Genomic DNA, 54,946 nt, shown 5'->3' with positions numbered 1-54,946 from the left:
CTACCGAAACCTCGAACGATTCTTTTTGAGATTGCGCCTCGAGCTTGGTGGTTAAAATAGCAACCACGTGTTATGGTGATGAGCCAAAAAATTGTTATTTTTATATTTATTTTACATTATAATGACGAAGATAAGAAAGGAGTGCTTTTATGTCACATTGTTCAAATTGCCAGACTCCGATGAATGATCAGATGATCTTTTGTCCAGTTTGTGGTCAAAAAAATAGTCACACGCAATCCCGTTCCTCCAAAAAAGCGTGGTTCATCGGATTGCTGATTCTGTTGCTTTGCATCGGTGGAGGTGCCTTCGGTTATTTGAAATATCAAGCTGCACAACCATTGTTTCAGACGAGTGAGCTGACTCATGACGCAGCAGATGTCGATCAAGTCTTGCCGCAAGGCTTCTCAGCGACGAGGTTAGCTGACGACGAACTCGAGGAGTACCTCACTTTTGAATCAGCATCACCCGATTCCCTGTACCGCTTTCTCAGTACCTATGCCAAGCGTCTTCCTTCGATTGAGAACGAAGGTGGCGATGACTGGCAGTATTATGATTCGTCAATGGACGAATACATATCGTATGCGGACTTATTTTATGGAGACGATGATTTGACGGAAGATGAACGCGTACATTTCGGCGATCGCCTTGCCTTTTCAGAAGAATATCCGACGAGTTACGTTGCCTTACAAGACATGACGTTCGATGCCGTCAAAGTCATCGATAAAAATCACTTCCATGTCGAGACGACGGAAACATACGACCGACACGATTTCGAGATGGAGAACCAGCCCTCGCATCGTGCCATCGTCGAATATGAGATCACGTTCCAAGACGATCGATATAGCATTACTTCGATCAAACGAACTTTCAAGAAGGAGACTACATCATGATGACACGTGTACTTCCTCTCCTCTTCATAGCCGTCGTATTAAGTGGCTGTAGTAACGATTCAGCAGATCTCTACTTGAAGCAAAGTGCTCAAAGTACAATGGCTGGAGATCTTTTCGATGAACAACAATGGCGTGAGAAGGCGCGTACGGAAGGTACGACGGACAAACGGCTCATCGCACTGACGCAACAACAGGAAGCTTTTCGTGACCTTGAAGCCGCCTTGTTCATGAATCAGACGACAGATGCCCTTCGCTACGCAGAACGGGTCATGAACCAGACGTTCGGTGACAAAGCACTCGCGAACGAGGCGGCTCGTTATCACCGGACACTCGGTAAAGTCGAAAAAGCGTTCAATGATTTAGCCGGTAGCTATGCGTACTCGACAAGTGATCAAGGCGAATATGAGCAAGATTATACGGATGCGACGATCGATGTCGTGACACGTCCGAATCGCGAGGCAACACTGACGATTCATGACGCCCGTGATTATGAAGGACAACCGCTCGATGACTATACGTACAGCGGACGTTTCAATTCCGACAACACCTTGATGCTCTACTTTCACGAGTCATCTTTAGAAATCAGGTTTAATGAAGACGGGAGTCTGACATTCCGTGCTTCTGGTATCGAAAAAGACTCTTACATTGAATTTGAACAAACAACTAAACAATCCTTATGATAAAACGCTTGTCTTCGCAAAAGGAGACAAGCGTTTTTATTTGGAATCATCCTTTTGTATCTTTGAAGCGGTTCAATCCGTATCCCACTAATCCACCGAGGAATGGGAAGAGGAAAAGCATGAACGCATTCCACCATGTCAAAGTAGAAACGACGACACCGGCTAGGACATCGTTATCCCATTGCAGTTCAAACCGTGTTTGTGTGAAGTACGCTAGAATGAGTCCACCAATCATGAAGACCCCAGCATAAATCGCAACATTCGGTAACGTCCGAATCCAGCGGAATCCGATTCCGATATGGATGATGAACATCAGTACAAGCGCAATCAAGCCGTAAGGAGCAACACTTGAACTGAGCAATTGCTCTTCTTCAAATGGAGTGGAGGCATTCGCGATTTGAGCGAAGCGTGTTAAGAGCCCGACATCTACCGTTTCATCAAAACGTGTTACTTTCGGATCGAGTGTTGGATCTTCTCCGTTTTCAATCTGGTTCCCGATGATTCCTTGAATCCGACTCAGATTCGAAGCTTCTCCCGCTTCTTCCACTGGTCGTTGCAGATCATTCAAACGGTCTTCGCCATATAAGGCCGCACCTAAACGGAAGTCTTCCGTCAAAACGGTCATCTTGAAATCGACTTGTCCCGCTTGCGACATCGCGTAAAGCGGAGAAGCACCACTCAAGAGAACGAGGCTTGCTGATTCACCAAATTCGACTTCGTCCATTTCATCGAGCTCGTTTAGATAATACAATTGTCCGAATGACGTCAGCAGGACACCAAACAAATAGACGCTCATTAACGTCGTCGCAGCGATCCGCCCGACTTGCCAAGAACTACGCAGATCCGTTTGACCGATGAATTGGAACAAAAGGACACCAGCGAGCGCTAGAAGGAAGATCCGAAGCATTCCTATGACCAGATGTAGATCGAAGATACCGAAATCTGTCGCAAACAATCCGACGACCAGCGTAATCAACGATAATGTCAGGGCAAAGACGACAGCACGTTCGATTCGCTCATTCCACGATGTCGTCTTGACTCCGATGACACCACCTCGTTCCAGTAACCACGCACTCCCAATCAATAGAAGCAGACCCGGTAAGGACAGCAAGAAATGTCCTGAGAAAATATGAAAATCAAGTTGATCGATCGCTTTTTGAATATCAGAGAACTGTTCTGCATCGTTGCCTACCACTTCTGTAAGGAAGCGTGATTTCAAGTCTTCACTTGATGTGAGATTTAGACCAGCAAGGGCAACGAAAGCAAGGAAAAAGAACATACCGAACGTACTAAAATCATCTCCCATGTTTTGTTGAACAGTCTTGATTCCTTCTAATGCCGGGTTATCACTGAGGAGACCGAGCATGACGAACAATAAGACGACGATTGCAGCAAAACAAATGATGGCAGCGATACTACCGATCGCAAGACTCGGATTCCCAAACGAGAAATCGAATCGTGATATAAATGCGCGTCCACGCTCTTTCAACGGGAGATTCACGTTCCAATCCTGCGACTTCCACTTCTTACGAATGTCGTCCATACCTGGAAGACGATCTACAAGTGAGCCTTCTGACGTCGCAGCGATGAGGCGCGAATTTCCACAATTCGGACAGTACGACGCACGACCATCCATTTGTGTACCACACCCGACACAAAAATGCGCAGCTTGTTCGAAGCGAATCGGACGGGCTTGCTTATCGAGCGACGTCCCGTCTACTTCGCAATACTGGGCGTGTGGAGCATGTGCTTGACCACAGGTCGAACAATACTTCATACGCGTTGCCCCATTTCCGATCCGCAGCATGTACAGAAATGCTGATCATTACGTTGTGGTGTATGACATGTCGTACAGGCGACTTTCGTTTGTTCGTTCTCACGTGGAACGGACGTGCCGCATTTCCCACAAAACTTCGCGCCTGGCTCAAGTGGCGTCCGGCATGACTTACATTGCTTTTGTGCAGCTTCGACTTCCATCTCGTCAATCCGTGACAAGGCACCGAATACGAGTACTTCTTGTGCAAGAATGTCCTCGATTTCTTGACGATGCCCTTCGCTCCGCAGCTTCATGTAATGACGCTCTCCGATTTCGTACAGCAAGCGTCCTTTTTCACGTCGTGCTTGCTCCGCCTGCTCCTGTAATTCTTTTGCTGTCATCCCTTGAAAACGTGATCTGACTGATTGCCAATCCATCATCTGTGTAGCCTCCCTTGTTCTTATTTAATACTCGTTGCCTGTTGAATCCTGAAACTTTCCTCGTAGCTATCCTCACTACTTTCATACGTGAACAAGTAGCGGAAGAGCGACTTCGATGTTGTTTTTCCTGGCGATTCACTATCAGGCGTATACATTTCACCCCGAATATAGGTTGTCGCCATGACTTCGATACCTACCGAATCCCCATATTCGACGAACTTAGCTGAGGGACGATCAATCGACGCATTCATGAACTCTCCGTCCCACTCCAAGTCCTTTCGGCTCCAATCGTCATAGTTCTTTTGTTGTTTCGCAAGATAGGAAGCATCATCAACGAGTGAGAAATAACTTGTATCTTGATAAGTTGCCGCATCAACCCAGTCAGAAGCATGCTGCTCGACGGCTTCTTGCAGTTGGTTCAAAACGTTTTCTGATGGTTCGAACGTGAACATCGCTTTTTTCGTATCTGGTTTGACGACAACCTCACCCGATGTTTCCTCACCCCAGGGGAATGAATTTTCAATCGAGAGTTTAATGCCGTTCTTCGGGATTGGTCCATAGTTCTTCAAATCTGATACTCGTTCTGATGTCGATTTTCCATCAACAATCAAAAAGGCATCCGGATACGTCTGGTCGAGTTCGACCGCATTTCCTTTTAAAGTGATTTCGTATTTCCGATCTGCAGCGTCAAGCGTCAACGGATTGATTGTCACATCGCTCGACTCTTTTCCGTATTCGCCATCATACGCGATCTTGGCATCCGTCAATCCTGGATAGACGCCGTCCATCATGATGCCCTCCGCCGACGCTTTACTACTTTCCGTTCCGACCGGATTGACGAGTGTGACCTTCGTTCCTTTAAAATTACTGATGACTTCCGTTTTGACACTATCGAGGCGCAGACGATAATCCTTGAAGATCCCGAGCTGGCGACCACTCGCTACGATTTGACCAGGAACATCACTTTCGTTTTCTGCTTGAATCGACACACCGGCCATCAATAAATAATCCATGAATGATTTCTTTTGTTCCGGTGTCTCTTTTAAGGCATCTAAAAAGCGTTGCGCCATCTTCTGATCAACCGGTTTTCCGTTGAACTCCGTATGCTCAGCGAGTAATGTAGCGTCACCAGAGCGAATCGCATCACGGACCTTATTCGTCGTCGCTTCGACCGTGAACCATTGTGTCGCGAGTCCATAATAGGCACCACCTGCTACGACCAACAATCCAACTGTTAAAAGAACGGTTTTTGCAGACTTACTCATTTTTTTAGAGCGTACAGGTCTGACGTCGCGTTCTTTTTCTAAAGGTTTTGCGTGTTCTACGTGATGTTCCAAGGCGTCACCGCAACTCGGACAAAACTTCAGACCACGTTTTGCAGCATCCGAACAATTCACACATGCCATATGTCCTACTCTCCTTCTGTTTTTTAATTTCATTTAAGTAAAAAATAGCCATAGAAAATAATAACACGTTTACTCATAAATTACTATTTTTGTAAAAATAATTTTGTTTTCAGACTGCTTATTGACTAAAATCAATATTTTAAAAGATTTTTTTACTTATTCTAAAAACGATTTATACATATTAAACGCTATCTTTCCCTCTAGTGTTCTCTTGATGAATGAGAAAACTTAGGTAAAATTCATATCCTACTAAACATATTCAATTATCCATTTTTTAAAATAATGAAATTCCAATTTATAGTCATGTATGCTATTTTTTATGTATAAAAGATATAAGGGGATAAAATAATGCAATCATCTACTAAACCAAAACGTAAATTCTATAAGAAATGGTGGTTTTGGTTAATCGTACTTCTTATTTTTGTAGCAGCAGGAAACAATTCAGAAGATCAGGCGACTCCAGCCAAAAAAGAAACATCAGCAAAATCAACAGAATCAACCACGAAAACGTCTTCTACTACAAAGGCAGACGACACGGATAACGAAACGACTGCACCATCGAATTCAGAAGAGGACGAGGTTGCTTCGGAGGAAGAAGCTACTGTAGAAGATACTTCTACAGTAGAGACTGAAGTAGAAGACTCGACACCTGATGTTCCAACAGAATATCTGTCAGCACTAGACAAGGCGGAATCGTATGCGGAAACGATGAACATGTCAAAAGCAGCCGTTTCGAACCAGTTGACGTCCGATTATGGAGAGCAGTTTTCGAAGGAAGCTGCAGCTTATGCGATGGAAAACATGAGTTTTAATGATTGGAAATCAAACGCACTCAAATCAGCTGAGTCTTATTCCGAAACGATGAGTATGTCGAAGAAAGGCATCTACGCGCAGCTGACATCCGACAGCGGTGAGAAGTTTACAAGTGAAGAGGCACAGTATGCGATCGATACACTTGATGCCGACTACAACCAGAATGCACTTCAAAAGGCAAAGGAATACCAAGAGACGATGAGCATGTCACCTGAAGCGATTCGAGATCAACTCTCATCGGATTACGGAGAAAAATTCACAGCGGAAGAAGCGAACTTTGCAATCAGTCAACTGAAATAATAATTTTTACCCTGTTCTAATTTTGAATGGGGTGGTTTTTTATTTAGACTATCTCATTCGTTGTGCATGGTTGAAATGAATCCTCTACATAAAGATAACTGCACAAAAATACCCCTTGATCAATACTTGACCAAAGGGTATAAAAAATCTTCCTAATTCCATTACAAAATAAAATGTTAAACACTCCATTTTTCTTACATCGTGTGGAACAACATTAGTTTCTCAATTGCGAGACGATGTTGTCGTTCGATAACTCTTTATTCATTTTCCGAGTAATCAATAACTTCACGAATCGTTTGTTTAATACGATCAGAATGGATAACAGTACAACTAATCCAGCAACCATTATCAGGAGGGGTTGCATCCCCATGTATTTCCACATTCCTGCTGCAAATAGTGCAATTAGAGCATAGGAGTACATATATATTTTTTTATTCATGGATTCGATTGTTGAGTAAAATTGTCGAGAGATTTCTTTACTCGATAACCCATTGATATACAACGACAACAAGTCTTTATTTAGTGTTTTGATTAGTGCATTTAAACTATTTCTATAGAAGATAAAGACGATAGCAAGTAACACTACTTGGAAGAGTATCAACAGGTACATCGACATTTTAGAACCTGCCACAAGTTTTTCTAATCCTTCCGCCTGATAGTACACATATGCTTTTTCTTCATCAAACATGTTATTAAAATCTTGTACGAAATCGTAGATATACTCTGTTTTTGTAATGTTGACTAACAACGATTTAGCACTAGAGTAATTATCTGATTTACTTATTTCCTCTGCCAATTTCGCACTAGTTTGAGGTGCTAGATAACATTTATCCTTCAAAAAGAAGATACCTGAGCCCTCATAGTAGGATTGTTTTAAGGACAACGGTTTATTCTCCATATCCGTGAACTTCAACGTATTCCCTTTAAATGAATCAGGTAGTATGATTTCATTTCCTTTGACCGATTTGTGATAGTTGATAGCATCTCGTGTCGTTGGATTTAGCGTCAGACAGTTCATGAAATCCTGTTCACCGTCGCCATTTGAATACGATAATGGAATCTCATATTCGTACGACAAATCTTTAACATTATCCATCTTTTTTATCTTCTCTGTATCATACGAAAACTCACCGTTTTTACTGTATCCGTTGATGAGTACCATCGAAAGCCGCTCATTATTTAAAATGTTATTTCGAATATTTTCTGTTGAGATAAAGATGGTAAAAACAGAAAACAATAGTAAAATGATGAGCAGAAAGTTTAATGTAGTCAATTTTTTAAGCTGTTTCATATACTTCTTCTTCATGTAATGAAAAACGGTCATTTTCATACTGCAATTCCTCTATTCAATTCATTGAAATTAAATGTTTGATCCGATTGACCAACTACATAATTAGAATGCGTAACGATTAAGATGATTTTATCAGACTTAATTTCCTTTAATAAATCCATGATCATTTCAATGTTTTCTTTGTCTAAATTATTTGTTGGTTCATCTAGCAAAATCAATTTGTATTCAAAAATCATTACCTTTAAAAAAGCAGCCCGTTGCCGTTCTCCTCCTGAAAGATTGTTGACAGGTACGTCTAACTTCTTCGACATTCCGATTTTTTCACTGTATCGCTTTAATCTTTCTTCATCGATACATTGATGATTAATTAACGATATGATTTCGAGATTTTCACGCACTGTTAATGCTTCTATGAGATTTAAATCCTGAAAGAAATAAGCGATTTGTTTACGTGCCTCATCAATCTTTTCTTTATTTGAAAAATCTAACTTTTGATTGAACAATACTACTTCTCCCTGCGTAGGAGCTTGTATCAACGACAAGATGTTAATTAAAGTCGTTTTACCGCAACCACTTTTACCGAATAGTGAATAAATGCCTGGCTTATGAATTTCTAAAGAAAAGTCATTTAAAATTTCTTGATTTCCGTAGCTGAAACTTACGTTATTTACGTTTATTGACATCATCGAATCATCGAAACCTCCTAGCAATTTCGTCACCCTCTAAAATATTTAAGATATTATTCAGGTAGACACTCATTTCGAATGAATAGTTTCCTGCTTTCTCACAATAACCAAGACCGCATTCTTTCTCTTTTATACGCTCTTTGATCTTCTCAGTATCCACTTTTAATTCATGCTCCGTGATCATACTGCTATACACATTCAAAACGACATAATCATCTTTTCCATCATATTTCAAGACAGTTGGAAATAATGACTTCACTTCTTTTTTCTGTGAAGAGGTCAATGTAACGCTATCATAAATCAACAATTTTGTTAATAATTTGTTTCCTTCTAATAGATTCTTTTCATTAAAAAGATCATTTTCATCTTGGTTTTTTCCACAATAATATCTCTCCGATAGGTTGTGTAAATCTTTACAATTCACATCTGGAAACTCACTCAAATCTCGATTTTCATTTTTTAAAATTTGATCTATGACAGATATGAAGTACAAATTTTGTTGCGTCTTCTTTTCGCTTCCTAAGAGGGTATCGAGGCGGGAATTAATCACCTCGATGTATTGTTCTGTATGTTTCAATTTATTACTAGCAAATAAGTTAGACATCAGATACAGATTTCGAATACTGTCTAAAGAATGATAAAAACTAGTGTAAGGTTTATTTTGATTCAATAAGTTTACGAATGCTTTTTTTCCTGCATCGTTCTCCATGACCATCTCGACAATTTGTAATTGTATCCAGTATGTGATTTCATCACAAAATAGTAGTGTGATTTGGTTTTGTTCATTCTGATAGAGAGATTGGAGACGTTCTAACTTTATTCCCCATTTATGACTATCGTTTAATTTTAATGCTGCATACAACAAGATAGGACGGTTTGGATCCATCAAATCTTGACTAGAGTATTCGTCAATGATTGTTTTTATCGTTTCTTTTGTCGGAGAAGTGCTTATATTAGAATCAAGTTCAAGCGATAGGAGTGTAAAGTATAAATATTCAATTTGATCACCTTGAACGGGTTTTCTCATTTGGTGAACATGCTCTTTTATATCTTGAATCATGCTGACTTCTTTGATTGAATTTGCAGTTTCGTATAAAAAATAGAGATCAAAAAATGAGTCGATTTTTGAAATTTGTTTGCTATTCAATGTACCTTCACCGTTAATTTGCATAACAATCAAGTCACAATAAAACTTGTTTCTCTTTTCATTACATTTTTGAATCGAATAGTTCTTTGACTTCTTTTTTAGAAAACGATAGGTACTGTTATTTTTAATAGCTGAAGATTCACTAAACTGACTATCTACTTCAAAGACAGAGCCACCATCTGATGTTTTTAGATAAGAAGATGCAGTTTTCACTAAGTTTGAATTATGTATATCTCGATTGATGAACGTTTCACCTTGGCTACAACCAGCTAATATGAATAAAAAACTGATACAAATAAGGATTATTTTTTTCATATGGTTTCGATACTCCTGTTCATAATACGAAAGGTTAGTGTAAAAGAAATGATTAAATTATGTTCGAATGATCAAATCTTTGCAGTAGCTGTATACGTTCGGTTGCTATAATCCACATGTGTAGTCGTGTTCATCCCTAAATAGAGTGTCAATCCACTACCACACACATTTCCTGAACTATAGTATGATTTACTCTTTGTTGATTTCGTGTACCCTGGGCTTGTTCCGCTACCGCTAACGCCGGCACCTGAGAATGAAACACTTCCTCCAACTGTCGTAAATGTGACGTGGTGCTTTAAACTTTTAAAGCCTGTCCGTGTAGTAGAGCTATAGGCTTTATAATTTCCGCAACCACTAAAATCAGAGAAGTAAGGTAAATCTGCTTTTGACGTGACACTGCTCACAGTTTTGGTCGCTCGGTAAGCATCTGCTTGAGGTGTGAAAGCAAGCGTACAAGCGAGTGTCGATACTGCAGTTAACGTAAGTACTTTTTTCATTTTACATTTCCTCCTAAATTTTCATTTCCTTTTACACTTACCCTTTCGTAAAAATCCTATCATAAATTTTCAGATAACAACCGTCAATTTAGAAAAAAATTTCCATTTTTCATTTTTTTATCAACATTTTTCACTTTATAATTTATTTAATTTTGTATATTATTTCGAAAGAGTCTTCAACAACGTGATAAAACTCCTAATATGAATTCAAAAAAGTATTCATCCAGTCTCGGAAGAATACTTTTCGATAAGTACAATCTCATTTTTGATCAATCGTTTGATTCATTTCATTTCGAAAGAAAGACTCGCTTCATTTCTCTATAAGTGATTATCGATGGATTAGCCAGTAACTTTAAACCGCTTTATTTTACTCTTATTTTTAGCTGCATCAATGGCATATACATCAATCAGTATAGATTTTTTTAGTTTTTTAATCTTGATAGTAAAGTTTCCTTTCGAATCAGCAGTAGTACTTCCTAATTTTTGCTTTCCAACATAAGCATATACGCTTGCTTTTGGTTCTGTCTTCCCTATGATTTTAGTTGATTGTGTCGTCACCTTGTTGATGCTTAACGCAGAGGGCGCCGTTCGATCTAATACAGGAATCGTCACGATTTTACTTTTGTTATTCGCAGCATCTAGAGCATAAATATTCAGACGTGTACCCGCTTTTTGCTTCGGTATGTTAATCGAAAACGTACTTCCATTCGTACGCATTTGTCCAATTTTCCGTGTTCCCTGCAAGACTACGACTGTACTATTCTTTTCTACCGTACCCGATAAAATTGTCATCGCGTCCGAGAACGATTTCATCTTCGGAACATCCGGTGCAGTACGGTCTAGTACAATAATCTTTCGCTCAATACTCTGATTTCCAGATCGATCTACTGCATATATTGATAAGACAGTACCTGCCGATTGAGAGGAAAGAGGAATCGAAAAATTTGATTCTTCATCCATTGTCGTTTCTGCAACAATCGTCCCATTTTTCTTAATCAAAATGGTTGTATAGGGTTCAGCTCGACCAAATAAATACTTCGATTTATCTGTGAACTCTGCTATTTCATAAACAACAGGCGGTGTGACATCTTTCACGATGACACGAATTTTCTCACTTTGATTTCCCGATGAATCGGTCAAAGATACCCATAGTGAAGTACCAGCTTTTTGACGTGAAAGAGAGACCGAGAATTTTCCTTTTTCATCGACTAGAGAGTCCCCTAACGTTCGTCCACTTTCCGTCTGAATGGATACTGTAGTTCCCGCCTCTCCTTGACCAGATAACCGGCTAGAAGTATCTGTGAACTCTGCTATTTGCGGTTGTTTCGGTGCTGTACGATCAATCACTATGACCTGCTGCTTTTGACTCTTGTTCCCTTTGGCATCTTCGATTTGGATAGAGAGTTGCTGATTTGCACGTTGCTTTTCAATGTTCACTTCAAAACGACCAGTTGCTAATCCGTCCTTCTCTCCGATGAGGTCTCCGCTTTCATTCCAAATACGTAGCGTACCGTCCGTGATGGAATCAGAAATTTCTCCTTTTACCGCTGTCATGGCGTCTGTCAACTCATCAATCTGAAGAGGTCCGTATTCTTTAATCAGAAGTGCAGCAGCCGCATTGACACGACCATGGCCATATTCGATGTCCCATCCCCCTGTTCCTAAGTCATCTGCCGTTCCTTCCAAACGTTCGACGATCTCGTCATTTGTTAAGGTCGGATCATTGGCTTTTACAAGTGCTGCTACTCCTGCAACCACAGGGGAAGCCATCGAAGTACCACTCATCCCACCAAATCCATTGTAAGGAAGTGTAGAATAGATGGAGCTACCAGGCGCCGCGATATCGATATCGCTCCCATAGTTGGAGAAATAGGATGAGCTATCCCGTGAAGTCGTCGACGCAACCGAAACGACGTGATCGTAGGATGAAGGATAGTGGCGACGGGAAGTTGTATCATTCCCTGCTGCTGCAATGACAACAACACCATGATCATGCGCATAATTGATTGCTGATTGATAGATCGAGCTGTAATTATAGCTTCCTAAACTCATATTGATGATCGTCGCGCCATGATCAACAGCACGATAAATTGCCGAAATGACATCTGATGCGTAAGCGCCATCTCCTACGAACACATCCAATGGCATGATAGACGTTTTCGGTGCAACACCAGTTCCCGCAAAAGAATTATCCATCGCTCCACCAATGATACCTGCGACGTGAGTACCATGCTCACCGCGCGTCAATGTATATGGAGATCGATTGACGACATCATATGGATCGACGATCTTATCTTTTAAATCGGTATGATAGGCATCAATACCATCATCAATCACTGCCACGACGACCGAACTTGCTCCCATCGTCCGCTCCCATGCTTTTTCCGCTTGGATATTCGTATGATGATATTGCAAAGAATACATACTGTCGTTTGGTGTGTATGCTCGTTTTTCTATATAATCTGGCTCTGCCCGTAAGACGCCATTTTGACTTTTTAACGTCTGCGCAAAAGATATCGCGCTCTCCCCTTTTGGTACATCCACCGTTACTACGGCATTATGCTCGGAAGACTTTCTGATCATTGTTTCGTATGCGAACTTCTCTAAAATATCGGGATTCTTCATCTGAACGATGACTCTCGTCGCATCTTCTGCTGCTTGAACATCGATATGAGTGTAATAAACTCCCAAACCAAGTAATCCGATTGTCGTCAATCCAATTTTATTTCGTAGGTTCATTCTGCCTTCTCCTCTTCGTAAAAAAACTCGTGAGTTCTATTCAGACTCTTCATCTGATTTTGTGCGTGTTCTATTTATTTTATAAATACAAACATAATTTCACTCCTTATGTATTTTAATGGATATATAAGTCATTTATTTTCTGACTTTTTAAATAAAAGTCAGTATTCTAGTTGGAATCCGCACCACAATATAAAAAAGCATGTCTTTCCTTACTCGTATGACCGAAGTAAGGAAAAACTTGCTTTACTTGAGAAATTACCTATTTAGTTTTCAGCATAATCGACCGGTGCAGTTTTTGGGTATTTCGATTTAATCCACGAATGATCGTTCAACAAGGTTTTGTCCGAAACCATCAAGTAGTCTTCTTGTACTTCATCCGGTCGATTAGGAATCGGATCGTTCCAAGTCGTATCTAAGTGATACCAGTTCCCTTTCACTTTCACCATGTTCCATGCATGCAAGCCACTCGATACTTTTCCATCAATATACCGGACCTCTACACCAGCAGCTTCTAGCAACAGGAGTGTTGTTAAGGCATAGCCGTCACAGACGCCCTCTCCATTCATTAAAATCGAGTATGGCGTATACGGACTTTCCTTACTTTTAAGTCGATAAGTAGTATGTCGGACGACGTAGTCGTTTACGTATCGAATCTTCTGCTCGTCCGACCAATCGACGGGTATCTTTTTAACGATTTGATTGACCTTGCGCCGCACTTGCTGCGCTTGCTCAGGTGTTACCTCGTACTTAAAGCGAAACGTATACTCTACATAATAATCATAATCGAGATACTCTGATTCTCCACCGTCATACATGCTAAATACATACGGTTCATTCTTTTCTAACCACTTCCATGCACCATCTGAAGCACGACTAAACTGATTGATATCACCAATGAACTGGACCGTAAACTCCTGCTCCTGACGATTCATATGGTACGCCATCGCTTCGCCTAATTCTTCAGCCGTCGTGATTTGTTCAGGTAATCGATAATGCTTCGAATGCGGATTCATCTTTTTAGCATTGGATGATGGAACGATTTCTGGTGTAGCTTCCGTTTCTGTTTCCCACTCAACACCATCCAACCATTGCCCTGCCGTTTCACTAAAACTAGCAATCGATTCCTTTATTGGTTCGACCGTAAACGACGTCTTGTCGAATTCTTCGAAGACTGCGAACAAGGTAACGATGCTAACGAAAAGACCAATTAGACATAAACCAGCCCGAATACCTAATTTCCCGAATGCAACAAGTACGGACCATCGGCTTTTAATCAACCGATTCAATATACGATCGATTAATGCTTCTACTTCTACTGCCGATCGACTCGTCCGCTTACGTGTCCGATAGACCATGTTCTGATAAATCGGTTGAAGGACCTCGAATTGTTTACCCGGATGGTCCTGCCACAATAAAAGCTTTTTTCTGACTTGCCGAATATCTCGTCGTAACTGGAAATGAATGATCGCATCCATTTTCAGTTTTTGAACAGATCGGTATGTCATCATCGCAATCACTATAAGTATGATGAGTAAGATAATGAAGGTTGTTATTCGATATCGCTCCTTTCCTATCCATCGATTCCACAATCGCGAGAAGTTCAGCGTTCGAATGCATCACGCAGATTAAATCGAATGGACCATAATGATTATTAATCCATATATTAACTCATTATACATTTTATACATTATGAAAGCATTTAGTTTTCAAGTGTCACCCTATTAGTTTTATTTTAATAATTGATTAGAAGCATTAACTCCTTTTATAAAAATGAATTATCAGGGCCACATGCCGAGAGATCCTCTCAGTATGTGACTTTTGTGTTTTTTAGTGATAGATTAAATACTTTCCGAACACCTCAGCGGATAAGTAGAGTTATCCTGAAAGCAATCGCGTTAGAATGCGGGTTTATCTGAAGCGAATGGACGCAAGAATGGGAAATCACACGACTTACGCTCTTTGAAAGTTGAAGAAACCGTTGGCATGATTGAAGAAATGGAGCGTTGCATCAAGCGGATAACTCTACTTATACTAAAACTACCGCGGAATACATAACAGATATGCATATCTGAAGAAACGGATACCCATGAACGACTTACTACGCAACTGGATTCCTCTCGTCAACTCCCTCCTGTCCCGCCTCTCGATCCACCCGAACGAACATGATGAATGTAGGCAAGCTGCCCTACTCCGACTTTGGAAATCAATCGAAGAAGGAAAGGTCATGACCGTCACTTTCGCCCGGATCCGTGCAAAAGGGGCGATGCTCGATTACTTAGCGACCCGCAACCGGACGCTTTCGACTGAAGTCGCGGTCGATACGATGCCGGAACTCCCTCGGACCCCAAACGTCTCCTTTCATTACCTTCTCAGCGAACTCAAACGGGATTTGTCGAATAAAGAGTACACGTTTCTCGAAGCCTTGATGCACGGCACGGAAGAGACACTCGGTTACTCCCCAGCGCGCCTGCGCTCAATAAAGTCGGAACTCCGGCAGAAAGTCCAGCTCCTCCTCGGATGATGACCTATTATCAAGAACGACTACTCGTAATCATTGAACAAGCAAACTACAGTAGCCTGACGAAAAAAGCCTATCGTTCCGACGTACGGCATCTCTGTCGCCACGTCGAACGGATCGATTTTCCGTCGCTGCAACGCTACGGTAAGTTTCTACGCGATACTTACGCTCCAGCGACTGCCGCTCGGCGACTGCATGCTCTCTCGATTTTGTTCGATCAACTGGTCGTCGAATGTTCGCTCCAGACGAATCCGTTGGCACGCGTTAAAAAACCCGTTCCCGCACCCTACCGCCGACTTGCCTTCACGTACGACGACGTCCATCGTGTCCTTGAGACGATTCGCGACGAGACCGTCTATGCCTTTAGCTTTCTTCTCCTGCACACAGGACTGCGTTTTTCAGAAGCCCGTGACTTGCAACTCGCAGATGTCGACTTTGCGCGCGATCAGGTACTCGTCCGGAGTGGTAAAGGCGATCAATCACGTCAAGTTCCGCTGCATCATGCATTACGTGATGTACTGGTGCGTTACATCGAGACGATTCGTCCTGATGCCCTACTGTTGTTTTGCGAAGACAGCGGACGTCCGGTCAATCCGGCAAAGTTTCGCCGTGTCTTAAAGGAAGCAAGTCAGGTATGTCTCGGACGGATCCTGCGGCCGCATGACATCCGGGTGACGTTCGCAACGACACTTTATCACGTGCATCAGACGGATATTTTGACGATCATGCGCTTACTTGGTCATAGCGATGTCCGGACGACCCAGCACTACGTCCTACCATCGCACGATATTGCTCATTCGTCGGTCAACCGACTCAAGCGGACAGACGATTGAGGACGTCTCGCACACGGTTCGTCTGACTACGGATGTATCCTTCCGTCGTCGAGATGCTGGCATGACCAAGCAGACGCTTTATATCGAGCAACTTCAGTCCTGCCTGCTGATAAAGATAGGTCGCATAGGCGATCCGCAGCATATGGGGACGGACGTGACGCTTCAGGGACGTAAATCCGACTTCGCGTAGTGCTTTTCTTGCCGCATGTTCATTGACCATCCGTCCCGTGACGGATTGAAACAAGTATCCGGTCGTGCGACCTGCTAGAAACAGACCAATCTTTTCGCAAAGAGTCTCCCCGATCGGAACGGTCCGTGTTCGACCACCTTTGCCGTGACGAACATACAGTTCATTCTTCGCTAGATCAAAATCCTGTACCGTCAACAAACGGGTCTCCATGAAGCGGAGGCCCGTTTGGCTGAGCACCTCAAAGAAGAGGCGATAGGTTGGATCTTGAATCTGTCGAATCACGGGGATCAACTCTTCACTATCATGGTACGTCTCATCTCGGAGACGTTGATGAACGATGGGACGGATCTCGACCATCGGATTCTTTTTGATCCGTCGTCGCTCGACGAGGACATTTCCGAGCCGATGTAAGACGTGATAACGTCGCAGGATCGTCGACGGCTTATAATGTGCTTTCATCCAGTGAAAGTAGCGTCGTAAGGACGCGACTGACCAGTCGACCTGATGCAAGCGCATTTGTCGAAGATCACTCCGGTATGCCTTGATCGTATGGGCTGCCCGCGAGAAGTCCGTCAATAAATACTGATCGAGATAGTCATAGTGGGTCATAGGTAGTTCCTCCTTTTTGTAGGGACTGACATGACAGCCGATGGAGTACACGATTGATTTTCGATGAAATATCAAGAATCGCTTTCCCTAAACGCTTAATGAACGAAAAACAAGAATAAGGAAAAAAGTTACAATCGTAGTGAATCTACTTTCTGTAGAACAGGAGAGAAAACATACCTTTCTTTACCCTGAACGACAGCACGTTGATTCCATTCACAACAAACAAAGGAGCTTACATATGAATACGGATAACGACTACCTTGGTAACCCATCGGATATTCTCGTCACGACGTATGTGACGGAAGAAGATTTGCGCGACGTCATCGCAATCGAATTCAGAGACTTCTGGCACCCGAAACTACGCATCACCCCACATGAGCTCGTAATTACCGGTTCGACCGTCTCAACAGCACATCGATTCGCCCATCATAAACCGTTCACCCTTACGATTGCCCCGTTTCGCATCCGTCATAACATCATCTCGTTTCACATCTATGACATCAGCCCAGCGTCCCAAGAACAGACAATTTTGAATCTGCTAAAAGCAAACCCGAACGTGTCTTACAGCTATCACATGATTCATGTCCATCTCCAACCATGTGATTTTGGAAATCAGTTTTTCCATACGCTACAGTATACGAAATTACTGGATCATAAAATCCTCGTCGGTCTCCATCTGTAACTACTCGATTTTCAAAAATTCTATGTGATACAACCTAAAAAAACAACGATTATTTCCAAGGCTATTATTTCAGTCGACCATTGCAGGAAGACGCTTTGTTTAGATATTTAACTATGTTGCGATTGATTGGAAGTGCTTAAAATTTCGGTATGAATTCTAGATTGAAAGATTTTTGATAATCATAAACCAATCATCTTACATGTATACATATGTAAGATGAAATGGAGAAATATAGATCCTGTCTTTTAATGAAGCCTAATCAATACGCAGCACTTTATCTTTCAATGAACATTATTAAAAGACATCACAACAAGCCTGCTGCGGCTCGCTTTGATGTCTTTAAAATCACCTCATCTTTTCTTCAACGAAATCATGACTGGAATGGTTAAGAAAAGAGCGCCTAATGCTACGTATATAACGGTCACGGCTTGCATTGCCTCGACGACGATGCTTCCGGAAATGCCATACGCCAGCTGTAGTTTGTCCAGTTCTTGATACATATTGAAAAAGACGAGTGCAAAAAATAACGTAATACAGAAAGGAATCAACCAGACTTTTTTACGATTAGTTTTAATCGATGTCGAGAGAAATACAAACTGAATCGCTGCAATTAGAAGAAGCGGAACGAATACCGACATCACATTCTCTTCACTCTGGAAGAAGAATCCTCGATTGTGCTGCTCCTTAAAGTATGCAGAATAGATCCAAAGGCTGATCAAGTAAATGACCAGACTCCCCCACATCATCAGTCTGATCAACGGACCATCTGATGTTCTGGTCACGATGTTTTGCTCCTCATAAAAATTACCCGGCTTTTCTTCGTTCGATTTTTTGAGTTCTTCATATTGAACCTTATTTCCGCACTTCGGACAATACTCATACTGTTTTTGAATACTTGTTTGGCAACTCGAACATGTCGTCATCTTCCAGTCCTCCTCATCCTTATTAAAGATACGATTCATTATTCAGGAGCTGACTCAAACAGATGCAAATATCGGACATATCCTTTTTCATCGTAGACTACTTCTAAAGCATTCTTCTTTTTGACTGTATAGAGACTGATTTTTTTGATTTGATGTTGATCGAGCGTACTGTTCCCTCGCATCACTTTCGAAGACAACGCTGAGTCGAATCGGTAAGATGTCTTCGGTTTTCCGAAGACATCCATTATTTGCTTTTCATTAATATCGTTCCGTTTTTCGGTACTCATTGGTAAAAGTATTTCGTCCACAGTTTTCTTGTTGCGATATGTTCCATACAAGGCATTCCCTTTAAAAATACCACTCGTATAGACTTTTCCTTGGTAGTAGAACTTTCCATTCGTTCCTTTTACTTTAGAGTAAGAATCATACAACTTATGCGAAGCCTTCACGAACGTTCCTGTTTGATTCAGCGTATTCTTCTGAGACGTTAACCATTTCACGTTCGTTGTGTTTGATGCTTTTTTGACGGTTAACGAAAGTGTGGCCGTGTACCCCTCATACGTTCCTTTGATCGTTACCTTACCAGGCGATTTTCCGATTAACTTCCCATTTGAGAAGTAAGCGACTTGTGAATTATCAGAGCGCCATGCGACTTGATTCGTCAATTTTGTTTTCGTACCGTCTCTCGCTATCGCGACAAACGTCGGCGTCATATCATTTCGAACGATCAATGAATTGAAGTCTGTACTAATCTTTGCACTCACGGTTCGCTTTTTTAAGTTTTTCGTATCGTAGACACGAACTGGGTCACCCATCGTTATGATCCTAGACGAGTTTTCGTTAAAGGCAATCCGTGACTCGTCTAGATTTGTATAAATCTGCTTCGCTGTTTGCATATCATATAAGATTCCTTTAGAGGTACCGAGGAACACACCACTCTCGTCTAAATCAATATCATCGTAGGTTTTTAATGTCGAGAGGACCGACTTATTGTATGGACTCTTAGACTGATAGATACGAGAACTATACGTATTAAAAACGAGCGTATTCGATCGTGTCAGATCGTATGAGATGATATTTTCTGTTGGTAACACTTCCGTTATCAAATCTAAGTTATGGTTCATGACACGAATCGACGAGTTATCACCAATCATGATGTAATCATTCGACACTTTTAACGCACCATATGTATCAATCCCTCGAGCAACCAATACCTTTTCACTATTCAGGTCATATAAGAAAATATGGTCGTCTGATGCGATGACGAGTTTCGAGGAGTTCGGCAAAAAGTTCACTTGAATCCCACTGTTAAATCGATACGTCTCTCCATTGTATTCAAGACTATCAATCGTACGAATTTCGTCTCCGAACGCATCATAAATCGTAAAGTACGTGTGCCAAAATTCTTTGGCGATGAATTTCGACTCGTCCTTACTAACATCTAGCAATGTGTCCCCCGTAGGATTTTTCCGTAATAATATACCTGTTTTTAAATCAAATAGCTTGGTTCCTTCATAATCAGAGTGATACATCGTATTGCCTCGAATAATGATGTTATTTCCAGTCACATCGTCTTCATTAATCTGAGCAACGGTTGGTAGACTCACACTTGCTGATGCTGACACTCCAGGATACAACAGTGAAATCATTAAAGCTCCTGCTATCGTTTTTTTCATTTTTTCATCCCCTTATTCTTAAACAGCTATCCTACATATTATAGAAAAACCAAAAGAAATGAAGAATAAATTTGAAATATAAGGAAATAAAAATTTTAAAAAACGCATTTTAGCTGCTATACCAAAAATAATCTACTAATAAATTGAAATAAAACCTTTAATTGTATAACCTATAAGTAAGGCAAACAGATCACAATGCATCATGGTACGCTGTTTGAAATCGTACGTAAACAAGGATTAATCACATGAAACACTCGAATAGAGTTCCAACGTTCAAAGAGATTTTAATGGAGAAACGTGGAGAATTGATAGGTACTTCTCTCGTCGTCATCATCATTCTGATTCAAGTCACTACGCAACTTGTGAACTTTTTACAAAAGGGTCCGATGCACGGTCTATATACATATACCTACTCGATGAACGCTCAAGGAATCATTTTGTTAATTATCCCTTCGATCGGCATTAGCCTACTGATCATCAAAGGTCTGTATATGTTGACAGCCAAATTCCCTCAACTGACGTCTACAAGACAACCCAAAATCGCTCCTCATTCTCCCATTAATCATCATACTTCACTACCAACCTTCACAGGAACGAGTGTCTTAGATGAAATGAAACATATTAAATCAGTCATGGAGACGTTTAAAGGATCGAATAACTATATTTTGCAACAAGCCAATCACAAGGTATTTAAGTCAAAAATTTTTAATGTCGTTATCGGTATTCTGTTCTATGTCGTCTGCTCGATACTGCTATCTACACCTCCCTTTTCTTATCTATTTACGATGTTTGATTCCTCTCTCATCCAGTGGATCACGATTATTGCGCCCCTTTTCGTGACGCTAAAAGGAAAAGACTTCTTGAATCAATTCTTAACCAAAAAACGGATGGCGAGAAATGGAGCAGCCCTTAAGCAGCGCAGTCAACTTAGAAACGAGGCAGCTAAATACTTAAGAGAACAACAGCTTGTACTTGAACACTATCTACATCTCGATGCTGTCGACAAAATAATTGATTATATGAATGACAAGCGTGCCATCAATACACGAGAAGCCATCAATCTGTATGAAAGTGATGAACATATCAAACAACAGCAAAACATTCTTCGTGAAATGAAGATCGTAGAACAAATGTCTCGTGTGCGGACAGTCATCATAAAAAAAGAATGATATACTTCCATCCATTTAATACGTCTCGTCTGACAAAACCGACCTATCTTAATTCAAAAATCATTTGAGAGCGAGTGATCATATGTTATGAGAAAGCAGAATCTTCGAATCGGAACGACTCGAATACCAACAACTGTTTAACTATGCAGGATACTATCCACTGGGAACATTTTCACCTGCCAACAACCAAGAGTTGCACCAGACGTTAGTTCAAATGGTTCCTACTTCATAGACCCATTTAATATATGATACGTTGCGCGAGAATTTTGGCTATGTTCCTTTTGAAGAAAGTTATCGAAAAGACCATACGATCTATACGGCATCCGGATTCAGTGCCCAAGAAGTCGTCCAACGTTTTTATGGTGCTACTTCACAAATCACGAACATGACTGCCGAATTCTTAGATACGACTGGAATCCACCTTCCGCATCATACGATTAAATTAGTCGAATTAACGAATGATGATCGCCTTTTTTACTATGTTTTAACAGGAGGAAAGGGACCAATCGGGGCAAAAACGGATGAATTGCACAACGCTAAGAAATTCTTACGACAAGCAGACAATATTTTGCCGTTTCGAATCGAACATGAAGGTCTGACTGTCGACACGATGTCGATTGTCGAATTGGCACTCGCCATGGCGAACGATGTGTTCGATCGAAACTGGACAGTAGCAGATTCCCTTCATGCTCATGAACTGTTTGCTATTGAATCCGATCAAATGATTGACTTGCAGGAAAGTAGAAAATGGCAATCTCTGAATGAGTTTGATGACTGGACAAAAGCTAAGCGTATGGGCATCGTATTACGTATTCAGACTCGATAAACTATAAGCTTTTAGATTTAATTGAAGCTTTATACAAAAAGAGTGCAATTTGGTGAACGGTTCATTCCACCAAATTGCACTCTTTTGATTGTTCCTTAGTCTCTACTATACAAAGCTCGCGTATCAAACTTTTCTTCATGTCAATCAGTTTACTAAGACTATAATTGATTACTTTTTAGACACTTGATTTTTTTATTTACTATATCCGTTCGGATTATTTCTTTGCCAGTTCCAAGAATCTCTACACATGTCGTGTAGTGTCTTTTCAGCCGACCAATTTAATTCATTTTTAGCTTTTGTTGGATCTGCGAAACATGTCGCAATGTCTCCAGAACGCCTATCTACTATTTCGAAAGGAATAGAGGTAGACGCCGCTTTTTCAAAAGCCTTAATCATTTCTAAAACACTATAACCATTACCAGTTCCTAAATTGTATATATTATGCCCTGACTGATTTAATACTTGTTGAACTGCTTTAACGTGACCTACTGCAAGATCTTCGACATGTATATAATCTCTTACCCCTGTACCGTCTTTTGTTGGATAATCATCACCGAAAACTTGTAATTTAGGTAATTTCCCAACTGCAACTTGAGAAATATACGGCATTAAATTATTAGGTTTATCTGATGGATCTTCACCAATTAATCCTGAAGAATGCGCACCAATCGGATTGAAATAACGTAATACTGTAATATTCCATTCAGAATCCGAATTTGCAAGATCTTTTAAAATTTGTTCAATCATCAATTTTGTTGTTCCATATGGATTTGTTGTAGTTAATGGTGAACCTTCATCTATTGGTACTTCTTTTGGATCTCCATAAACTGTAGCTGATGAACTGAACACAATAGTTTTAACATTATATTTTTTCATAACGTCTAATAAATTCAGTGTCCCGGTAACATTATTGATGTAATACTCTAGAGGTTTCTCTACGGATTCCCCTACTGCTTTTAAACCTGCAAAATGAATTACAGCTTCAATATTGTACTTCGAAAATATTTCATTTAAATGAGTAGAATTCAATAAATCTATCTGTTCAACATGAATTTTTTTGTTAGTAATTTTATTAACTCGATTAATTGATTCTTTACTACTATTGGAAAAATTATCAATTCCAATAATATCAAAATTTGATTCTATTAATTTGATAGCAGTATGACTTCCTATATATCCAGACATGCCAGTAAGTAGTATCATACTCTAACCCCCCTTTAGTCTCGACTATATAAATCTCTTGTATATATTTTATCTTCGACATCAGTCAATTCTGGATGCATTCGGTTCGAAAGAATAATGTCTGCCTCTTGTTTGAACGCTTCAACATCACGAATGACACGCGAGTTATAAAATGTATCTTCCGTTAAGACAGGCTCAAATACTATCACTTCGATTCCTTTTGCCTTAATTCGTTTCATAATTCCTTGGATCGATGAGGCACGGAAGTTGTCAGAATCCGTCTTCATCGTCAATCGATAAACGCCCACAACTTTTGGATTTTGCTTGATGATCGTATCCGCAATGTAATCTTTACGTGTCCGGTTCGCTTCGACGATTGCTCCGATGATGTTGTTCGGAACATCTTCGTAGTTTGCAAGTAGTTGCTTCGTATCTTTCGGTAAGCAGTATCCACCGTACCCGAACGAAGGATTATTGTAATGGCTACCAATCCGACTATCAAGACCGACACCTTCAATGATTTGTTTAGAATCAAGACTCCTGACTTCTGCATATGTATCGAGTTCGTTGAAGAAAGCTACACGCATTGCAAGATAAGTGTTAGAGAAGAGCTTGATAGCTTCAGCTTCCGTTGAGTCAGTCAGTAGGACAGGAACGTCTTTTTTTACTGCCCCCTGGAGTAATAAGTCAGCAAACTGTTGCGCGCGTTCTGAACGTTCACCAACGACGATACGCGATGGATAAAGGTTATCATGTAACGCTTGACCTTCACGCAAGAACTCTGGTGAGAAGACGATATTTGGCGTATCGAATTTTTCTTTTAACTCTTGTGTATAACCTACAGGTACCGTCGATTTGATGATCATCGTTGCATCCGGATTGATTGCAAGGACGGTTGCAACAACACTCTCAACTGTACGCGTATTGAAGTAGTTAAGTGTTGGATCATAATCTGTCGGTGTTGCGATGACGACGAATTCTGCTTCTTTGTAGGCTTCGAAGTTATCTGTCGTCGCGTGTAAGTTCAATTCCTTATGTTGAAGAAAGTTTTCGATTTCTGCGTCAACAATTGGGGATTTACGGTTGTTGACCATTTCGACTCGCTCTTTAATGATATCAATCGATGTGACTTCATTGTGTTGTGCGAGTAATACGGCCATTGAAAGACCGACGTATCCAGTTCCTGCTACTGTAATTTTTTTATTCATTTCTTCAAACTCCCTTAATTTCTTCGAACCATTTATCTTTACTCAAAAACATTTTCTGATGTTCCTTCAATAAATGAATCGGCCAATCCCACCATTTCAATTGATTCAAAAATTTAATTTCACTTTCTGAGAAACGATACTTAATTTTTTTTGCTGGGACTCCTGCGACAATAGAGTATGGCTCTACATCTTTAGTAACTACAGATCCAGCAGCTATTATGGCACCATCACCTATAGTTTTACCTTGCAATATTATTACGTTGTTTCCAATCCAACAATCGTTTCCTATTTGAGTATCTTTAGTAAAAGAATCAAATGTCTTAGGTAAGTTAAAAATATTATTTTCTGAATATATAAAGGGTGATGTGGAAATATAATTAATGGGATGTTCTGGTAATCCGATTCCACAATTGTAACCGATGGATGTAAATTTACCTATCCTAGTATTAATTACTAATGAATTTTCATTTATGTAAGAATAATTATCCATTTCAGAATTATTATAAATAACATTTTTATATATAGCAGTTTTATAACCTAGTTTAATCTTACCTCCTAATCTTCTAGACAGTATTTTAGATTTATTAAATTTTACTTTGTAATAAATAAATTTAATTATATTTTTCATAATTTAATCCTTTCCTTTTCTAGAAGATAGCCATCCAATGACTATAGGTAGTAACAATATTATTTGTTGCATTCTATGGCGGACAGCTCCTCCCATATACACCTCAACGACACTATATGATACAAAAGAAACTAAGGAAAATATGACTAAAAATGAAATATACTTTTTTATTTTGTTACTACTTCTATTTTGCGCTTTCAAAGAAAAAATTAATAAGATAAATATTGAAAAATTAAAAAGCGAATCGATTGAAGGTATCAGATATCTATAACTAGCAGGTTCCCAAAAAAACGGTGTTAATAAATAGTAAAAAGAAGTTTGTGGAATGTATTTAATCACTTCAAACCAACTATAATAATTTATATCGGATAAATATGAATTAAATTGAATTACTTGACTATATCTATATGACATAAGATAGCTTGGATTTATAAGATTAATAAATCTAAAGACTTGTGTTTCTGAAAATAAAAATACTATCGCAAAAATAAAAAGTATAATTCCTAACTTAGGAACAATTTTTATTTTCCAAAAAAATACTGTGTATATTATTATACAAATAATTAATATAGGGACGTTTTGAGGCCTGATAAAACCAATCAACAATATAGATACAATAAAAAAAGTAATACTTTTTTTATTAATTTTCATAGTAAAAATTAACAACAACGAATAAATGAATAAAATTATAGCGAATATAATTAAAGGATCTCTTAACAAAAACATTCTGTACATAAATAAACTAGGATAGAAAAACACTAAACCAAAAGATAATAATTCTATTCTTGACTTTCTTCTCAATGATAAATCACTATCATTGAAATAGAGTGCAATATATTCACTAACTTTAACAATCATAATAAAGACTAAAGTAATCAAAAAATTATTTATTAAAATTACATTCAAAGGGTTATTGCCAAAGACCAAATATATTGGAACGACAAAAAATTTAACAAAAAACATTGCTCCTACAGATTGATTAATGTACGTCGATCCACCATAAAATGTATTTTCTATAAATTTAGTAGATAAATAATGGAAAGAATCAGCGTCTGGCAATGGAGAAAATATAGAATAATAGTGATTAAGGATCGCAATTAAGGAGCTTAATCCAAAAAAGTAAAAACTAATTCTTTTAAAAATAAAACTTTTATTAAAAAATAATAAAAATATACATATCACCAAAATAAGTATAAGACTTGCTAATAAATTCAATATTTCAATCATAGATTTTCTCCTTAATTAAATTATTATAAAAATAGTAAATCGAAAAAAATTGAATTAGCGAAGAAATTATAAAAGAAATACCTGATCCATATAAACCAAAATATTTAATAAGTAATATTGATGAAACAGCATATACACAACACCAACAAAACGCTAAAACTGGTTGCAACTTATATTTCTGAGCTGCTGTTAAAACTACACCGATTATTATTGAAAAATAATTGAATACTGAACCAAAGATCAACATTGCTAATAAAAAATAATACTCTGAAATTTTTTCATTGTATAAAACGGCTAATAAATTATCTCCAAAAAAAGTTACAAAAATCAAAATAAAGGTGCTTATCAGTAAAATATATTTAAAAAATTTAAGTGATTCTTTTTTTATTTTTTTAATCTCCTTTAATTTATAGAGTTGAGCAATATGATTGACTTTTACTTGAATTATTGAATTAATAATCATATTACCAATTACTAGTATATAAGAAATAGAAGAAAATATTGCAACTTCGTTTGTCATTTTAAAGTAACCAAAAACATATTTAGGCATATTGATATAAAGAATGTTTAACATAGAGGCTATAGCTAATGGAATAGAGATTTTCACTATCTTTTTCATATCATAAATAGTAAATTCTTTATAAACGAACAATGTTTTAATGTGTATTTTCGATTTTACTATGTCTAAAAATAATGCTATTCCTGAAACAATAGATAGTGAAATTAACGACAATAGCATACTTTTATTAGAATATACACAAAAGACGAAAATCACTATATAAAAAATAGATTTAAAAATTTTACTTATTGTAATATTTTTAATTTCTTCTTTTTTTTGCCAATACCCATAAATCAAGTCGCTTAATAATTCGAAAGATTTCCATAATAATATAGAAAGCATACATAAAAAATTATTCGTTTCTGTGATCAAAAAGGTTGGAGCAATAAGCAAAAAGACTAAAATAATTAATTTAATCCTTAAGTTAAAATATTTTTCGATACTTACATTTTTAATTCCTTCAGTTACATAAATTGTTCTATGTTGCATTTGAATGATGACTGTTACTGGCGCAATTATTGCTAAGTAATATGTGTAAATACCTAATTCAGTTAATGAATAATTTTTAGCAATTAAACTAATGATTATCCATTGTGATGCTGCTACTGATAACTCGCCAATTAAAAAATAAATTGATTTAAGTCTTTTCATTATCTATTCGCCACATTTTCATATAATTTCTGGATGAGTTATCCCAAGATAAATCAGGTAAAATTAAAACTTGTTCTTTTACTTTAGCTTGCATAATCTCATCTAATATATTTAATAGTTCATTCACATTATTGAACTTAAACCTTTCATTTAATATAACTGGTAAACCAATAGAAGCTTTAAGTAAAACCGGTAGGTTTAATTCTACTGCTTCTAAAGCTGACATACAAAATGTCTCATAAAAACTATTCTGTACGTACAAATTACAAAATCCCAAAACTTTTATTACTTCTACTTGAGGAATTTCTCCATGTAAAGTTACTATAGAAGAATCGAACTTAGATATATCTGAAATATCACCAATTATATGTAATTCTACTTCTCCATTAAAAAATTCATTATCTATAATGAATTTCTTTATTGTTTTATACAATTCATAGGTTCCTTTTTCAACTCTATCGCCTCCAAAAGTTACTATGGAAAGTTTATTCGAATTAAAATTTATTATTTTTTCTCCAGAAAAGTTACTACCGCCATTATTTATAAATTTTATTTTTGGAGCAAATTGTGGATAAGTTTCTTTTATTACTTCTTTGTATGAATCTGAAACAGCAATAATAGAATTCGAAATAAAAAAAGAAACAAATTCCTTTATTAACTTAATCTTTGATTGCTTAATATTATTAATGTCTAAAAAACGAACTGCACCATGAGATGTATGACTAACTTTTTTATTAAAAACTTTAAAAATCAAAGCATATATTATTCCTTTTGTAGATAAGCCAGAAAAGTGTAAGTGATCAAACTTTTTTATATCTCTAAACAATCTTTTTAGATTTTTATCTATTTGTATAAACTCAATATTGCGTACACTGTTAAGTTCATTTTTTAATGATAAATCTACAATTGAAGGACCGCTTCCACCTCTAAAATCTCCTATATACAATACATTATTCATTTTAATAATTTCCTTTTTTATATAAATCAGCGCCATTTCTCATCAAGTTAGCTTTTCCCCAAAAATTTTTAACGGTTATATTAAATTGATTATTTTTTCTAATTAAAAATTGTAATGAAATAATAAACCATACTTTAGGGTACAGAGCCTTAAATACAGCACCTTTAGCACTTAAATAGCTGTCGTTATACCCTTCAAACCATGAAGATTCGCTCATATCAACTGTTGCAATTTCTATTGGTAAATATATTATATTAAGTTTCCTATCAAGACAGTCCTTTAAAAATAAATTCTCTTCTCCCATCAAAAACTTAGAGCCAGCCCCAAAATTTTCATTAAATTTTATATGATTTTCTTTGATTTTTTTCGTTTTAAATGTAATCTCTACAGAAGAAACTTTCATTATAGTCCATTTATTTATTTTCTTACTTTTATTTTTATATTTTTTATTTCTTCCTCCTACCCTTTTGACTCTAAAAACTATAACGTCAGCAATTGGGTTTTCTTTATAAGCTTTTTTAATTATTGATTCATAATTATCATTAAAAATCACATCGTCATCTGTAATTATGCTAATGTCTGAGTTGCAATTTGCAATTGCTAAATTTCTACTTTTACTTAAGCCACTTTCATTTACATTAATATACTTAATTCTTTCTGAATGCTGATCAATAATATTTTGAGATTGATTTATTATTATTGCTGAGTTTATATTCATCTGGTCATGAATATAATTTTTTAAGTTCATTGTTGATACTAAAACTTTAATAGACATTGATTTTGATTCACCCATCTTTTTATACTTTCAACCTTTTTTTAAAAGCATTGATAATATAGTGAGAAAAATAAAAAAGTGATTTAAAGAAGTTGATTTTCTCAATATTTCTGTATATATACCACGTTCTTTTAAGAGCTTTTAATTTGTTAGAAGAAATCGATCCACTTCTTTCAGTATAGATTGTTAGTGATTCCTTATTATATCCGTATGCAAAAGGTACTTTTTTTAATATTTTTAACCATGTTGCAGTATCTTGTCCTTTTCTAATTAAAGGCATAGTAGTATCTTCAACATACTTCCTATCAATCATCACAGTAGAGCAACCAATAATTGTATTTTTGAGTAACTCATTGTAATTTATGGATTTAGGTACCTCTATTTCATTTATTTTTTCACCATTCTCTTTTACTCTATAATATCTTGTAAAAGAAAAAGCGTAATGATTACTCTTCATAAAAGAGAGTTGCTGTTCTAATTTTTTATCTACCCATAAATCATCTGAATCTAAAAATGCAATGAATCTACCTTTTGCAAACTCCATTCCCTTGTTCCGAGCAACTGCAGCCCCAGAATTCTCACTCAAATATACTACTTTAATTCGATGATCACTATCTTCAATTTTTTTGAGATAATTAATAGTTTCTATATCTGATTTATCATCCACAATAATCAATTCAAAATTTTCATAGGTTTGATTAATTACAGAGTCTATACTTTTTTCTATGTACGAATAACTATTATATGATGGCATAATTACTGACACTAAATTTTCTATCATAACTATCTTGCACCTTCTCCAGTAATAATTACTTTAATGGTGTAACAAAAAATATGAAATTCCATTTTGCTATTTCTTTTTTTTATATACTTTAAATCTAAATCAAGTTTCTCAAAAGGTGTTAAATCATAACCTCCATGAACTTGTGCAAGTCCCGTGAGACCCGGTTTAACTGCTGTTCTTTTTGAAAATTCATTGTTTAATTGAATAAATTCATCCGCAAATACCTTTCTTTCAGGTCTTGGACCAATCAAAGACATTTCACCTTTTATAACGTTATAAAGTTGAGGTAATTCGTCTATTCGAGTTTTCCTAATAAAAAGTCCAATTTTTGTTACTCTTTCATCATTTACTTTTGCCCACATAGCTCCATTTTTTTCAGCGTCACTATACATAGATCTCAACTTATAAATTGAAAATATTCTATCATTAGTCCCTAGTCTTTCTTGAGAATAAAATACTGGACCTTTGCTTTCTAATTTAATTAATAAACCAAACAAAATAATTAAAGGCAGTGTTATTAAAAGTAAAATAACAGATAAGATTATATCAATTAATCTTTTGGTAATCGTGAACACTAATTTTTGTGCATAAATCTCATGATTTTCAACTTCAACTATATTGTTTATAGTACTAATTTTTAAATCAAATGAACTATTCACAATTTGTTTCTCAGAAATCAACTCATTTTCTTTCTTTTCTAAGGTTTCCATAAAATCTCTCCTTATTTATATTCAATTAGTAGTTCTTCCATCATCTCTGCCACTTCCGATCCTAAGTCTTCGCGATTTAGTGCAAATTCGAGTGTCGTCCGAATGAATCCTAATTTTTCACCAACATCATACCGTTTACCATCAAATTCGTAGGCAAAGACCCGTTGCATTTCATTGAGTCGCGTAATCGCGTCCGTCAATTGAATTTCGCCACCTGAACCAACTTGTTGTGTTTCAAGATATTTAAAGATTTCTGGCGTGAGTAGATAACGTCCTAAAATCGCTAAGTTCGATGGGGCTGTTCCTGGTGCTGGCTTCTCGACGAATGATTTTACCTTATGTAATTGCTCTGAGATGCTCGAGCTTGGATCAACGATGCCGTAACGATGTGTATCTCTTTCTGGAACTGGTTGTACACCAATGATTGAACTATTCGTGATTTCATACTGTTCGATTAGCTGTCGCGTACACGGCACGTCAGCCTGAACGATATCATCGCCAAGCATAACGACGAATGGTTCATTACCAACGAATGCTTTCGCTTGAAGAATCGCATCCCCAAGACCTTTTGGCTTTGATTGACGAATGAAATGAATGTTAATCTTTGTCGTCTCTTCGACTAAATACAGTAATTCTGACTTATTCTTTGAAATCAAGTTTGCTTCAAGCTCTGGTACGGAATCAAAATGATCTTCGATTGCACGTTTCCCTTTTCCGGTGATGATCAAGATGTCTTCAATTCCTGATTCAATCGCCTCTTCAATGATGTATTGAATCGTTGGTTTATCAACGATCGGTAACATTTCCTTCGGCATAGCTTTTGTCGCCGGTAAAAAACGTGTTCCGAGTCCAGCTGCTGGAATAACTGCCTTTTTTACTTTAATCACGTAATCATCTCCCATATATAAATTTGGTTTCCCAAATTATATCTAACGTTCCATTCTTTATGTAAAATACAATAACATAGGACACATGTCACTTTCCATAAAGTTTTCCATATTTTAATAATGTAAGCGTTAACATAGAAAAAAGAGAGTGCGAATTCACTCTCTTTCCCTTACCTTGACAAAAAATGTTACACCCATTGTCCTTTCCAATTCTTCTCGACAGGACTCGGGGGATTGATTGTCACGAGTTGGTTCAAGAGAACGGCTTCATTGTTTTCATAAATCTCATCGATCAACCAATCTTCGAACGTTTTCTCAAGCATCCGTTCGCATTGTTTCCAGTAGAATGGACGTTTCTCGAGGTGATGGGCATCACTCGCAATAAGATGGGCTAGTCCATTTTCGAGTAAAGCAATCGCAAACCGCTGGACATCCTTTCCGTACTTGCCGATCAAACTGGCACACGTCACCTGACTGATTGCACCGTTTGAAATCAATTCAAAAAGTAACGATGGATTTTGAATGATTGCTTTATTCTTTTCCGGATGGGCAACGACCGGGATATAACCATCAGAAATCAATTCTGCAAAGACTTGGCGCGCATACGATGGAATTCCGCTTGACGGAAACTCGATCAAAATATAGCGTGAATCGTTCAGTGTCAGCGCTTGTCCTGCTTCTAACGCTTCCATCAACTCACCGATCAACCGGATCTCATGACCTGGATAGACGGTTAACGGAATATCACGTTGTTTCAACAAGACATTGAACTCATCGACCGTCAACTGGACATCGACATCTTCTGTTTCGAATTGTGGATGATAGAGGTGTGGTGTCGCGATGATCCGCGACACTCCCTCTGCGACAGCTTGTTCGGCTAACTGTAACGCGTGTTCGACACTGGCCGGACCGTCATCGACGAGCGGCAAGATATGACAGTGGATATCAACCATATAGATGTCCCTCACTCATAGGAATAGTAGTATTGATAAGCTGAATCATCCGTCAGTTCACGACGGTTCAAGACGACACCGAGAATTTTCGCTTCGGCCAGTTCAAGCTGTTCTTTCGCTTTTAACACTCGTTGACGATCAGATGTCGTACAACCGACGACAAGGACGACACCATCCGTCAGTTTCGAAGTAATTCGACTATCCGCGACTTGTAGTAATGGTGGTGCATCAAAGATGATAACGTCGAACTCTTCACGCAGCTGTGCAACAAGATGCTCCATCGCACGTGACGACAAGAGCTCCGCTGGATTCGGCGGAATCGGACCGGCTGTCAAAATTGATAGATTATCGACTTTCGTTGGTAAGATCGCTTTTTCTTTTTCCGCTTGGCGTGTCAAAAGACTTGAAAGTCCAAGACCATTCGCCACACGGAACGTATAGTGGACCGTCGGACGACGCATATCGGTATCGATAATCAAGACTTTTTTCCCTTGTTGCGCGTAAGCGACGGCTAAGTTTGATGACGTCGTTGATTTTCCTTCACCTTGTGTTGCAGAGGTGACAAGAATCGCTTGTATCTCACGATCGACGGCCATGAATTCAATATTCGTCCGGATCGTCCGGTATTGCTCAGCAACAGGCGATTTTGGCTGCGTGACCGTAATCAGTTTCCGTGCGTCTTTGTTCATTTTGCTCTTCTTAGCCATATTGTTTGACCGCCTCTCGTTTTGCTGTTTTTGACGATGACTTGAATACTTTACTGTCGATATCCGGGATACTACCGAGCACCGGCAAATCAAGAATCTGTTGAACCTGATCCTCTGTCCGGATGCGACGATCGAGTACTTCACGTAAGAACGCAAGACCGACACCGAGTAAGAATCCGACGACTGCTGCGATTGCTGTGTTCAAAATGATATTGGGACTGACAGGTGACGTTGGGATACCTGATGTCGACAAGACAGTAACGTTATCAACACTCATTAATTCTTGAACGTCTGAACTAAAGACTTCAGCAATCGAGTTTGCTAAGTTTGATGCTAATGCTGCATCGGTACTTTGGACCGAGACGTTAATGACCTGAGAGTTTTGTTCACTTTCGACCGTGACCATGTTGTTCAAAGCATTCATATTCGTTGGTGCGTTCGGAACTTCCTTTTGAACCTGTTCTAAAATCGCCGGGCTCTTGATGATGACCCGATATGTATTAACCAATGTGACAGACGACTGGACAGACTGTGCATCAATGACTTCATTGTCTTGTTTCTTCGGTGTGACGAGAATTTGCGTCCCTGCTTGATACGTCGGTTTAATCAAAAAGCTACTGACGGCAAATGAGATGAGGGCGGCTACGATCGTCAACGCCAAGATGCGCCAGAACGATTTACGTAAAATCGAAAATAATTCCTGCAAGCTAATCGTTTCATTCATGGTCTAATTATTCTCCTTTATTTGTCTAATTCAGTGACTTTCCTACATCAACTAGGACTCAGTATAACAAATATTTGGGAAATGGTTGATGTTTTTTTAGGAAATGACATACGTTTATTGAAAAACATTGCGTATAATAAAAGATGAATTGTTACTTTTTACATTCATTTCCGTATCTCGACATAGGAGGAATTTCTTTATGCATCGCTCGTTACAAGCGCTACAATTCTATACATCTCACTCGAAGGAGGATATCGCACGACTTCATGAACGGATTCGTTCGAGTCTTGCTTCGACGGAATCCTTGACGGATACGATGATCCGAATTACCGGTCAACCGCCACTGATTCCTTATGACGAAGATACCGTCACGGTCGACGAATGGAATGCATTCCTCGCCGTAAAACATCATGCGACATTAGCTGACTTTTACGGTACATTAGTCGCTCGTCCAATCTTGGACGAAGATGGTCCACTCCCGGACGAGGCAGAAGAACCACTTCAAACTCTTTCACGGAGTAAACGCGAACCGGAACCAAAACGACGTAAAAAAGAGAAAGAAATCAAGCATGCTGGAGCAAAACGACCGTTACCTTGGGGCTGGATTGCGCTGTTGATTCTTTGTTTCTTACTCGGAGCCGGTGGAACGTATGTCTACTCGACATACTTCGCAAGTTCAGCAGATACGACACCGAAAGCTACTGTCGAAAAACCGGTCACAGTTGAAAAAACGAAGGAAAAGAAACCGACAGCACCAGAAGAGACTGCCGCTGTTGATGATGTCCTATACGTCAAAACACGTTCGAGCAACATCTACCGGGAAGAGTCGATGACGACATTGCTGTACGAAGCCGATTTCGGTGACGGATATCGCATCGTCAAGAAAAATGACGGTGTGACTGAAATTGAATTGTCGGATGATTTAACGGGTTATATTAAAACGTCCGATACGACAAAACGGCTTGAAGGTGAATCACTTGCTGATGAAACGCTTTTGACGTGGGTCAACGATCAGCTCGATACGAGTTTTGTTACCGGGACCCTCATTGACCTTATCGGCAAAAGTAGTGAAGAACTGAATAGTCTTTATGGACCAGCCGATCGGACTTTCAATGATGAATTGCATGACTACCTTTTTTACGGAAATCACTTCTTTGTCTTGAAGGACAACAAGGTCATCGCCATTGACTGGACAGAGACGACTATTACGAATGAGCAATTAGCCTCACTCGCCCCACTTCAACTAGAAACGGAATCGACAGGACTCGTCACGAGTAACTCGTATCGTCTCCAACGTTTTGCAAAAGACGGAACGATCAGTCGGATTCGTCTAGCGGAACAATCGTTTTAAACAAAAGCACCGACTCATAGTGGAGTCGGTGCTTTTTATCATTCCATATCAAGTGAATAGCGTAATGCCGTTTGTGTTTCTTTGAGTGAATCTTCTGTCGGGTGCCAGTAATAGATTCCGTCGCCTTCTTTTCCACCCGTTCCTTCGAGTTTCAAGTTCTTCTGGTTACGGAAGGCATCCATGTAATCAAAAGCTAGTGTCCGCATCGGTTTAAATGAAACGTTCGTTTGTGCGTTCTTCCCGACGACATCCATGATGGCATTAAAATTACTGACTGATACATCGGATGATAATTTGTTTGCGACTTGGGCGATGACTTCCCGTTGACGCATTTGTCGACCAAAGTCTCCACGTGGATCTTCATAACGCATGCGTGTGAATTTCAATGCTGATTTTCCATCTAAGTTAACTTTACCGACCGGGAAATGTGTCCCACTGACCGTAAAGTCGATGTCGTTATTGACCGTCACCCCACCGACTGCATCAACCAAGGACGTGAACCCTTCCATGTTGATTTCTGCATAGTAGTTGATTGGGATATTAAGAAACTTTTCGACTGTCTTGATTGCCATCTCCGGTCCACCGAATGAATAGGCATGGTTGATTTTATCATTTGTTCCTTTTCCGACGATATCAACCTTCGTGTCCCGGGGAATACTGATCAATCGACTTTCATTTCGTGTCGGGTTCAATGTCATGACCATGATTGAGTCACTACGCCCGCGCTCGCCTGGACGTTGGTCGACACCAAGTAACAGAACCGACACCGGCTTTTGCTCTTCGACGACTTTGTCTCCCGTATTCTTGACGGGTGATTGAATTTTTTTGACCGTTTGGTCGACTTGATAATATGTATAGCCGATGAATCCACCGACACCGACGACGAGGACAAGCGCAATCAATAGCATGATTTTCAGTGGCGTCCAGCGTTTTTTCACCTTACGTCTTTTTTTAACTCGTTCCAACTGCGTCCATTCCCTTCTGTGTTTTGCTTCTCATTAGTATCGGTTATCCATGAAAAAACTTACAGTCCGAGTATAACGAAATTTGAGAGCGATTTGTCAAAAACGGGAAAAGATGAAAAAAAGAGCATATCGTTCAGATAAGCTCTTTCGTTCATTAGAGTGATGTTTGACTTTCTACCATATATGTTTTCTTCTCATAGTCATAGTTCATAATGACGAGTTTACGTTGAGTTGTCGAAGTCGGGAATACGTATGTTTTAGAGAGTGCTTTAATTCCGAGTCCATAGTCCAGTTCTTGTTTCGATTGAATCGATGTCCAATCAATCGAGTCCACTCCTGTCCACTCACCAAGACCTGAACCAGATAATACTGCATCCAATTGTTTCTCCGTCATGCCCGTCTTGATTTTCTTTCCTTTGAGCAGTTTCATCTTACTTTCACGAGCACCTGAGTAACTATCAACACGAAACAGATCTAGTGATTTTCCTGTCAAACGATAGACTGAACTATTTTTTTTCGTCATGAACTGAAACACAGATATGTTCGTAAAGTTCTTTTCATCAGAGAACGTGTATGCCGTTGTTTTTTGACCTTGTGATACGGTCGTGAATTCCGCCTTTTTCTTTAGTACCGTCGAACCACTTTTTTTCGTCAGTTGTTTCTTATAATCTTTCCCATAGATGACTTTTGCTGCTTGCTCGATTGTCATCCCCGCTTTTAATGCGGTGTAACGATCGGTTACTTTCGTTTCGTCTTTCGTCGCAGCCGATGCCGCTCCTCCGAATAAAGTCGTTCCTGCGAGTACTGTTGCTACTGCAACTTTCGTAAATGTCATTTTCATGTTCCTATCTCCTTTTTAGAATGTCTCGTGATTTTCAATAACGTAGGCTTTCTTTTTCGTGTCATAACTCATCTCAACGTAAACACGTGATTTCGTCGATTTTTGGAAGACATACAATTTTCCTTTAAACGCTTCAATCTCATAGTCTTTGATTTCTTTCGCACTGAAGACGCTTCGTGCATCTTCCTCAAGCAATCCAGCCCATTCCCCAAGACCAGACCCCGAGAGCACACCATCGAGTTGTTTCTCCGTCATTCCCGTCTTGATTTTAGCGCCCGCGTTTAACTTCCGTGTACTCTCTCGGTATTCGGAATATGTATTCCGTCCCATTTCGACTTGTTTCGAAATAAGACGATACACGGAATCGTTCTTTTTCGTCATGAAACTGAGCGACATCAAAGTCGGAGGAATCTTTGCCTTCCGATCATAGATTTCGTAATAAATTTCTTTACGCTTATCTTCAACGTCCTTAAACTCTTCTTTCGTCTTCAATACTTGTGAACCGCTTTTCGTCGTTAATTGTTTTTTGTAGTCTTTGTCGTATAAGACTTTTGCGACTTGCTCCATCGTCATACCCGCTTTGAGTGCTGTGTATTGATTTGTCGCTGTCGTCTCGACTTTCGTCGCTGCCGATGCCGTTCCACTAAAGAGTGTTGATCCCGCGATGATTGTCGCCACTGTGATTTTCATGAATGTCGTGTTCATAATCTAATCTCCTTTTTAATACTGACTATGATCTTCGACACGATACGCTTTCTTTTTCGTGTCATAAATGAAAAAGATGTATTGCCATTTGTTTGTTGCAGTCGAAAAAACGTATGATTTCGTATGAATGACCGTTGCTTTTCCTGCTTTGACTTCTTTTTTTCGAAGGACGGATGTCGTATCGACGTGACCGAGTGTTCCGAATGTCCCGAGCCCTTTCCCTGTCAATACTCGATCGACTTGTTGTTCCGTCATTCCGTTTTTGATTTTCGCACCTTTGATCAGTTTGCGATCACTCGTCCGGAATCCGGCTGCCGTGTCACGTTTGAACTCCATTTGTTTCATCGTCAGCCGATACTTCGTTCCGCCCGTCTCCGTCATGAACATCAGGACACCGATCGCTGACGGGAATTCCACTTTTCGATTCACAAGATCATAGAGAAGGACGTTCCGATCCCATTCCTCCATCTCAATTTCTGTGTTCAATCGTAAGACTTGTGAACCGTTTTTCATCTTCAGTTGTTTTTTATACGTCTTGCCATAGAGGACTTTGGCGACTTGTTCCACCGTCATCCCGGGCTTTAAAGCACGATATTGTTTCGTGGCGATCGTCTCAGCCTTCGTTGCAGCACCCGCCGTTACTGGTTGTAAAGAAACTATTGCGACAAGTACCATGAGAAGCCATCGTTTTACGTTCCACTTCTGCATCCCGTTCACTCACTTTCTATTGCACGTGCTTTAGTTTTTTTCCTGAATCGTCCGAACATCACTGATCTGATAAGTTCTTTTTTGTTCGCTATACGTCAGTTCGACATGTTTCCACTTGTTCGTCGTCGATTTAAAGACATATTCTTTGATCCGAGACACTTCAGCAAATCCTAGTTTTTGTTCGTCCAGCGTATAAGCAGACGCTGTATCCATATGACCGAGCATCGTCCAGTTACCAAGACCTTTCCCCGTCAATTTCGCATCCAGCTCTTTTTCCGTCATCCCGTTCTGGAGTACGGCACCTTTGACGAGCGTCCGTGTGCTTTCACGATATCCTGTCTTCGTCTTCCGTTCGATGAACAAGGCTTTCGTCACCAAGCGATACTTCGCACTCTTCTCTTTCGTCATGAATTGTAAGACCAGTTCAGTCGGGGGATGGGTTGTTGCCGAATCGGAGAGGACGTGGATTAATTGCTTATGTCCTTCTTCGTCTCCTTCGAAGTTGATTGGAAGTTTAAGAACAGTCGATCCGTTTCTTTTCTTCAGGTGTTTCTGATACGACTTGCCATACAGGACTTGCGCGACTTGTTCCATCGTCATTCCATTTTTCAAGCCCTTGTACTGTGTCGTCGCAAGCGTTTCTGCTTTTGTTGCTGCGGATACTGTTCCTGGAACAAACAGACCAAGCAACAGTACTAAACAGAGTGACCCTATCATGATGCGTTTCATACCTGTTTCCTACTCTCCTCGATGACTCCATGAATCATCCTTATTCATTTTTCGTATTTCAATGAAATCCCGATTTCTGTATCCACCTCATATCGCTTTTTCTGCGTGTTATAGGACAAGGTGACGACCTGCATCTTTTTCGAATGTGGTCGATGGAATTGATAGATTTTGTAGCGCCCCGTTTTCATCGGACTTTCTTTGATGACAGACGAAACGTTCCAACTAAAATTCATTGACAACTGTCCGAGTTTTTTGCCTGATACCAGTTGGTCGAGTTGTTTCTCCGTCATCCCGTGGCGTAATGACGACGGCTTCATGAGTGTTCGGCTATTTTCATACAACCCATTTTCCGTATCGGCTTGGTAGTACAGCGCTTTTTGTATCAGATAATACGTCTTCTGGTGCTGTTTCGTACTAAATTCAAGAAGCGTTGCCGTTGGAAGGTTTTTAGAGGGGCGATCAAGTACGTATCCGAGGGACCGATATCCTTGTTCGTTATCGGTCGTTCCCGGTTTTTTCGTAAAGACGACGCTACCATTTTGTTTCTTGATGTATTTCCGGTACTCTTTTCCGTATATCGTCTTCGCGACTTCCGTTAGCGTCATACCGAACTTGAGTGCTTTGTACTCTTGTTTGATCTGCAGTGCTTCCTTTGATGCTGCTTGTCCTTCGAGTGTCCCGCTTATACAGAGGACACCAATCAGAAAGACACATAGGATACGTTTCATCGTTTAACCTACTTTCCTTATTTCACGAGCTGAACGGCACGATCGGCATTCAAGCGACCATACCCGTACGTCGTGTCACGACCTTTTTTGCCGAGGTCCTTCGCTGACTTACGAAGAATCGATTCGACGTCCGTCACTTTGATACTTGGCTTTAAGCTATAGAGGACACTCGCGACGCCGGCGACATGCGGTGTCGCCATCGATGTGCCACTCCAAAAGATCGATTCGCCGTCTTGTAAATAACTCGCGATATCTTGCCCCGGTGCGACGAGATCCAGTCCTTCGCCATAGTTCGAGAACGACGCTCGTTTATCGAATCGGTTCGTCGCCCCGACCGAGAACGCATATTTCGAGCGTGCCGGATAGGACAGTTTCGATGCGCCTTCATTACCGGTTGCTGCTGCAACGAAGATCCCTTTCTTACGCGCTTCCGCTAAGGCATCTTCAATCGCCAGTGAGACACCGCCACCACCAAGACTCAAGTTGATGACTTTCGCCTTTTGTTTTACGGCGAACAGAATGCCTTTGGCGATATTCGAGTTCGACGCATAGTTATTGCGCGAGATGACCTTGATCGGAATGATGCTTGCTCGGTCGTTGATCCCCGTCATCCCGTACCCATTATTCGATGTTGCAGCAATGACACCGGAGACATGTGTCCCGTGCCCGTGATCGTCATAAGCAAGTTGACGTTTATGGACAAAATCGTAGCCGAGATCCATTCGGACGCGTCCAGCGAAATCCGCATAGGTCGGATTGATACCCGTATCGACGACTGCTACGCGAACGGTCGAACGTGACTTATTGGCAATCCGCTTGACCATCGCGTGATAACCGATGTCCGCTCCTTTTACGCCTCCGCGTTGTCCCGTATTTTTCAGCGCCCACTGGACGGACTGGAACGGATCGGTGCTGAGTAACTTCATCGGTTGATCGAGTTCGACGTAACGGACGCCCTTCGTTTTTTCAAGTTCGCGTTTTGCTGCCATCGCTTGGATGAAGCTGTTGTAGGAAAACTTCTCGAGCCGTAACGTACTATCAATCGTTTCGTGATCAGTAGCCCGTGATGTCTGTGACAACGTACTCGCTTTCGTCGCCCCGTTCAGACGAACGACGAGACTCGTTGCCTGTCCGGTTATCGTTGATTTTGTCGCATATTCCCGAATTGGTTCAAGGCGTTCGAGTTTATAGGGAATCGTAAAAGCTTTATTCTTCGCCCCCGTCACTTCGATGTATTGTCGCCCACTCCACGTCAATGGAAAAAAAAGTGTCTTTTTACTATTCGCATACCGCGCATATGGATCTTTTTGTTTGTATTCCGTCTGCGACGTGTAAACGGTCGCTTTCTTTGAAGCATCAAAGGCGAACTTCAAGTGTGTTCCACCTGATAAGTAGGTCTTCGTATCAAAATAGAACAATGCCTTCCCACTCGCATCGAACGTTCCTTTGATGTAGCCTTTTTTCGTTTTGGCTTCGATGGCTGGGACTTTTTTCGCCGTTGTCGCAGCTTCTGTCGTATCCCATGTATATGTACCAAATGCACTCACGAGGAGAGCACTGACGATGACCTTTTTCATTTGGGTTTCACTCCTTATCGTTGTATCCTTTTTCATTATAATGGAAAAAATTGATTTTCCTAGTTCTTTTTACCTCTATCAATCAATAAATTGTCTGAAAAAAAGAAGCCCTGTTCGCACAGGACTTCTTGACTGCATTAAGGGATTAGTTTGACGGCGTTATCAGCGTTCAAACGACCGGCACCATAGCTCGTATCATAGCCTTTTTTCCCGAGATCCTTCGCTGATTTCTTGAGGATGCTTTCTACACTACTCGCCTTCAAGGACGGCTTCAGACTGATCATAAGACTCGCGACACCCGCGACGTGTGGCGTCGCCATCGAAGTACCACTTCCATATAACAGCTCCCCATCTGCGAGATAACTTGGAATCGAGACGCCTGGAGCAACGAGGTCTAGACCCGTTCCATAATTCGAGAACGACGCTTTCGTATCTTTTCGTCCGGTTGCACCGACCGACAAGACATATTTCGAACGGGCCGGATACGCGACCGTTCCGCGTCCTTCGTTTCCGGAAGCGGCGACGATCAAGATGTTCTTCTTGACCGCTGCGGCTAATGCCGACTCGATTGATTTCGAAGAAGAACTGCCGCCGAGACTCATGTTGATGACCCGGGCACCTTGTTTCGTTGCATGCTGGATTCCTTTGACGAGTCCCGACACTGAACCAGCCCCCGACTCATCGAGCACCTTGATCGGAATTAACGTCGCCGCCGAATTGATGCCGGTCATCCCGTACGTGTTATTTCCTCCCGCCGCAATGACTCCCGCGACATGTGAACCGTGTCCGTTATCATCCCAGGCTGTCTTATCGCCATTAATGAAATCATAACCAAGATCCATGCGGACCTTTCCTGCGAAGTCGGCATAACTCGGATTGATGCCAGAATCGAGGACCGCGACTTTCGTCGCAGACAACTTCTTGCCCTTGATGCGTTTTTGCATGGCGACGAAACCGATATCTGCTCCTTTTAGCCCTTTCTTTTGTTCCGTGTTCTGCAAGGACCACTGATGTTTTTGATAGGCATCGACACCGAACGCGTGAATCGGTGCATCGAACTCTGCGAACGCCACACTGTTTGATCGCTCGAACTTTTTCTTCGCCGCTTCAGCGTCAGCATAGGATTCATAGACGAGTCGTTCGATGCGGAGCTCGGAAGCTAGTGATTCGACTTTGGAGGCTCCGAACGATTGCGCGCGCATCGCGCCAGATCGCGTCTGAACGAGTAACGCCGGTTTGACTGCTTTGACGGCAGCTGTCATCGATTCCTCAATCGGTTCGTAACGCGAGATATAGGCAGAAACAGAATAACGGTCGCCCGGATAGCCTTCGAGGACTAAGTATTGTCGTCCGCTCCAGCTGAGCGGGAAGTAGAGTGTATCATCCGTGACTTGGTAATACCGATTGTAGACGCGACCTGCTTCCGCGTCGGCTTTACTTGCGAACATCGTTCCGTACGTATCGTAGTCGAGTTCGAACTCAAAGTGCGTCCCTTTCGCAACAAACTCCTTCGCATCAAAATACCAGACGGCAAGTCCATCCGAATCAAATCGTCCTGTCAAAGCACTCCCGGCTTGTTTTGAGAAGACTGGGACTTCCTTTGCCTTCGTCAATGTCGCCGGACGAATCTTTTCCTGCTTTTCAAACGCATTGACCGGTACTGTACTACAGATCAAACCGAGTGCTAAACTTCCTGCTATCCATGTTCGCATCATCGTTCCTCCCTCTAGGTCTTTCTTACTAATACCCGGATTAGATGGAATTATGTGGAATATAAGGAAACATTGACGTGAATCGAAAAAACATCACTCTCGCGTTGAGAGTGATGTCTGATGTTACTTAACTGTGACTGTGAATGTTTTAACGACTTTGTAGTTTCCTGCTGTCGTGTATGTGACACGAATCGTCGTTTTACCTGCTTTGATTCCTTTCACGTTACCACGTGACGAGACTTGCGCGACTTTTTTGTTCGCTGACGCATACTGAACGGATTTGATTTTGTCCGTTGCTGACGTGTACGTGATACGTGTCGTCTGGTTTTTCTTAAGTGTTGCTTTTGTTGCTTTCAGCGTGACGCTGTTTGCTTTTGTTTCGATCGGTAAGACTGTTTTTAAGACAAAACCGTCTTTTAACGTAACCGTTGCTTCGACCGTCGTTTTGCCTGTTGCTTTACCTGTCAGGCGACCTTTTGAATCAACTGTCGCTTTTTTCGTATCCAGGACACGGTAGCGTTTTGACGCAACTGCTGATGTCGTGTTCGCAACTGTCGTTTTCAAGTCGAGTGCTTTCCCTTGGTAGACCGCACCTGCTTTGATCGTTGCAACTGGTGCTTTTGTTGCTTGTGGGACGAAGACGCCGACGTAACCATTGACTTCAGCTGTCTTGATGCCTTTGACTGGAACCGTCAAGATACCGTTCTTATCTGTGACGAGTTTCGTGTTCGTCACGCCACTAGCATCCACGAAGACTTGGTTCGCGTGTGTTTTACCCATGTTGACTTGAACTGTCGTATCAAGCGCTGCGTTTTTCCCGATGACTGTCGCGATACCTGTGTTGCGGTCTTTTCCGAAACGGACGCTTGAGATCAAGTCTTTGCCCGCTTCTTTTGACGTGTTCGATGTGTGGTACGCAACGTGCTGTTTACCGTACGCATACTGTTTACGGACTTTTAGGAGATTCGTGATTTCGTCATAGTACGGTGTCGTTTTCGACATGTACGATGCATCCGTCTGGTAGAGATCACCGTAGTAGACCGTTGGGACCGTGTTTTTGTTCGAAAGAAGGAACGCGTATTGCGCGACGACGTTTTCCGTCGAGTATTTCTTCGTTGGACTTGCGAGTTCTTTGTTGTAGATCGCGAGTGCTTTTGCTTCGTCTTCTTTGTTATAAAGCTTCTCGAACGATTTCGGCTCGCCGTCTTTTCCGTACTGCGTATTCGTTTTGATGCCGTACGTATCAAGCATGATTTGGTTGACACGGTTTTTCTCTTGGTCATGGTTGTTGACGAATGACCAGTTCGCTTGAACGTTCGTTGCGCCGTCACCTTCACGGTTAACGACTGAGACTTTCGCTAAGTCACTGAGTGCACGTTTGTTCGATGGCGTAAGTGCAGTGCGAAGTGTGAAGTAAAGCTCTCCGTCCATGACGAGTTGCTCGTTATTGTTGGCTTTCATGTAAGCATTCTGTTCTGTTTTATAGCTCTCGATGTAGCTGAGGTAATCTTGTTTCCCGAAGTGTGCTTTTGAAATTTCCGCTTCTGCTTTGAGGATCGCCGTATCGTAGTGCGACGCAGCATCAATCCGGAAACCGTCGAACTTGTACGTTTCAAGCATCCACTTCATCCAGTTCTTTTGTTCCTTGATGACTTCTGGGTTCGAGTTCGCAAGGTCGACACCGATCAAGAACTCATCGTTGTTCGTCATTGTTTTGTTGTATGCCTGCGTTGGGAAACCAGTCTCATCAACGAAGAGGAACTGATCTTCGATGTCGATTCCTGAGTTATCGTTTTGGTATGAACGTTCTTCTGATCCATAACCGTACGCAGCTTGTGTCTTCATGTATTCTTCTGTCAACGAAGCGATTTTTCCGTTTTCCGTTGAAGTAAGCAAAGCTTCTTTTGTTGCGAAGCCGTTTTCTTTCATGTACTCGAGGTATCCTTCATCCTTCGCATATTGCGAAAGCATCGGCTTCCAGTTTTCTGGTGAGACTTCATACCAACCGTCTGCTGCGAGGTACGTATCGACGACATTCAAGTTCTGTGTCTTCGCTGCGTCAAGCAACCATTCTGGTAAGTAGTTCTTCGCATCGTCTTTACCGAAGTAACGGTACGGTTTACCGTCTTTGTCCGTCATGACGCGGCCCATACCCTGCCCTTGCAGTGATGTTCCATTGATGAATGATTTGTTCCACTCTTTAAGGTAACCGTATTTCTCTTGTCCCATACCGCCACCTTTTGTGTAAGCGAGGTAAGGCGTTGCGAGGGTCTTCGTTTTTTCTCCACCTGTGAACGGGTTCATGAACGGCTCACCTGAACTTGTCGCACGACGAACGAAGACAGCTTCACGTTTGTTGAGACCGAGCATTTGGTTTGGAACGAGGTCCATCTGGACTTTGATGTTGTCGTCATGCAACATGTCGACCATCATCTCGAGTTGTGTGGCTTTTCCGTATTTCGTCGCAACCGATCCACCTGGTCCTTGTGGGAATTCACCAAGGTCATAACGGTCAGCGATTGCATACCCTTCCATGTAACGTGCCATATCGAATGAACGATATGCAGGTGGTAACCACACATCTGTCACACCCCACGAATTGAGCAACTCACCTTTTTTAGCAAGCGTCCGGTACATGTTGCTTTCGTATGGTTGATACAGGCTGAAGCTTTGGAAAATAACGCGGTTATCGAGTTTTTCACTTGGTGCGAAAGCCTTTGCGCTTTCTGGTGCATACGTCAGTCCGCTTGTCGCGACCAATGCCGCAAGCAAACCTGTTGAGACTTTTTTCGTCTTGTTCATGAGTCTAATCTCCCTTTAACTAATCTATATTTCTGATTATTTCTACCTAAAATTCCAAATAACATCACATAATTTAACATCTTCTTCAAAGTAAATACAGTTATAAATTTATAAAACAGGTAAATAGATTTACCAAAATGCAATCGATTGCGCTAATTTGTCACAAAAAACCTCTTCCCACCGAAGTAGGAAGAGGTTTAGCGTTTCTTATAGTCCGAGAAGAACTGCCTTCTCGTAACCACCAGTCAAGACAGAGTTGTCATACGACTGAAGCTCTTTGTTGACCGTGATGACGTTCGACAATGTTTTGAGTGTTCCTTCTGGAACTTTGATCTTAACGATGTCGAGACCGTTCGTGATATCATCATCCGAATCAGCCAGCGAGATGCTTGTGCCGACTGGGAGATTTTTTCCGTTCAACGTGTACTGTGCAGTGTTCGTTGCATCGTACATGCCAGTGTATTGTACACCTTCCGTGAACTTGATACGGATCACGTCTTTTTCATCTTTTGCGTTAGCTGTGACTTTAGCGATTTCGAATGGCGAAGCCACTGGTGTGACTGGCGTTTTCGAAACTTTGAAGTCGTGTGTCGCTGTAGCGACCGTGTTACCGACATCGTCAGAGAGTGACTTGACGACGACTTTCCACTCTTCTCCGTAACCGTCTTTGTCGACGAGGTACTGGAGGTTATCGTTCGCAGCGACGCGGAAGTTCATATCTGAGCTATCCGTGTAACCAACGACTGATCCATCGATCGTAACGGTTTTACCGTTCTTGTCTTTACCGATGAACTCAACTGTTGTTTTCGGCGGAAGTACTGTACCTTCTGCGTTGATGAGTGGCGTATCCGACTGATCAAGACCACGAAGTTTAACCGGTTCACTCATCATGACTGTGAAGTCATTCGTCAAGAGATAACGGTCAATCGTCGTGATTTCCGCACTCTTCAGATCTGGAGAGTTGAGCGGTGAACCAGCATAGTTGAGGTCAAGCGATAACGCATCGTTTTTCTCGCCGTTCGCTTCTGCTTTGACAGAATCTTTTGCGAGCGAAAGTTTGAACTTATCGTTGTAGTAGTTCTCTTTCGTGTTGACTGTATCGTAGATTTCCGTCCAGTCCTTATTGAGCTCGAGGAGAACTTCGCCTGTCTCTTCATCGTAGTACGTGACATCAGCATACTGGCTGAAGTCTTCGTACAACTTCGTGCTTGAGTTGTAACGCTCGAGTTTCAACTTCTTCGAAGCAAGCAATGCTTTGACTGCATCGAGGTCGAGACCTTTGAGCTGTTTGCTGAACATGATACGGAATTGTTCTGGCGACTCAACAACGACGCCTGCAGTTGGTTTGACTGTATCAGCAGCAACTGTGAAGTCGAGGTTTTGTGTCGTTCCGATGTTCGACTCATCCGAAAGGGATGCGAAGTCCATCGTGTTCCAGATCTGGAGTGAGTGTTTACCAGGTGCGAAGTAGCCTTCTTTTGCTCCTGGATACGCTTCTTCTGGAGCAACACCCATCATTTTCGCGTCGTTCAACGTGATGATGACTGTATCACGGCGATCGACGCCTGTTTTGTTATCAAACCCTAGGTATTCGACTTTGAAGTACTTCTCGCCGTATTGACCATCGATTTTGAACTTCGCGCCTGCGATTGCTTCTGAGAATTTCACTTCAAGTTGGTTCAGACCGACTGGTTTGACCGAAGTGACTTCCGGCTGACGTGCATCCGTCAACTTGAAGCTTGCTTTTGATTTCACTTCTGTATCCGTGTTGCTTGTGATTTTCGCAAGCACTTTAACAGTGGCGTTGTCTTGGAGTGGTGTTTCTTTATCAAGGATCAATTCGAATGCTTTTGGATTCGAAGGAATCGATTTGATACCGATGACACGTTTCATACCATCGAACTGCTCGATTTGAATATTGTCGTTCGCAAGATACTCGCTCTCGTCAACAGTCGGTAATTTCTTATCGAGACCGAACGATTTCAAGAGAAGATCACGTGAGACGGCTTTATCGAGGAAGATCGTCACACGATCCGCTTGGTTCGATTCCGCTGCAAGCACGTTGATCAATTCAACTGGTGCTGGTGTCACCATGACCGTGCTGAACTTGACTTTCGCTTGACCATCGATTTTACCGATCAACTCTTTATATTCGTTGTCTGCTGTCTCGATGATTTGTGCGTCGATTGTTGCTTCGATGTCTGTGTTGCTGAATTCAGATGTCAAAAGAACAGTTGCTTTACCGTCTTGGATCGTGACGCGTTCTTTCGCAAGTGAACCGAATGATGTTGATAGTTTCAGGACGATATCGTCTGCTTTCGTATCGACTTCACCTGTCGCTTTGTTTTTCAACTGGAATGTGACTTCCGTGTTGTCTGATCCGTTTGCAAGGATCGAAGACGCTTTTGGTGTCACTTCAAGCATCCAGATGTTTTCAATGCTTTGTGTCATGAAGCTGAGTGAACCGAGGTCTTTCGCAACGCCACCGATTAAGATACCTTTCGCGTCAACTGAATAGTCCATGCCGTACTCGAGTCCTTCGACTTCAAGAACTGCTGACTTCTTGTCTGCGCTGAGTGTCGCTGACTTGACTGTCGCACCTGCGATTTTGAAGTTGTCTGCCATGACAGAATCAACTGCACGCGAGAATGAGACTTCGACTTTCTCTTTGCCGATTGCTTTCGCTGAAGCGAGGACCGTGTTTGCGATCGTGAAGTCCATCGGAGCTGATTTGACATCGCCGACTTTGACGACGTAGCTGTGTGTTCCTTCTGGAATGCCACCTTGCGATGCCATGAACTTCCCTTTCGAGAGCGTTCCTTTTGCAACGATTGGCGTTGCTGACATGTCTTTGCCTGGGTAGATCAAGAGTTCTGCCATTGCGCCCACTGCTGGGTACATGACGTCTGCTTTGACTGAAAGCATCTGATCATCGACGCTTCCCATGACGTTCGAGATGTTTGCTGCCTTGACTTCGTAGTTGATGTAACCTGTTACGACAGAGTTAGCACCTTTGTACGAGTAAGCCAGTTTATATTTACCTGCTTTTGAAGTCGATGGTGTTTTGAGGTTGAACTTGCTGATTGGACGCTTAACGATGATACCTGATTTGTACTGGATGCTGATCGTGCTTGGCAATTGAACTTTTCCGCCAACAGCAACCGGCTCGAGGACTGGTTCGAGGACATCAACTGGGTAGTTTTGAAGTTCGACTTTAAGAACAGCTTTCTTTGTCGTACCCGCTACCTTACCGTAAAGGACTTGGTATTTGTTGATGTATTTCTTTTCGAATTTGACAGAACCGCTCCATTTGACTGAGCGCATTTCGTACTTGCCGTTTGAAAGTTTGACTTTCACTTTCGTCGGAAGCGTCAATTTCTTGACTGCATATTTCGAACCACCAGCATGTTTCATCAAGATTGGAGAGATGTATTTAACCGAGACCTTCGATGCTGCATCAGCAGCAACCGGTGCTACGACAGACGCCGTGACTGCAAGTGCAGCTGCAGCAGCGTACAATTTGTTCGTTTTCTTCGAATAACCCATGTTTACTATTCCTCCTCTTTTCTAACAAATCAAAAGCGCAAATCCCAATTTTAAATCTACAATATAAGTAAAATATAGAAATATTTTACTTTAAAGCAATTAAAAAATTCTTTAGTCGTCTTAGGAGGAGTACCTTCTGTTTCACGTGCGACTTTTCGTCTATCATCAAGACGATCCATTCGTGAGCCATTATGTATCCGATTGGGATGAACTAAAGAAACTGCCGAAATCGCCTCAAAAAGCCATTTCTGATTGTAGATTCGTGCGCTCCACCGTTTCGTTTTTGAGAATCGGTAAGAACGCTACAGGTCAAATATACAAAAATAGGAAAGACGCCACAATAGATTTTTTGTAAAAAATAGGTGAATAGTAGTAAATAGAAATATATTTATATAGGCTGTGTATGGAAATTAAATTTTGGATTCACCCCTTTAAAGAAAACGCTTACATTTTATTAAATTTTCGTCTGGTTTTCGTTTTACTAAAATAAAGTTTTGTTTTTACGAGATGAAGTGATCTGCTTTTTCAATTGCCAGAAGAAATGATTCTCGGTGCAAACGATGGACATCATCGGCCCACATCTCAATCTTCGCTCCGCGTCGTTTTAATTCAATCGGTAATCCGCGACCAATCCAATCGAGCTGCCGTTGCAAGATATGACGTTTTCGTCCTTCTTGTCGCTCCGCCTCCGTGAACTGGCGCAGATACTGCAAGACGTAACCGAATCCGAACTCGATTGGAATCCGCAATTCCGCTCCTTTATCACGGATCCGGATGATGCCCGCTCCATAATGAATGGCTCGAAACAATTCCTCGTTGACGCGCTGATACCACGTTCCTTGTGTCAGACAGTGCGGTTCTAGTGCGCCTTTTTTCCCACTCGGTAAGACTGCGAAATAATCAATGACCATGGGTCTGCTCCTTTTCATCAAAAATAGGTGAGTCCGCGAGGGACTCACCTATCATGACAGGTCAAACGGTTCGATTGTTCGAAAATGATTTAGCCGGTCGTCCGATACTTTCGTATTGCACATCACCCGGTTGATCCGTAAACGACCAACAGTTGCGTCCATCGACGACACGTGGTTGACGCATCTGACGAACGAATTGCTCTGGTGTAATGTTACGGAGCTCTTCCCATTCCGTCATGATGACAGCGACATCTGCATCCTTCAATGCTTCTTCGACCGTTTGCTTCTGATCGAGTAACGTCCGGGCAACTGGATCATATCCGGTTACGATGACGCCAAATTGCTCCAGTCGTGTTGCGAGGCGTAGTGCCGGCGCGTCTCGTAAATCATCCGTTCCCGGCTTAAAGGCGAGACCGAGTAGCGCCACGCGCATTCCCGTCCGCGGTTGGATTTTTTGTAAGACATAATCTAGCTGGGCTTCATTCGTTTTATCTGCTGCTTCAATGACGTGAAGTCGTTGCTCATGCTCACGAGCGAGCGTCGTAAGCGCTGCGATGTCTTTCGGGAAACATGATCCCCCGTATCCGGCTCCCGCTCGTAAAAACGAGGAACCGATTCGTGGATCGAGACCGATTCCCTTTGCGACGTCCGATACGTCAGCCCCAACAGCATCTGCTAGTCGCGCTATTTCATTGATAAAACTGATTTTCACTGCCAAAAAACTATTTGCTGCATATTTCGTTAACTCAGCCGTCGTGGGGTCGACTGCAACAAGAGGTGCTGTCGTCGCAAATAATGTCGCTAGTTCTTTTGATAAATCATCATCATTCGTTCCAATGACGACACGATGAGGATTCCGCATATCAGCAAGAGCCGTACCCTCCCGTAAAAACTCAGGGACCATCGCAAAGCGTAGCGTCGGATACTGCATCGCTAGTTGCATCGTCGTACCAGGTGGAACTGTCGATTTAATGATGACAGCTGCAGTTGGTGCGATTCGCTCAATATGGGCGACGACGGCTTCTACTGCTGATAAGTCACAGCTCCCATCCGCTTTCTCCGGTGTTCCGACAGCGACAAGATATGTCTTTGCGACTGGGTACTCCGTCGTGAACGTCATTCGTTGTTGATTCGCGACTAGCGCTTCTTCGATGCCCTCTTCTTTAATCGGCGGGATGCCTCGTGTCAGTTGCGCCATCCGTTCTGCATTCAAGTCAACGCACGTTACGTCGTGTCCATTTTCCGCCAGTCCGATTGCGGTCACGAGACCAACATATCCTGTTCCAATCACTGTCAGTTGCATTTCATCACGTCCTTCGATAGTTTCTCTGTCTCCACTATACGGGAGAGCAGAAGATTTGTGCATCGAAAAAGCTTTCCGAATACGCTATACTGGATTACGGGAATGGGAGGAATGCTCGTGGCTATCATTATCTTTTGCCTCGTCTGTCTCATTGCGTATCGGATCCGCAAGCTTCCCGAAGCACTACGGACGATTTTACTCATCCTCGGTTTACTCAGTGGATGGTTCGCGCTCTTTGAGATGATCAGCTTCATCGAAGCTAACCCGTATCTAGCTGCAATCCCGATTGGACTGGGACTTGCTTACTGGTACTGGTACCGTAAAAAGAAACAAGCAAACGACAAAACCCCTTCCGACTCGTGAAGTGGGTTTTTCTTGTAGATGAACGAAAAAAGCGATGTCTCCTCAAGTGGGGACATCGCTTTTCGTATTCAGGATTGGACTTTGCGTTCGATTGCTGCGATTTTCTCTTCGATCTCAAGCAACTTCAGTTCGTGTTCGAGTTCGAGACGACGTTTTTTGCGTTTGAGACGATCGAGTTCTTCCGCGAGTGATTCGTTCGATGCTTCCGGCTTCAGAGGTGCTTGCTCCATCGATTGACGGAGTGGATCGAACAGGTTCGATTTCGCGAATTGAGCCGCTTCCGGTCCAAACATATCCTGAATGAGCGGGAGAATCTTATTCATCGCTGTTCCTGGAATCTGTGACTTTTCATCGACGAGGCGCTTGAGCGCTAGTTCATCGACGAGATACCCTTTTCCGTCCTGTTCGGCATGCAATTCGCCCGTCCGAATCCAGCGACGGACCGTTTCTTCTGAGACACGCAACAATTCACTGATCTGTTTTGTCGTTAACATCGTCATCCCTCTTTCCCTCTAGTAGTACCTTTACTATACACACATGTGTGCGTGTGTGTCAAATGATACACACATCAAAAAAGAGACCCTCGTATAGAAGGTCTCTAATCGTTATGCTCCCCGACGAACGAGTAACCAAAGGCCGACGATAGCAAGTCCTGCTCCCGTTGCTGCATATGGGAACGGCTTGTCTTCACCTGCTTGTGGTAATGTGCCCGTTGCTGTCGTAGGTTTCGACTGTTTTTCAGCCGATTCGACTGTTTGGACAGATGTTTCTGTTGACGTTGGTGTTGGCGTCGGTTTCGCGACCGGTTCTGCTTTCGCGATTTCCGCGAGCAAGATCGTACCGAGGCTACCTTCTTCAATCGTCACACCCGCTTCCGGTGATTTTCGCTCGAAGTACTTCAACAACTCATCAATCATCTCTTGTTCTTCCGGCGATATTGCTTCTTCATCGCTCGCCATCAGTTTCATCGCTTTCGCTTGCTGAGCGAATGACTCATAGTCTTCATACATCTCTTCATCCATATCCATCATCAAGTCATCCATGTCAAGGTGATGCATCGCTTTGACCGTGTAGCCCGCTGCGACTTCCGTCTTGATCGTGTACGTTCCCGGATCAAGTTGGAGCATCATCAAGTCATCTTTTGCGATCTTTTCCTGATAGACATCCTTTCCTGTGATCGCATCCGTTACCGTATACGTCGCAGGAACTGTTCCTTCATCAAAATCTGGCTGTTGGTTTCCGTTTTCATCAAAGAAATTGACGACAGCTAACCAATGCTCGAACATACCGTCGAGCTCTTCATCGCCGTAAATCCCAGCGTCGATCACTTCCGTCTGACCTGCGACGAGACGGACTTTCTTCATCCCAAAGTCTTCATCGACATCGGAATCGATCGTCCGGTCGTCACCGACGTTTTGCTCAGAATAGAAGTAGTAGCCCATGTCATATCCATCGACTTCGACTTCATATGTCCCAGGTTTTAAATCCTTGAAGCTGTATAGCCCATTCTTCGTATATGCTTCGTCGATGACATCTTCATTCCGGTCCATCAAATAAACGAGGACATCATTGAGACGTGTTTCCTTGTCTTGACGAATGCCATCTTCATTCTCATCAAACCAGATCGTGCCTTCGATCGTTCCTGTCGTCGGTGTCTCGACTGGTGTCGGTGTCGCGTCATCACCTGTCTCTGGCTCGTCTGTCGTTGGCTCTTCCTTGACCGGTTCTTCCGTCACAGGCTCTTCTGGTGTTGGTTCCTCTGTCACCGGTTCATCCGTTGCTGGATCTTCTTTGACCGGTTCTTCTGTTACGGGTGTCTCTGGAGTCGGTTCTTCTGTCGTCGGCTCGTCAGGTGTGACGACTTTTCCGAATTCGACGAGAATCGTCCGCTGACCATCTGCTGAGACGACCTTGACGACAGGTGCCGTCTCTGCCGTGAACGTCACGACCGGTGTCTCTTCGATGTTGACATCTTCACCTGTTACGCCGTCTTCAAAGACGAGTGCCGTCTCAGACGTAATATCGACGATGCCCGTGCCTTCAAACGTCAACGTGTACGGACCTGTGCCCGTTCCTGTGACGTCCCACTCGACTGTTTCCGCATAGACTGGTAACTTCAGACCAAATGCAACAACGAGTGCCATCAAAAGTAAGCTAAGTTTTTTCATGAGTGTATGTATGCTCCTATCGTGATTTAATATTACCTCCCTAAATAGTAAACAAATTCGCCAAAAATAACCAGAAAAAATCTTGAATTCCTGCTATTTTTTTATAATGACGAATTGTAATATTAAGTGCAACACCTAGCTGAAAACACAAAAAAACCCATAACGACCTCGTGTAGAATAAAGTTACCACACCAC

General features: G+C 41.3%; 49 protein-coding genes. 10 read left to right on the top strand and 39 right to left on the bottom strand.

Annotated features, from left to right (window positions below):
• Positions 1–149: 149 nt before the first annotated feature.
• Both KNQ15_RS12385 and KNQ15_RS12380 read left to right on the top strand, forming a co-directional pair.
• On the top strand, positions 150–890 hold the full coding sequence (locus KNQ15_RS12385; RefSeq protein WP_029342662.1) for a zinc ribbon domain-containing protein: 741 nt from the start codon (positions 150–152) through the stop codon (positions 888–890).
• Complete coding sequence (locus tag KNQ15_RS12380; protein WP_047392838.1) at positions 887–1,570, top strand: hypothetical protein; 684 nt, start codon at positions 887–889, stop codon at positions 1,568–1,570. Before KNQ15_RS12385 ends, KNQ15_RS12380 begins: the two co-directional genes overlap by 4 nt.
• A gap of 46 nt (positions 1,571–1,616) precedes the next feature.
• On the opposite strand, the gene KNQ15_RS12375 is transcribed toward KNQ15_RS12380, so the two are convergent.
• From KNQ15_RS12375 to KNQ15_RS12365, 3 genes are read right to left on the bottom strand one after another with little or no spacing between them, the layout of a single operon-like run.
• Positions 1,617–3,347, bottom strand: coding sequence for a zinc ribbon domain-containing protein (locus KNQ15_RS12375; RefSeq protein WP_214729701.1), 1,731 nt, complete (start codon positions 3,345–3,347; stop codon positions 1,617–1,619).
• Complete coding sequence (locus tag KNQ15_RS12370) at positions 3,344–3,766, bottom strand: zinc ribbon domain-containing protein (RefSeq protein WP_029342665.1); 423 nt, start codon at positions 3,764–3,766, stop codon at positions 3,344–3,346. Before KNQ15_RS12370 ends, KNQ15_RS12375 begins: the two co-directional genes overlap by 4 nt.
• A gap of 20 nt (positions 3,767–3,786) precedes the next feature.
• Entirely contained in the window at positions 3,787–5,172 is a 1,386-nt protein-coding gene (locus KNQ15_RS12365; protein WP_214729700.1) for a TcaA 3rd/4th domain-containing protein, read from the bottom strand.
• Positions 5,173–5,520: 348 nt separating this feature from the next.
• On the opposite strand from KNQ15_RS12365, the gene KNQ15_RS12360 reads away from it, so the two are divergent.
• The gene (locus tag KNQ15_RS12360) at positions 5,521–6,285 is read left to right on the top strand and encodes an Ltp family lipoprotein (RefSeq protein WP_214729699.1); all 765 of its coding nucleotides are present in this window, start codon (positions 5,521–5,523) and stop codon (positions 6,283–6,285) included.
• Between the two features lie 214 nt (positions 6,286–6,499).
• On the opposite strand, the gene KNQ15_RS12355 is transcribed toward KNQ15_RS12360, so the two are convergent.
• The 6 genes from KNQ15_RS12355 to KNQ15_RS12330 form a co-directional block, all read right to left on the bottom strand.
• Positions 6,500–7,576 (bottom strand): hypothetical protein, encoded by a 1,077-nt coding sequence (locus KNQ15_RS12355; RefSeq protein WP_244989011.1) that lies wholly within the window; start codon positions 7,574–7,576, stop codon positions 6,500–6,502.
• 35 nt (positions 7,577–7,611) lie between these two features.
• The gene (locus KNQ15_RS12350; RefSeq protein WP_214729697.1) at positions 7,612–8,262 is read right to left on the bottom strand and encodes an ATP-binding cassette domain-containing protein; all 651 of its coding nucleotides are present in this window, start codon (positions 8,260–8,262) and stop codon (positions 7,612–7,614) included.
• A 4-nt stretch (positions 8,263–8,266) separates the two neighbouring features.
• Positions 8,267–9,724 (bottom strand): hypothetical protein, encoded by a 1,458-nt coding sequence (locus KNQ15_RS12345; RefSeq protein WP_214729696.1) that lies wholly within the window; start codon positions 9,722–9,724, stop codon positions 8,267–8,269.
• 71 nt (positions 9,725–9,795) lie between these two features.
• Positions 9,796–10,221 carry a hypothetical protein gene (locus KNQ15_RS12340; RefSeq protein ID WP_214729695.1) on the bottom strand — a complete coding sequence of 142 codons (426 nt, stop codon included), beginning with the start codon at positions 10,219–10,221 and terminating at the stop codon, positions 9,796–9,798.
• Positions 10,222–10,560: 339 nt separating this feature from the next.
• Entirely contained in the window at positions 10,561–12,960 is a 2,400-nt protein-coding gene (locus KNQ15_RS12335) for a S8 family peptidase (RefSeq protein ID WP_214729694.1), read from the bottom strand.
• Between the two features lie 266 nt (positions 12,961–13,226).
• Positions 13,227–14,471, bottom strand: coding sequence for a transglutaminase domain-containing protein (locus tag KNQ15_RS12330; RefSeq protein ID WP_214729693.1), 1,245 nt, complete (start codon positions 14,469–14,471; stop codon positions 13,227–13,229).
• A gap of 578 nt (positions 14,472–15,049) precedes the next feature.
• Between KNQ15_RS12330 and KNQ15_RS12325 the strand changes: the two genes are divergently transcribed.
• Positions 15,050–15,484 (top strand): sigma factor, encoded by a 435-nt coding sequence (locus tag KNQ15_RS12325; protein ID WP_214729692.1) that lies wholly within the window; start codon positions 15,050–15,052, stop codon positions 15,482–15,484.
• The gene (locus KNQ15_RS12320) at positions 15,484–16,314 is read left to right on the top strand and encodes a tyrosine-type recombinase/integrase (protein ID WP_251137687.1); all 831 of its coding nucleotides are present in this window, start codon (positions 15,484–15,486) and stop codon (positions 16,312–16,314) included. Before KNQ15_RS12325 ends, KNQ15_RS12320 begins: the two co-directional genes overlap by 1 nt.
• On the opposite strand, the gene KNQ15_RS12315 is transcribed toward KNQ15_RS12320, so the two are convergent.
• The gene (locus KNQ15_RS12315) at positions 16,295–17,113 is read right to left on the bottom strand and encodes a tyrosine-type recombinase/integrase (protein WP_214729690.1); all 819 of its coding nucleotides are present in this window, start codon (positions 17,111–17,113) and stop codon (positions 16,295–16,297) included. The genes KNQ15_RS12320 and KNQ15_RS12315 overlap by 20 nt on opposite strands.
• A 238-nt stretch (positions 17,114–17,351) precedes the next feature.
• On the opposite strand from KNQ15_RS12315, the gene KNQ15_RS12310 reads away from it, so the two are divergent.
• The gene (locus tag KNQ15_RS12310) at positions 17,352–17,795 is read left to right on the top strand and encodes a hypothetical protein (protein WP_214729689.1); all 444 of its coding nucleotides are present in this window, start codon (positions 17,352–17,354) and stop codon (positions 17,793–17,795) included.
• A 350-nt stretch (positions 17,796–18,145) separates the two neighbouring features.
• On the opposite strand, the gene KNQ15_RS12305 is transcribed toward KNQ15_RS12310, so the two are convergent.
• Both KNQ15_RS12305 and KNQ15_RS12300 read right to left on the bottom strand, forming a co-directional pair.
• Positions 18,146–18,718: a zinc ribbon domain-containing protein gene (locus tag KNQ15_RS12305; RefSeq protein ID WP_214729688.1), complete on the bottom strand. Its 573-nt coding sequence runs from the start codon at positions 18,716–18,718 to the stop codon at positions 18,146–18,148.
• Positions 18,719–18,756: 38 nt separating this feature from the next.
• Entirely contained in the window at positions 18,757–20,394 is a 1,638-nt protein-coding gene (locus KNQ15_RS12300) for a hypothetical protein (protein WP_214729687.1), read from the bottom strand.
• A gap of 245 nt (positions 20,395–20,639) precedes the next feature.
• On the opposite strand from KNQ15_RS12300, the gene KNQ15_RS12295 reads away from it, so the two are divergent.
• A complete protein-coding gene (locus tag KNQ15_RS12295) occupies positions 20,640–21,563 on the top strand; it encodes a hypothetical protein (protein WP_214729686.1) in 924 nt (307 codons plus the stop codon).
• A gap of 253 nt (positions 21,564–21,816) precedes the next feature.
• Positions 21,817–22,389 carry a hypothetical protein gene (locus KNQ15_RS12290; RefSeq protein WP_050678194.1) on the top strand — a complete coding sequence of 191 codons (573 nt, stop codon included), beginning with the start codon at positions 21,817–21,819 and terminating at the stop codon, positions 22,387–22,389.
• A 192-nt stretch (positions 22,390–22,581) separates the two neighbouring features.
• On the opposite strand, the gene galE is transcribed toward KNQ15_RS12290, so the two are convergent.
• The 13 genes from galE to KNQ15_RS12225 all read right to left on the bottom strand — a co-directional run bounded on the left by galE (position 22,582) and on the right by KNQ15_RS12225 (position 34,342).
• The gene (galE, locus tag KNQ15_RS12285; RefSeq protein ID WP_050678195.1) at positions 22,582–23,592 is read right to left on the bottom strand and encodes a UDP-glucose 4-epimerase GalE; all 1,011 of its coding nucleotides are present in this window, start codon (positions 23,590–23,592) and stop codon (positions 22,582–22,584) included.
• A 14-nt stretch (positions 23,593–23,606) separates the two neighbouring features.
• Entirely contained in the window at positions 23,607–24,779 is a 1,173-nt protein-coding gene (locus KNQ15_RS12280; RefSeq protein WP_050678196.1) for a nucleotide sugar dehydrogenase, read from the bottom strand.
• A gap of 4 nt (positions 24,780–24,783) precedes the next feature.
• The gene (locus KNQ15_RS16945) at positions 24,784–25,407 is read right to left on the bottom strand and encodes a CatB-related O-acetyltransferase (protein WP_280526900.1); all 624 of its coding nucleotides are present in this window, start codon (positions 25,405–25,407) and stop codon (positions 24,784–24,786) included.
• 3 nt (positions 25,408–25,410) lie between these two features.
• Positions 25,411–26,634 carry a hypothetical protein gene (locus KNQ15_RS12270; protein WP_214729685.1) on the bottom strand — a complete coding sequence of 408 codons (1,224 nt, stop codon included), beginning with the start codon at positions 26,632–26,634 and terminating at the stop codon, positions 25,411–25,413.
• The gene (locus tag KNQ15_RS12265; protein ID WP_214729684.1) at positions 26,627–27,844 is read right to left on the bottom strand and encodes a lipopolysaccharide biosynthesis protein; all 1,218 of its coding nucleotides are present in this window, start codon (positions 27,842–27,844) and stop codon (positions 26,627–26,629) included. Before KNQ15_RS12265 ends, KNQ15_RS12270 begins: the two co-directional genes overlap by 8 nt.
• Entirely contained in the window at positions 27,831–28,802 is a 972-nt protein-coding gene (locus KNQ15_RS12260) for a glycosyltransferase (protein ID WP_050678199.1), read from the bottom strand. The genes KNQ15_RS12265 and KNQ15_RS12260 overlap by 14 nt, the downstream gene beginning before the upstream one ends.
• Position 28,803: 1 nt before the next feature.
• A complete protein-coding gene (locus tag KNQ15_RS12255; protein WP_050678200.1) occupies positions 28,804–29,595 on the bottom strand; it encodes a glycosyltransferase family A protein in 792 nt (263 codons plus the stop codon).
• Positions 29,596–29,599: 4 nt separating this feature from the next.
• Complete coding sequence (locus KNQ15_RS12250) at positions 29,600–30,358, bottom strand: glycosyltransferase family 2 protein (RefSeq protein ID WP_050678201.1); 759 nt, start codon at positions 30,356–30,358, stop codon at positions 29,600–29,602.
• A gap of 2 nt (positions 30,359–30,360) precedes the next feature.
• The gene (locus KNQ15_RS12245) at positions 30,361–31,071 is read right to left on the bottom strand and encodes a sugar transferase (protein WP_050678202.1); all 711 of its coding nucleotides are present in this window, start codon (positions 31,069–31,071) and stop codon (positions 30,361–30,363) included.
• A gap of 11 nt (positions 31,072–31,082) precedes the next feature.
• Positions 31,083–31,955, bottom strand: a complete 873-nt coding sequence (galU, locus tag KNQ15_RS12240) for a UTP--glucose-1-phosphate uridylyltransferase GalU (protein WP_214729703.1) — start codon at positions 31,953–31,955, stop codon at positions 31,083–31,085.
• A gap of 191 nt (positions 31,956–32,146) precedes the next feature.
• A complete protein-coding gene (locus KNQ15_RS12235) occupies positions 32,147–32,911 on the bottom strand; it encodes a tyrosine-protein phosphatase (RefSeq protein ID WP_214729683.1) in 765 nt (254 codons plus the stop codon).
• An 11-nt stretch (positions 32,912–32,922) separates the two neighbouring features.
• A complete protein-coding gene (locus KNQ15_RS12230) occupies positions 32,923–33,618 on the bottom strand; it encodes a CpsD/CapB family tyrosine-protein kinase (protein ID WP_195864389.1) in 696 nt (231 codons plus the stop codon).
• Positions 33,611–34,342 carry a YveK family protein gene (locus KNQ15_RS12225; protein WP_214729682.1) on the bottom strand — a complete coding sequence of 244 codons (732 nt, stop codon included), beginning with the start codon at positions 34,340–34,342 and terminating at the stop codon, positions 33,611–33,613. The genes KNQ15_RS12230 and KNQ15_RS12225 overlap by 8 nt, the downstream gene beginning before the upstream one ends.
• 199 nt (positions 34,343–34,541) lie before the next feature.
• Between KNQ15_RS12225 and KNQ15_RS12220 the strand changes: the two genes are divergently transcribed.
• Complete coding sequence (locus KNQ15_RS12220; RefSeq protein ID WP_214729681.1) at positions 34,542–35,693, top strand: hypothetical protein; 1,152 nt, start codon at positions 34,542–34,544, stop codon at positions 35,691–35,693.
• A 38-nt stretch (positions 35,694–35,731) separates the two neighbouring features.
• Here KNQ15_RS12220 and KNQ15_RS12215 read toward each other — a convergent pair whose 3' ends face one another.
• The 12 genes from KNQ15_RS12215 to KNQ15_RS12160 form a co-directional block, all read right to left on the bottom strand.
• Complete coding sequence (locus tag KNQ15_RS12215; RefSeq protein ID WP_029342698.1) at positions 35,732–36,658, bottom strand: LCP family glycopolymer transferase; 927 nt, start codon at positions 36,656–36,658, stop codon at positions 35,732–35,734.
• A 154-nt stretch (positions 36,659–36,812) separates the two neighbouring features.
• A complete protein-coding gene (locus KNQ15_RS12210; protein ID WP_214729680.1) occupies positions 36,813–37,499 on the bottom strand; it encodes a hypothetical protein in 687 nt (228 codons plus the stop codon).
• Between the two features lie 15 nt (positions 37,500–37,514).
• Complete coding sequence (locus tag KNQ15_RS12205) at positions 37,515–38,204, bottom strand: hypothetical protein (protein ID WP_214729679.1); 690 nt, start codon at positions 38,202–38,204, stop codon at positions 37,515–37,517.
• 15 nt (positions 38,205–38,219) lie between these two features.
• Entirely contained in the window at positions 38,220–38,912 is a 693-nt protein-coding gene (locus KNQ15_RS12200; protein WP_214729678.1) for a hypothetical protein, read from the bottom strand.
• Positions 38,913–38,942: 30 nt separating this feature from the next.
• Positions 38,943–39,641, bottom strand: coding sequence for a hypothetical protein (locus KNQ15_RS12195; protein ID WP_214729677.1), 699 nt, complete (start codon positions 39,639–39,641; stop codon positions 38,943–38,945).
• Between the two features lie 44 nt (positions 39,642–39,685).
• Complete coding sequence (locus KNQ15_RS12190) at positions 39,686–40,369, bottom strand: hypothetical protein (RefSeq protein WP_214729676.1); 684 nt, start codon at positions 40,367–40,369, stop codon at positions 39,686–39,688.
• 17 nt (positions 40,370–40,386) lie between these two features.
• Positions 40,387–41,946: a S8 family peptidase gene (locus KNQ15_RS12185; RefSeq protein WP_214729675.1), complete on the bottom strand. Its 1,560-nt coding sequence runs from the start codon at positions 41,944–41,946 to the stop codon at positions 40,387–40,389.
• Positions 41,947–42,083: 137 nt separating this feature from the next.
• Positions 42,084–43,658, bottom strand: a complete 1,575-nt coding sequence (locus KNQ15_RS12180; protein ID WP_214729674.1) for a S8 family peptidase — start codon at positions 43,656–43,658, stop codon at positions 42,084–42,086.
• A gap of 123 nt (positions 43,659–43,781) precedes the next feature.
• Entirely contained in the window at positions 43,782–46,460 is a 2,679-nt protein-coding gene (locus KNQ15_RS12175) for a glycoside hydrolase family 70 protein (RefSeq protein ID WP_047390368.1), read from the bottom strand.
• 207 nt (positions 46,461–46,667) lie between these two features.
• A complete protein-coding gene (locus tag KNQ15_RS12170) occupies positions 46,668–50,006 on the bottom strand; it encodes a hypothetical protein (protein ID WP_214729673.1) in 3,339 nt (1,112 codons plus the stop codon).
• A gap of 500 nt (positions 50,007–50,506) precedes the next feature.
• Positions 50,507–50,917, bottom strand: a complete 411-nt coding sequence (locus KNQ15_RS12165; protein ID WP_069940020.1) for a hypothetical protein — start codon at positions 50,915–50,917, stop codon at positions 50,507–50,509.
• Between the two features lie 61 nt (positions 50,918–50,978).
• Entirely contained in the window at positions 50,979–52,220 is a 1,242-nt protein-coding gene (locus tag KNQ15_RS12160; protein WP_214729672.1) for a UDP-glucose dehydrogenase family protein, read from the bottom strand.
• A gap of 111 nt (positions 52,221–52,331) precedes the next feature.
• On the opposite strand from KNQ15_RS12160, the gene KNQ15_RS12155 reads away from it, so the two are divergent.
• Positions 52,332–52,583, top strand: a complete 252-nt coding sequence (locus tag KNQ15_RS12155) for a hypothetical protein (RefSeq protein ID WP_251137685.1) — start codon at positions 52,332–52,334, stop codon at positions 52,581–52,583.
• A gap of 68 nt (positions 52,584–52,651) precedes the next feature.
• Here the strand turns inward: KNQ15_RS12155 and KNQ15_RS12150 are convergent, their stop codons facing one another.
• Both KNQ15_RS12150 and KNQ15_RS12145 read right to left on the bottom strand, forming a co-directional pair.
• Positions 52,652–53,077 carry a helix-turn-helix domain-containing protein gene (locus KNQ15_RS12150; RefSeq protein ID WP_214729671.1) on the bottom strand — a complete coding sequence of 142 codons (426 nt, stop codon included), beginning with the start codon at positions 53,075–53,077 and terminating at the stop codon, positions 52,652–52,654.
• A gap of 111 nt (positions 53,078–53,188) precedes the next feature.
• The gene (locus KNQ15_RS12145) at positions 53,189–54,751 is read right to left on the bottom strand and encodes an SdrD B-like domain-containing protein (protein WP_214729670.1); all 1,563 of its coding nucleotides are present in this window, start codon (positions 54,749–54,751) and stop codon (positions 53,189–53,191) included.
• Positions 54,752–54,946: the final 195 nt, after the last annotated feature.

The sequence above is a fragment of the Exiguobacterium sp. s168 genome, from assembly GCF_018619035.1.
In the GTDB taxonomy this organism is placed as follows: Bacteria; Bacillota; Bacilli; order Exiguobacteriales; family Exiguobacteriaceae; genus Exiguobacterium_A; species Exiguobacterium_A acetylicum.
This window is presented reverse-complemented; position numbering and strand designations above follow the sequence as displayed.

Coding starts and splice junctions, on each gene's coding strand:
- KNQ15_RS12250 (WP_050678201.1), bottom strand. CDS start 30,358: ATGATAGAAAATTTAGTGTCAGTAATTATGCCATCATATAATAGTTAT.
- KNQ15_RS12300 (WP_214729687.1), bottom strand. CDS start 20,394: ATGAAAAAAACGATAGCAGGAGCTTTAATGATTTCACTGTTGTATCCT.
- KNQ15_RS12175 (WP_047390368.1), bottom strand. CDS start 46,460: ATGAACAAGACGAAAAAAGTCTCAACAGGTTTGCTTGCGGCATTGGTC.
- KNQ15_RS12165 (WP_069940020.1), bottom strand. CDS start 50,917: ATGGTCATTGATTATTTCGCAGTCTTACCGAGTGGGAAAAAAGGCGCA.
- KNQ15_RS12170 (WP_214729673.1), bottom strand. CDS start 50,006: ATGGGTTATTCGAAGAAAACGAACAAATTGTACGCTGCTGCAGCTGCA.
- KNQ15_RS12155 (WP_251137685.1), top strand. CDS start 52,332: ATGCTCGTGGCTATCATTATCTTTTGCCTCGTCTGTCTCATTGCGTAT.
- KNQ15_RS12260 (WP_050678199.1), bottom strand. CDS start 28,802: ATGAATAATGTATTGTATATAGGAGATTTTAGAGGTGGAAGCGGTCCT.
- KNQ15_RS12235 (WP_214729683.1), bottom strand. CDS start 32,911: ATGGTTGATATCCACTGTCATATCTTGCCGCTCGTCGATGACGGTCCG.
- KNQ15_RS12315 (WP_214729690.1), bottom strand. CDS start 17,113: ATGACCCACTATGACTATCTCGATCAGTATTTATTGACGGACTTCTCG.
- KNQ15_RS12365 (WP_214729700.1), bottom strand. CDS start 5,172: ATGGCATGTGTGAATTGTTCGGATGCTGCAAAACGTGGTCTGAAGTTT.
- KNQ15_RS12340 (WP_214729695.1), bottom strand. CDS start 10,221: ATGAAAAAAGTACTTACGTTAACTGCAGTATCGACACTCGCTTGTACG.
- KNQ15_RS12385 (WP_029342662.1), top strand. CDS start 150: ATGTCACATTGTTCAAATTGCCAGACTCCGATGAATGATCAGATGATC.
- KNQ15_RS12310 (WP_214729689.1), top strand. CDS start 17,352: ATGAATACGGATAACGACTACCTTGGTAACCCATCGGATATTCTCGTC.
- KNQ15_RS12305 (WP_214729688.1), bottom strand. CDS start 18,718: ATGACGACATGTTCGAGTTGCCAAACAAGTATTCAAAAACAGTATGAG.
- KNQ15_RS12345 (WP_214729696.1), bottom strand. CDS start 9,724: ATGAAAAAAATAATCCTTATTTGTATCAGTTTTTTATTCATATTAGCT.
- galE (WP_050678195.1), bottom strand. CDS start 23,592: ATGATACTACTTACTGGCATGTCTGGATATATAGGAAGTCATACTGCT.
- KNQ15_RS12375 (WP_214729701.1), bottom strand. CDS start 3,347: ATGAAGTATTGTTCGACCTGTGGTCAAGCACATGCTCCACACGCCCAG.
- KNQ15_RS16945 (WP_280526900.1), bottom strand. CDS start 25,407: ATGAAAAATATAATTAAATTTATTTATTACAAAGTAAAATTTAATAAA.
- KNQ15_RS12180 (WP_214729674.1), bottom strand. CDS start 43,658: ATGCGAACATGGATAGCAGGAAGTTTAGCACTCGGTTTGATCTGTAGT.
- KNQ15_RS12150 (WP_214729671.1), bottom strand. CDS start 53,077: ATGTTAACGACAAAACAGATCAGTGAATTGTTGCGTGTCTCAGAAGAA.
- KNQ15_RS12325 (WP_214729692.1), top strand. CDS start 15,050: ATGAACGACTTACTACGCAACTGGATTCCTCTCGTCAACTCCCTCCTG.
- KNQ15_RS12145 (WP_214729670.1), bottom strand. CDS start 54,751: ATGAAAAAACTTAGCTTACTTTTGATGGCACTCGTTGTTGCATTTGGT.
- KNQ15_RS12195 (WP_214729677.1), bottom strand. CDS start 39,641: ATGAAACGCATCATGATAGGGTCACTCTGTTTAGTACTGTTGCTTGGT.
- KNQ15_RS12255 (WP_050678200.1), bottom strand. CDS start 29,595: ATGGGTGAATCAAAATCAATGTCTATTAAAGTTTTAGTATCAACAATG.
- KNQ15_RS12265 (WP_214729684.1), bottom strand. CDS start 27,844: ATGAAAAGACTTAAATCAATTTATTTTTTAATTGGCGAGTTATCAGTA.
- KNQ15_RS12370 (WP_029342665.1), bottom strand. CDS start 3,766: ATGATGGATTGGCAATCAGTCAGATCACGTTTTCAAGGGATGACAGCA.
- KNQ15_RS12320 (WP_251137687.1), top strand. CDS start 15,484: ATGACCTATTATCAAGAACGACTACTCGTAATCATTGAACAAGCAAAC.
- KNQ15_RS12295 (WP_214729686.1), top strand. CDS start 20,640: ATGAAACACTCGAATAGAGTTCCAACGTTCAAAGAGATTTTAATGGAG.
- KNQ15_RS12270 (WP_214729685.1), bottom strand. CDS start 26,634: ATGATTGAAATATTGAATTTATTAGCAAGTCTTATACTTATTTTGGTG.
- KNQ15_RS12205 (WP_214729679.1), bottom strand. CDS start 38,204: ATGAACACGACATTCATGAAAATCACAGTGGCGACAATCATCGCGGGA.
- KNQ15_RS12335 (WP_214729694.1), bottom strand. CDS start 12,960: ATGAACCTACGAAATAAAATTGGATTGACGACAATCGGATTACTTGGT.
- KNQ15_RS12190 (WP_214729676.1), bottom strand. CDS start 40,369: ATGAAACGTATCCTATGTGTCTTTCTGATTGGTGTCCTCTGTATAAGC.
- KNQ15_RS12355 (WP_244989011.1), bottom strand. CDS start 7,576: ATGAAACAGCTTAAAAAATTGACTACATTAAACTTTCTGCTCATCATT.
- KNQ15_RS12330 (WP_214729693.1), bottom strand. CDS start 14,471: ATGATGACATACCGATCTGTTCAAAAACTGAAAATGGATGCGATCATT.
- KNQ15_RS12380 (WP_047392838.1), top strand. CDS start 887: ATGATGACACGTGTACTTCCTCTCCTCTTCATAGCCGTCGTATTAAGT.
- KNQ15_RS12280 (WP_050678196.1), bottom strand. CDS start 24,779: ATGAATAAAAAAATTACAGTAGCAGGAACTGGATACGTCGGTCTTTCA.
- KNQ15_RS12220 (WP_214729681.1), top strand. CDS start 34,542: ATGCATCGCTCGTTACAAGCGCTACAATTCTATACATCTCACTCGAAG.
- KNQ15_RS12200 (WP_214729678.1), bottom strand. CDS start 38,912: ATGCAGAAGTGGAACGTAAAACGATGGCTTCTCATGGTACTTGTCGCA.
- KNQ15_RS12225 (WP_214729682.1), bottom strand. CDS start 34,342: ATGAATGAAACGATTAGCTTGCAGGAATTATTTTCGATTTTACGTAAA.
- KNQ15_RS12160 (WP_214729672.1), bottom strand. CDS start 52,220: ATGCAACTGACAGTGATTGGAACAGGATATGTTGGTCTCGTGACCGCA.
- KNQ15_RS12360 (WP_214729699.1), top strand. CDS start 5,521: ATGCAATCATCTACTAAACCAAAACGTAAATTCTATAAGAAATGGTGG.
- KNQ15_RS12210 (WP_214729680.1), bottom strand. CDS start 37,499: ATGAAAATGACATTTACGAAAGTTGCAGTAGCAACAGTACTCGCAGGA.
- KNQ15_RS12185 (WP_214729675.1), bottom strand. CDS start 41,946: ATGAAAAAGGTCATCGTCAGTGCTCTCCTCGTGAGTGCATTTGGTACA.
- KNQ15_RS12350 (WP_214729697.1), bottom strand. CDS start 8,262: ATGATGTCAATAAACGTAAATAACGTAAGTTTCAGCTACGGAAATCAA.
- KNQ15_RS12245 (WP_050678202.1), bottom strand. CDS start 31,071: ATGGAAACCTTAGAAAAGAAAGAAAATGAGTTGATTTCTGAGAAACAA.
- KNQ15_RS12230 (WP_195864389.1), bottom strand. CDS start 33,618: ATGGCTAAGAAGAGCAAAATGAACAAAGACGCACGGAAACTGATTACG.